Source organism: Nguyenibacter vanlangensis, assembly GCF_038719015.1.
In the GTDB taxonomy this organism is placed as follows: Bacteria; Pseudomonadota; Alphaproteobacteria; order Acetobacterales; family Acetobacteraceae; genus Gluconacetobacter; species Gluconacetobacter vanlangensis.
The window spans coordinates 3,427,501-3,485,171 of record NZ_CP152276.1; the positions used below are offsets into that span (position 1 = coordinate 3,427,501).

Genomic DNA, 57,671 nt, shown 5'->3' on the forward strand with positions numbered 1-57,671 from the left:
AGTAGGGCGGGACACGTGAAATCCTGTCTGAACATGGGGGGACCACCCTCCAAGCCTAAATACTCCCTGGTGACCGATAGTGAACAAGTACCGTGAGGGAAAGGTGAAAAGCACCCCGACGAGGGGAGTGAAAGAGACCTGAAACCGGATGCCTACAAGCAGTCGGAGCCTCTTATGGGGTGACGGCGTACCTTTTGTATAATGGGTCAGCGAGTTTCTGTTTGCAGCGAGCTTAAGCCGATAGGTGTAGGCGTAGCGAAAGCGAGTCTGAATAGGGCGCTGAGTTGCTGGCAGAAGACCCGAAACCGAGTGATCTAGCCATGGCCAGGCTGAAGGTGCGGTAACACGCACTGGAGGGCCGAACCCACGCCTGTTGAAAAAGTCGGGGATGAGCTGTGGCTAGGGGTGAAAGGCCAATCAAACTCGGAGATAGCTGGTTCTCCGCGAAATCTATTGAGGTAGATCGTCAGGTGTTGACCCCGGGGGGTAGAGCACTGGATGGGCTAGGGGGGCCCAAAGCCTTACCAAACCTAACCAAACTCCGAATACCCGGAAGTTTAGCCTGGCAGACAGACGGTGGGTGCTAAGGTCCATCGTCGAGAGGGAAACAGCCCAGACCACCAGCTAAGGCCCCCAAATCGTGGCTAAGTGGGAAAGGATGTGGGGATTCCAAAACAACCAGGAGGTTGGCTTAGAAGCAGCCATCCTTTAAAGAAAGCGTAATAGCTCACTGGTCTAATAGAAACCCTGCGCCGAAAATGTAACGGGGCTCAAGCCACGTGCCGAAGCTGTGGGTGCATACTTTGTATGCGCGGTAGCGGAGCGTTCCGTAGGTCTGAGAAGGAGACGGGGTGACCCTCTCTGGAGATATCGGAAGTGCGAATGCTGACATGAGTAGCGACAAACAGTGCGAGAAACACTGTCGCCGAAAGTCCAAGGGTTCCTGCGCAAGGTTAATCCGCGCAGGGTGAGCCGGCCCCTAAGGCGAGGGCGAAAGCCGTAGTCGATGGAAACCAGGTGAATATTCCTGGGCCTGCTAGAAGTGACGAATGCGATATGTTGTCAGTCCTTAACGGATTGGGCTGGCTTTTGGAGCATTCCAGGAAATAGCTCTAGCGAATAGACCGTACCCGAAACCGACACAGGTGGACTGGTAGAGCATACCAAGGCGCTTGAGAGAACGATGCTGAAGGAACTAGGCAAATTGCTCGCGTAACTTCGGGATAAGCGAGACCCATGATTGGGCAACCATTTGTGGGTGGCACAGACCAGGGGGTAGCGACTGTTTAGTAAAAACACAGGGCTGTGCGAAGTCGAGAGACGACGTATACGGCCTGACGCCTGCCCGGTGCCGGAAGGTTAAGAGGAGGTGTGCAAGCACTGAATTGAAGCCCCGGTAAACGGCGGCCGTAACTATAACGGTCCTAAGGTAGCGAAATTCCTTGTCGGGTAAGTTCCGACCTGCACGAATGGCGTAACGACTTCCCCGCTGTCTCCAGCATCGGCTCAGCGAAATTGAATTCCCCGTGAAGATGCGGGGTACCCGCGGTCAGACGGAAAGACCCTATGAACCTTTACTGCAGCTTTGCAGTGGCATCAGAGACATTCTGTGTAGGATAGGTGGGAGGCTTAGAACCCGGGGCGCCAGTTCCGGTGGAGCCATCCTTGAAATACCACCCTGACTGTTTCTGATGTCTAACCGAGACCAGTAAGCCTGGTCCGGGACCCTGCATGGTGGGCAGTTTGACTGGGGCGGTCGCCTCCCAAAGTGTAACGGAGGCGCGCGATGGTGGGCTCAGGTCGGTCGGACATCGACTGTTGAGTGCAATGGCATAAGCCCGCCTGACTGTGAGAGTGACAGCTCGATCAGAGACGAAAGTCGGCCATAGTGATCCGGTGGTCCCGCGTGGAAGGGCCATCGCTCAACGGATAAAAGGTACTCTAGGGATAACAGGCTGATCTCCCCCAAGAGTCCACATCGACGGGGAGGTTTGGCACCTCGATGTCGGCTCATCACATCCTGGGGCTGGAGCAGGTCCCAAGGGTTCGGCTGTTCGCCGATTAAAGTGGTACGTGAGCTGGGTTTAGAACGTCGTGAGACAGTTCGGTCCCTATCTGCCGTGGGTGTTGGAGACTTGAGAGGATTTGTCCCTAGTACGAGAGGACCGGGATGAACAGACCTCTGGTGCACCGGTTGTCGCGCCAGCGGCACAGCCGGGTAGCTAAGTCTGGACGGGATAATCGCTGAAAGCATCTAAGCGAGAAACCCACCTCAAAACCAGGTCTCCCCGAGGGCCGTGATAGACCATCACGTCGATAGGCCAGATGTGAAAGCGCAGTAATGCGTGCAGCTAACTGGTCCTAATCGCCCAAAAGGCTCACTCACACAGCCCGCTTAAACGCAGGCAACACACATGCACAGCAATCATCCACTCAACACTCAATACACACTCCTCAGCACCAACCTCTCACGCCCACTACACCCCATCAGGGTGGACTGGACGACCTGGTGGCCATGGCGGGGATAGCTCCACCCGATCCCATCCCGAACTCGGCCGTGAAATGCCCCAGCGCCTATGATACTGCGTCTCAAGACGCGGGAAAGTCGGTCGCCGCCAGGTCTTCCAATCCACCTACACCACCGCGGGGTGGAGCAGCCCGGTAGCTCGTCAGGCTCATAACCTGAAGGCCGCAGGTTCAAATCCTGCCCCCGCAACCATGAAATCCCGTTTAGAATCAAGTAGTTAGCCCGCTCTCCGAGCGGGCTCTCTGCGTTCTGCACCCACAACTGGAATCATATAGGAATCACCAGGAAGCGAATTCCAGCGTAATAGGCGCGTGCGAAGTGGCGTCGAAGGGGGCGGGCGCGAATCGGACACGGCTTCTTCTACAAGAGGGCCGGCCCAAGATCGGATCTTGAAACGGAATCGACGATAAAATCTGTCACGGTGCGGATCGATGTAAGCGTGAGCTGATCCCCACATAGCATTTGTTCGGTTGCTGGGCGGATGATGCTGTCGATTTCCGCAGGGTGGGCGACGGTCATGACACACGATGATTTTGGCAACGACGGTTTCGAGCCAGATATTTCAACTACCACTGGTATTATTGATAGTCATATGACGGGTCGTAATGACGGTCATATGACCAGTTCTTACGGGGCTGGACCGCGCGAGGAAATTGAAATCCGGCGCCGCGTCATCCGTCGTCGTCGCTGGAGCGATCAGGAAAAGGTTCGCATCCTCGAAGAGGCCTTTGCGCCGGGAGCAAGCCGCAGGGCTGTCGCGGAACAGTATGGGATCGCGCAAGCCCAGCTTTATATATGGCGCAAGCAGTTGATGATGTTTCCTGCCGCCGAGGGATTTATGCCGGTTCATGTCGGGGGCTTGGCGATGACGGCACGGCAGCCGGGCGCGTCGTCGCCTGTGGCGGCTGTCGAGATTGTTCTGCCGAACGGCATCAGCATCCGGACGGGCACGACGTTTGATCCCGACGCGGTGTGTCGGCTGGTTCTTGGCCTGGGACGGCCATGATCTGGCCATCGGGAGAGGTCAGGATCTGGCTGGCCTGCGGGGTGACAGACATGAGACGCGGGATCAACTCCCTGGCGTTGCAGGTGCAGACTACATTGGGCCGGGATCCTCACGATGGATCGATCTACATTTTCCGTGGGCGCAAAGGCGACACGATAAAAGTTTTGTTTTGGGATCGGCAGGGCATGTGCCTTGCGATGAAACGCCTTGAATCCGGGAAGTTCGTGTGGCCCCAGGCCAAAGATGGCTCGGTGTCCCTGACGACGGGTCAGATGGCGATGCTCGTTGAAGCCATCGACTGGCGCGCCACGGCCTGGACGGCAAGGCCGCAAGTGGTGGGGTGATGATGCGGTTTTTCTTGTACTGATCCCTTGCCTCCCTTACGATCGGGTCATGTCCGACCCCACGACAGATCCTGCTGAGGAATTGGCTGCGTTACGTGCCGAACTTGCGGCGACCCGTGAGGCTCTGGCCCGCGCGGAGGACAAATGCACGGCCCTGCAGTTACAGATCGAGCGCACACGGGAGCAGCTGGCCCTGATGCGGCGGCAGAAATACGGGCAGAAATCCGAGCGTCACCAGAAGGAGATGGACCAGCTCGAACTGGTGCTCGACGAATTCGAGGAGACGCTGGCCGAGGCCAGTGCCGAACGGGCGGCCCGGGAACGCGAAAAGGGCGAGACATCCACGCCACGCCGCAAGGCCATCCGCCGCCCGCTGCCCGAGCACCTGCCGCGCGAAGTGATCGAACTGGCGCCGGCGGTCGTGTGCGACTGTAGACGATGCGACCCCGAGCGCCTGGTGCGCATCGGCGAGGACGTGACGGAAGTGCTGGAGAAGATCACGGCGCCGCTGAAGGTTTTGCGCTATGTCCGCCCCCGCGTGGCCTGCCGCTCGTGCGAAAAGATTTTCCAGGCGCCTGTGCCGGATTTACCGATCGAGAAAGGGCGCGCCTCCGCCAGCCTGATTGCAAGCGTGATTGTCGCGAAATACTGGGACGGCCTGCCGTTGCATCGTCAGTCGGCGATCCTCGCACGCGACGGCGTGGAGATCGATCGCAGCACGCTCGCCGACTGGATCGGACACGGCGCGTGGTGGCTGGAACCGCTGCGGGATCGCATCCAGGCCTACGTCATGAACCGCGATGTCCTGTGGACGGACGACACCCCCATCAAGGTGCTGGCGCCGGGGCGCGGAAAGACGAAAGAAGCGCGGATCTGGTGCTATGGCCACGATCCCGCCACCTGGGGAAGCAACGAGCCGCCGGCGATGTTGTATTGTTACAGCGCCGACCGCAAAGGTGAGCGGCCTCGAACCCATCTTGAGCATTATGCCGGCTGGCTGCACTCGGACGCCTATGTGGGATACGAAAAACTGTTTGGCAACAAGGGCGGCAAGCCGTCACCGATCCGGCCGGTGGCCTGCATGGCCCATGCGCGCCGCTACTTTTTCGATGTCTACGCCACACAGCCGGCCCCCTTGGCCGAAGAGGCTGTGGCCCGGATCGGTCTGCTCTATGACATCGAACGTGAGATCGGAGGACTGCCGCCGGAACAGCGCCTGGCCGTCCGGCAGGCCCGGGCAGTTCCCATCCTGAAGGATTTCCATACCTGGGCAACGGCCCAGAAAGCACGGGTCTCCGGCAAATATGCTCTGGGCAAGGCGTTCCGTTACGCTCTGACGCGCTGGGATCGCCTGTGCGCCTATACGCTCGACGGCCGCCTCTCCATCGACAATAATTTCTCCGAACGTTGTCTCAGAAATATTGCGGTGACACGGAAGAATTTTCTGTTTCTGGGATCGGACCGGGGTGGAGAGCGAGCCGCGATCTTCTATACTCTCCTGACCACGGCAGCCCTCAACGGGCTGAATCCGGAACGCTGGATGGCTGATGTAATCGACCGCCTCGCGCGTGGGCATCCGATCAACCGGATCGACGAACTTTTACCCTGGAACTGGTCGCCACAGGCAAAGCAGAAACCCGCCTGAAAAGGCTTGATCCTGGCTGCCGGGAATGCTGCGCTACTACGCAGCATGCCGCCACAGACAAGACTCCCTCCCTATCTGCGTCAACTCGAACGCGTCCTCGCACGGCTCGAGACAGCCATGCTGTTGAGCGAACTGGACGGGTTCCTCGCCGGCGTCATCGTCTGTCCTGAGATGATCCTGCCCTCCGAATGGCTGCCCGTGGCGCTCGATCCCGACGAGGAGGGGGATCCTGTTCTCGAACACGAGAACGATGCTCGGTTGATCCTGCGCCATTACAACGCCGTGCTAAGGGATCTCGATCGCGGGCGTTATGCGCCTCTGTTCGATATCGACACAAGGCATGACGAAATACTCTGGGAACTGTGGATCGAGGGGTTCGAGCGCGCCATGACGCTGCGGCCTGAAGCGTGGGACAGCTTTTTGCTCGATCCCGACGAGGCGGTGCTCCGGGCCCTTGTCGGTCTACGCAAGCTCGTCGCCATGACCGATGCCCCAGCCGACAGCAGCGATGAACTCGGCGCCCTGCTGACGGAGACCGCGCCGGATCTCATCCCCGACTGGGTGCAGACACTCCATGCCGAGCGCCTGTCAAATTCCATGGACCACTTCTCGAACGCACCAGCCCTGTCGACAAAGGTCGGCAGAAACGAGCCCTGCCCCTGTGGCTCCGGCAAAAAATACAAGAAATGCTGCGGCATGAACTGAGCCAATCCAGCCCATAGAATGATGGAATGCAAGCGTGGGGATCAGCTCACGCTTACGATCGATGCCGAGTGTTTCAGATCTGCGTGGACGACGAGCCAGATTTCCCTTGAAAATGCATCGCCGTCGAAAGGTAGGCGTTCCAAGGCTGGGTCGGTATCGCCGAGGAAGCAAGGCAAGCCAGCAACGCCAATGCCTGTGCGTGCTGCGACGTGTTGACTGGTGATGTCGCTGACTTCGCAAACGATAGGACGTGACCCAGCCACCGCCAGAAGCCAATGCTGATGCGGCATGTCGGCATATTGCGCGTCATAGGCAATGAATTCCCATGTCGCAGGTTGGTGGCGGTAGGCATAGTCGCGGCTCGCGTAGAGTGCGAACGGCATGATTCCAAGCCTACGTGTAACGCTACTGGCCTCCGTAGGGCGCGACAGACGCACCGCGATATCGGCCTCGCGTCGGCTTAACGAAACCTGTTGAGCCTGACTCGAAATAGATAGCTGGATGTCGGGATGTTGCCTGTGGAATGTGAGGACCTGCTTGGCGAAGAAGTTGGTCGCGAGTACCGGTGGCGCGCTGACCGTGACCTTGCCGATGAAAGGCGAATGCGCAGCATGAACGGCTCTCTCTATCGCGAAGGCGCTTGCTTCCATTTGTGACGTAAGCTCGAAGATCTGTTCTCCCATCAGCGTCAATCGGCACGATCGCGGCAGACGGTCGATGAGTCTCATCTGCAATGCCGTTTCGAGCGCCGTCAGTCGGCGGCTGACCGTCGCATGATCGACCTTCAAACGGCGCGCCGCACCGGACAATGTTCCTGCCTGGGCGACGGCGAGAAAATGACGAAGATCTTCCCAATCGAACATCTGTGCGTTTTTCCCAATGTGGGTGGAAATTATATGGAATTTACGCACTGACTGTCGATCCCTGAAGCTGTTCAGAAATTGAGCAGGGAATGGGTCTTTATGTCTCGCATATTGATTGGGCAATCCAGGCTTGTGCAGATAGCATCATGCCTTGGCTTTGTGGTCGTTCTGATGGACGTCAGCGTCGTCAATGTGGCGCTGGAAGCGTTGCACGCCGCCTTTCGGGCCGACATGAGCGGTCTGCAATGGGTCGTCAACGCCTATACGTTGGCGTTCGCGGCACTTCTGTTGACTGCCGGAGCGCTCGGGGATCGGGTCGGCGCCCGGCGTGTCTTTATGGCTGGGTTTTCGCTGTTTATACTCGCATCGTTTGGATGCGGTCTCGCTTCTGACTTACGGGCACTGATTTTAGCCCGATTCCTGCAAGGAATCGGGGCCGCACTTTTGGTTCCGAATTCGCTCTCCTTGCTGCGTCAGGTCTTCCACGATCCCGAAGAACGTAATCGGGCGGTGGGATGGTGGGGCGCTGGCGGTGGAATCGCGCTCGCCGCAGGGCCGGTCGTGGGTGGGTTTCTGATCACTGTTGCCGGCTGGCGCGCCATCTTTCTCGTCAATCTTCCGATCGGTATGCTCGGCCTTTGGCTGACTGTGCGCTACGCACCGGCCTCTCCGAAACATCCCAATCGTGGACTTGATCTCGCCGGCCAAATTACGGCCGCTCTTGCGCTCTCAGGTCTGACAATGGCGCTGACGGAGGTGAGCGGTCGTGGTTGGACCGATCCGGTTATCGTTGCGGGTCTTGCCACGGCCATTCTGGTCGGAGTGCTGTTTCTCTGGCTGGAAGCTGGCAATCCATCTGCGATGCTGCCTCTGCATCTGTTTCGGGACAGGACGCTCCGAAGCGCCACGGCGATCGGTTTGATCGCCAATCTCGCATTCTATGGCGGTGTCTTCATTCTAAGTCTCTATTTTCAGGCGATCCGGCACTATTCACCGCAGACGACCGGATTGGCCTTTTTGCCGATGATGGCCACGCTGGTGATCATGAATGTCATTGCCGGCCGGGTCGTCGGTCGCGTTGGCCCACGTCGTCTAACCGCGATTGGCATGAGCATATCGGCGCTCGGCTATGGCCTCCTGCTGCCCGTCTCGGCAACGGGTTCCTATTGGTCGCTCGCTGTTCCCATGTTGCTGGCGGGTAGCGGCATTGCGCTGACCATTCCCACGATCACCAACGCGACCTTGACGTCCGTTCCCCATGCCCAGGCCGGTATCGCCTCCGGGCTTTTGAATTCCGCGCGGCAGGTGGGCGGTATGATTGGAGTAGCTATCTTTGGATATTTCGTTCGTTCACACGAAGAAGTTTTGTTCATGAGGGGAATGCATACGGCGATTTCTTTAACGGTCGTCCTGCTTATTCTCGGAACATTCATTGGGATCGCCGGGATTCGGTCAATTTCTGGCCCAAGCTCAGAAAAGAAAAATCTCCATGGCATACGGCGAAATACAGACCTCGCCGAGGGCTGATCCGCGTGATTGCCAACAAGCGATGTTGGCGTATTTGCTAATATCTGAATCTTCTCGGCACTGCTTGATGTCACGTAATTATCCAGATTACGGCTTCAACGTCCGCGACTACGACGGATCATCGCGGTCGCGGAGCATCGTAGCCATTATATTATCTGAAAATTTTTCCGACGTTGCCACTGTGACAGGCATGTCAAAATCCTGACATAAACCCGAGGAAGCAGCCAGCTATAAACGTGGCCAACGGTCCAACCCGAAGGGTGGCCAATTCGTCCGCGACATCGAGAGGGAAGCAGATGTCTGTTGCTGGTAATGCAGGTTATCGATCGGCGAGTTCATACCGAAATATGGATTCGATGATTTTTGGCATCATGCCCGCGGGATGCACGGCCGATTGTCGAGAGGACCGGGGCGATCGGAAAATGAAAATAAATGACAGCGAATAGAAGAGACGATATCGACCGTAGAAGATGCCAGCCTGTTTGGCGTTAGACGTGGTGAGACTTATATGCGCTTTACATATAGCCAGGTGGCCTGAGTATTCTATCTCTTCGTTCTTGCCGCAACCCGCATCTCTTTCGGTTGTGTGATCGGGCCGAGCATACGGAGCAACGCCGCCTGGTCGGCCGATACCCGTCGTTACTTTGCTCGTCCTGGCGGTGGCGCCGGCGCGGCGTCATGCCGCACTTGCTGTCCTCTCTTTGCCGTGAATCGAGAAACATGATGGTGATCAAACGACGCGAAGAAGACACGTCATTTTGGCCCGCGCGCAGCAGGTTGCTGATGGGCTTGGTCTTGATGCTGCCGGTACTCGCGGGATGCAAAGCGCGGAACACCTACCATAAGCCGCCACCACCCGAAGTCGATGTTGCACGCCCGCTAAAGCAGGACGTGACCACCTACCTGTATGCGACTGGCCAGATGACAGCGACGCGGAGCGTCAACCTGGTTGCGCGCGTGCAGGGATTCTTGCAGGCGATCGATTATCGCGATGGTGCGTTCGTCCACAAAGGCGATCTGCTGTTTCTGATCGAGCCCGCCCCTTACGCTGCCCAGGAGCAGCAATCGCGCGCCAATTTGGCATCGGCCCTGGCGAGAGCGGCGTTCGGCGTAAAGCAATTCGATCGCTACCAGGCTTTGGCGAGATTCGATTCGGGCTCCGTGCAGCAGGCACAGCAGACACGCGCGGACCGCGATAGCGCCGACGCTTCGGTATTGCAGGCGCAGGCCGCGTTGCAGCAGGCTGACATTACCTATGGCTATACCCATGTCACTGCGCCGTTCGATGGCTTCGTAAGCGCGCATCTGGTCAGCGTCGGGCAATTGGTCGGCAGTGGCCAGGCGACCGAGCTGGCGCAGATTTCGGCGCTCGATCCGATCTGGGTGAACTTCAACGTTTCGGAGCAGGATGGCGCGCGACTTTTAGCCCGTCCCGGCGAGAAATGGAAGTTGCAGGTCGAGGGGCCGGACGAGAGCGATTACCCACATGACGGACGGGTCGACTATATCGCGCCGACCGTGGATCCGGCGACAGGAACGCTGGCACTGCGCGGTGTGCTGGACAACGGCCATCTCACGCTGCGCCCGGGTAATTTTGTACATATCCGCGTCATGACCGGCATCCGGCACAACGCTCTTCTGGTCCCCGCCGAGTGTATCGGAAACGACCAGGGCGGCAGGACGGTATTCGTGCTTACGGCCGAAAACAAGGTCGCGCTGCGGCCCGTGACGCTCGGGCCTCTGGTCGGCCGGCTGCAGGCAATCGAACATGGGGTGGCCGCCGAGGATCGGGTCATCGTGAATGGCACGGAATCGATCCGCACGGGTGAAGTCGCGGTGCCGCACGAGGTGCAGGTGACGCAATGATATCGAAATTCTTCATAGAACGGCCGGTATTCGCCAATGTGATCGCGGTGGTGACGATTCTGCTGGGCATCGTCGGCTTATCCAGCCTGCCAATTTCGCAATATCCGAATGTCGTCCCCCCCACTGTCCAGGTCACGACGAACTATCCCGGTGCAAGCGCGACCATGATTGCACGCACCGTGGCTTTGCCGATCGAGCAGCAGGTCAATGGCGTGCAGGACATGCTCTATATGCAGAGTACCAGCACCGATAGCGGAGCCTATACGCTTACGGTTACGTTCCGAATCGGCACGGATCCCGACAAGGCGCAGATCCTGGTTCAGAACCGTGTTTCGAGCGCGATGGCATCGCTGCCGCAGAGTGTGCAGATACAGGGCGTGACCGTGCAGAAACGATCGACCAGCGTGCTCGGGTTCGTCGCGCTGACGTCACCAGACAACAGCCGCGACAGTCTGTATTTGAGCAATTACGCCACCATCCATGTCATCGACGCTCTGTCACGCATTCCCGGCGTCGGCAATATCAACGTGCTGGGTGCAAGCCAATATGCCATGCGGATTTGGTTCGATCCGGATCTCTTGCAGGCGCACGGCCTTGAGGCATCGGATGTGCTGAACGCGATCGAACAGCAGAGCCAGGTCGTGCCGTCGGGCCAATTCGGAAGTCCACCGGGATGTGCTCAGCCGTTCCAATACACGCTCGATGTTCCGGGACGCCTCGCCGACCCGGTCGAATTCGGCAATCTGATCATCAAGACGGGAGCGGGTACCGGTGGTCAGATTGTACGGCTGCACGATGTGGCGCGCGTGGAGATGGGCGCGAAATCCTATGCGCAGGATTTCCGGCTGAACGGCCGACCCGCCATCGGAATTGGGGTCTATCAGACGCCGGAGGCAAACGGCCTTCAGACGTTCCGCGCGGTGCGGGGGGAAATGGCCAGCCTGTCGCGGAATTTTCCCCCCGGCGTCGCTTCGGAGATCCCATTCGATACGACGACATTCGTCAGCGCTTCGATCCAGGAAGTCTATAAAACGCTGATCGAGGCGGCGATCCTGGTGCTGATCGTCATCCTGGTATTCCTCCAGGACTGGCGGGCGATGATGGTGCCGGCGACCACCGTGCCCGTGACGATCATCGGCGCGTTCGCTGCGATGGCGGCAATGGGGTTCGGGGTCAATATCTCCACCTTGCTGGCCATCGTGCTGGCGATCGGCATCGTGGTCGATGATGCGATCGTGGTTGTGGAGGGGGTCGCGCAGCAACTGGAGCGGGGCCTGCCCGGCCGGGCGGCCGCCATCAAGGCCATGGGCGTACTGGTCGGCCCGATCATCGGCATCACGCTGGTCCTGATGTCAGTCTTCATCCCCGCGGGGTTCCTGTCGGGCCTGACGGGACGAATGTATGCGCAATTCGCACTGGTGATCGCCGCCACCGCGCTGATCAGCGCGATCAACGCACTCACGCTCAAGCCGACGCAATGTGCGGCCTGGATGCGGCCTGTGCCGCGCGATGCGCGCCGCAACGGTTTCTATCGTGCGTTCAATCGATTCTACGCGACGGCAGAGGCGCGGTATGTCCGCCTGATCCGCTCTGTAGTCGGCCGGTCGGGCATCTCGGTGCTGGTCGCGCTCGGGATCATCGTACTGGCAATCGGCGGATTGTCACGCCTTCCAACAGGTTTCCTGCCGCTGGAAGACCAGGGCTATTTCGTAATCAGCGCGCAATTGCCCAGCGGCGCGTCCTTGGCGCGAGTTGGAGCGACATTGCGGCGCATATCGGACGTCGTTCAGAAAGTTCCCGGTGTGGAGAATGTGGTGACGATCTCCGGCATGTCGGTACTGGATAATAGCGCCTCGATATCGAATGCCGGAACCGTCTATGTCGTGCTCAAGGATTGGAGCCAGCGCGGTTCCGGCGCCGGCCTGATCGGCATGTATCACGCGCTGTCGAATGCTGTGGCGCCGATCCGCGAAGCGTCCATCCGTGTCGTGCCGCCGCCCGCGATCCAGGGGATCGGCAATGCCGGCGGCTTCACCATGCAGCTCGAATTGCGGGACGGGACATTGGATTGGTCGCATTTGCAGGCGGTGACTGCCGATATGGTTCGCGCGGGCGGATCGCAAAGCGCGATTTCACGGATTTTCAGCACCTATCATGCCGACGCGCCGCAATTCGTCGTCTCGGTCGATCGAACGAAGGCCGCGACCCTGGGCGTGTCCCTGCAGGATGTGTTCCAGGAACTGTCCTATGCCGTGGGCTCCGGATATGCCGGCCAGTTCGATCGGTTCAATCATGTGTTCCAGGTCTATGTCCAGGCGCAGGATGCGTACCGGGTCGATGCGGCGCATCTCGGTCTGTTGCGTGTCCGCAATGCCAACGGCGGAATGGTGCCGTTGGGGTCTCTGGTGCGGGTCACCCCGTTGACCGGACCGTCACTCGTAACCCTGTATAACCTCTATCCGAGCGCGACCCTCATCGGGACGCCCGGTAAGGGATTCAGTTCGGGCGACGCGCTGACGGTGATGGAGCAGGCGGGCGCACAGGAATTGCCGCCAGGTACGGGCTACGACTGGACCGCGATGTCATATCAGGAGAAGGCGGTCGGCGGTCAGATCTATCTCGTCTTCGGGCTGGCAATGCTGATGGTCTATCTCGTCCTGGCAGCGCAATATGAAAGCTGGTTCATGCCGCTTGCTGTGATCGCAGCGGTTCCGCTCGCGCTGACCGGGCCGGCGACGGTGATCGCCGCCTTGGGGATCGACAATAACCTTTACACGCAAATCGGGCTGATCCTGCTGGTTGCGCTCTCGGCCAAGAACGCGATTCTGATCGTGGAAATGGCACGCGAACTGCGCGAGAGCGGCCGCAATATCGTGGACGCGGCAGTGGAAGCGGCGCGAATCCGATTCCGCCCGATTCTGATGACGTCGATCGCTTTCGCGCTGGGCGTCGTTCCGCTGGTGACGGCGAGCGGCGCAGGCGCGAACGCGCGGAAATCGATCGGGATCACCACCCTGTCGGGAATGATCTCCTCGACCTGCCTCGCCGTCGTCCTGGTGCCGGCATTTTTTGTTGTCATCCGGCAGTTCGATGAGCGTCGCAAGGGGACGTCCCATGTATGAAGCGCTTCGCCGCCTATTTGCGTGGGGTCTGGCGCCTGTCGCGCTCTGTGGGTGTATGGTCGGTCCCAACTACCATCGGCCGAGCATCGACGCGCCTGCGGCCTTCAAGGAAGCCAGTGCGGCCGGGGTCAATTGGGGGCCGGCGCGACCGAATGACGGCGCCGAGAAAGGTGCATGGTGGCTTGTCTTCCGCGATCCGCAACTCTCCACACTGGAGGAACGGGTCGCGGTCAACAACCAGAACCTGAAGGCGGCACTGGCCGCGCATGACGCGGCAGAGGCGACCGTGGACGAAACGCGGGCAGGTCTGCTGCCAACGATTGCCCTCGGTCCGCGCATCCGCCGATACCACCTGAACGACCAGTTCGGCACGGATGGACAGACTCGCACGCGCCCCGCGTTCAGCGGGACGATCAGCTGGCATCTGGATCTGTGGGGGGAAATCCGGCGGCAAGTGGAAAGCGACCGAGCGGCGGCGCGCGCGTCGGCCGAGCAACTTGCGTGGTTACGCCTGCAAAATCAGGTCGATCTGGCCAACGATTATTTCTTTCTGCGCTACGATGATTCGATGACGTCTCTTCTGCAAGCGACGGTCGCCGCATATGCCCGTGCGCTGGATATGACCCGACAGCGTCACAATCTGGGGGCGGTCAGCGAAGTGGACGTCATTTCCGCCCAGACGCAAATGCAAAACGCGCAGGCGCAGCTTGTCGGCGTCGGTATCGACCGGGCAACGCAAGAACATGCGATCGCCGTCTTGGTGGGCGTTCCGCCGGAAGCGCTGACGATTACGTCGGGTTCGTTGGTCGGGGCGGTTCCGACGGTGCCGGTGGAACTCCCGTCCCGCCTGCTGGAGCGGCGTCCCGACGTCGTGGAAGCCGAGCAGAACGTGGTCGAACAGAACGCGATGATCGGCGCGGCCATCGCGGCGTACTACCCGGATGTGAATCTGGGCGCGCTCGGGGGATATAGCGGGTCGGGGGCCCTGTTCCAGGCTGGAAACAAGCTTTGGCTGATGACGGCGCAGGGCAGCGAGGTGCTTTTCAATGGCGGCGCGCGCTCCGCCAAGGTGCGGAGCGCACGGGCCAATTACGAGCAGAGTGTTGCGGCATATCGCCAGAAGGTGCTGGAGGCATTCCAGGGCGTCGATGATAATCTATCGAGTCTGCGAATCCTGGAACGGAAGGGAGGCATACAGGACGCGACGATCGCGAGCGCACGGCAAGGCATGCGGTTTGCGCTCAACGAATATCGAATGGGTGCCGTGGACTATACGACCGTCATCAACGCGCAGACCTCTGCCCTGAGCGCGGAGGAAAGCGGATTGCAGATTCGTCAGCAGCGCCTGTCGGCCACTGTGTCGCTCATCGAGGCGCTGGGCGGTGCATGGCGTGAATAGATCGGGTGTTCGTGGGGGGCAGCGCACCAGTTCCCCGCCACCCATCGTCCGGGATGCCGCCAATCCCTTCCGGACCTGGCACTGTCGTGCCAGGTCGCGGGCAGTTCCTTAACGCAGGCCGCCGGAGGCGATCAGGGTTTCGCCGGTCAGCCAACGAGACTCGTCGGACGCCAGGAAAACCGCCAGCGGTGCGATATCCTGCACCTGACCTGTGCGGCCCAGAGGCGTTTGCGCGATGATGGCCTGCTCCATCTCCGAGCCAACGATGCTCGCGGTCTGGGTGCCTTCGGTCTCGATCAGTCCGGGATTGATCGCGTTGACCCGGATCTGCTTCGGCCCGAGTTCCCGCGCCAGAGACCCGGTGATGGCGTCCACCGCGCCCCGTGCCGGTATAGACCGCCGAATTGGGCGGCGTGATGCGCGACACGACCGAACTGATATTGATGATGCTGCCGCCCGCGCCCAGATGGCCGACCGCGGCCTGGGTCGTCAGCAACGTGCCCAATACGTTGACGTTGAAGAGCCGGTGGAAATGCTCCTCGGTGATCTCCCCGATCGAGGCGAACTCATAGACGCCGGAATTGTTGACCAGAATATCCAGCCGGCCGAACTGGCTGACGGCGGCATTGACGATGGCTTGGGCGTCCGCTTTGCGCGAGACATCGCCCTGCACCGCGACGGCCTTGCCGCCCGCGTCCGTGATCGCCGCGACGACCGCATCGGCCCCCGCTTTGCTGGACGCATAATTGACCACCACCGCGGCGCCTTCCGCCGCCAGCGCCTTGGCGATCCCCGCGCCAATCCCCTTGGAGGCGCCGGTGACGATCGCGACTTTTCCTGTAAGCTTGCTCATGGGTGCTGTCCCTGTCTGCTCGGGCTGAGAGCGAAGCGCGGCTCCCACGCCCGGGGTTGCGGAAACGGATGACCAAAAAAAAACCTGATTACGCACTATTTTCAGCCAGGGATTTATGATACAAAACGAGAACATTTGTTGTTTTCGAGAGGCTTGATCGATGGCTCGCAACAAGGTCCAGTTTCAGAAAGGGCTAAGCGAAGCCCAATTTGACGAACTTTACGGAAGCGAAGAGAAGTGCCGAGCGGTGATCTTTGGCTGGCGTTGGCCATCTGGTTTTGAATGCCCGGCCTGCGGCGGGCGTGAGCACAGCGTCATTCAGAGCCGTGGGCAGTATCAATGCAGCGCCTGTCGGAAGCAGACGTCGCTGATCGCCGGAACGATCTTCGCGGCAACCAAGGTGCCGTTACGGACCTGGTTTCGTGCCCTGTACCATCTGACCCAGAGCAAAGGCGGCATCTCCAGCATCGAACTGGGGCGCAGGCTCGGCGTGACGCAGACCACGGCCTGGAAGATCAAGCATAAACTCGCGCAGGTAATGATGGAACGCGAGGCCGGCAAGCGACTGAAGGGACGGATCGAACTGGACGACGCCTATCTCGGCGGAGAACGCGGCGGCGGCAAGCGCGGGCGAGGATCAGCGGGCAAGACGCCGATCGTGGCCGCTGTTGAAACCACACCGCAAGGCAAGCCAATCCGCCTGAAACTCCGCCGGGTGGCCGGGTTCAGTAGGGCCGAGATCGCAAAGATGGCAAAAAACAGCTTCGACCCCGCCAGCAGCGTGGTCAGTGACGGTCTACGCTGTTTCGCCGCCGTCACCGAAGCAGGGTGCGTCCATCATCCCATCCTGACCGGTTCGGGACCAAAGGCAGGCCGCAACCCTGCTTTCAAATGGGTCAATACCGCTCTCGCCAACATCAAGAATGCCATGACCGGTACTTACCGTGCTATCCGTGACAAGCATGCGCCGCGCTATCTCGCCGAGTTCGTTTATCGCTTCAATCGCCGCTTCGACCTCGCCTCCATGATCCCTCGCCTCGGATACGCCGCCGTCAGAACCCCGCCCATGCCCTATCGCCTGCTCAAATTGGCTGAAATTAGTGCGTAATCAGGAAAAAAAATGTGGAGCGACCTCCTACACCCACGACATATGAGGGGCATGATTTCGCGTTCAAGGATTTTTGGAGCGACTGCACCAAAAAATGCCAGCGAACGGCATGATCGCGCCCGGCCGGGCACGCCCGCGCGACCGGATGGCCCGGCAGCATGCACCGTCTGCCGGAGGCCGCGATGATGGAGCGGTTGGCGCCGGGGGAGGCGTTGCGGACGGCGACCTGTGGGCGGATACGGATGTCGAGGGGCCCCGCGGTTCGCTCGGGCGAACCGCAGGCGCGACACGTCAGCACATGCCGCCGTTGGCGCGGATGGTCTGGCCGTTGATCCAGCCGCCCTCCGGGCCGGCGAGGAACGAGACGACCGGAGCGATGTCCTCGGTCTGCCCGAGGCGTTCCAGGGGATTCAGCTTCGCGATGCGATCGATCAGTTCGGGGGACTTGCCCTCAAGGAACAGCTCGGTTGCGACCGGGCCGGGTGCGACCGCGTTCACGGTGATGCCACGACCGCGCATTTCCTGCGCCAGAACCTGGGTCAATGCCTCGACCGCCGCTTTGGTCGCCACGTAGACGCCATAGGTCGGCATGCGCATGCCGATGACGCTGGTGGAAAGAGTGATGATGCGACCGCCCTGGCGCACGCGCCTGGCCGCCTCGCGGCAGACATTGAACGCGCCCTTGACGTTGATCGCCATGCTCTGGTCGAACGTGGCGTCGTCATACTCGGCGATTTTGGCCAGCTTCAGCACCCCCGCGCTGTTCACCACCACGTCGATGCCGCCGAAAGCCCGTTCCGCCGCGTCGAACATCGCCGCGACCGAGACCGGATCGGCGATATCCGCCTGCGCCACGATCGCCTCGCCGCCGGCAGCCTTGATCCGGTCGGCCACCCTCTGGGCCGGTCCCGCGCCGCTGGCGTAGTTGACGACCACCTTGAACCCATCCGCCGCGAGACGAAGGGCAATCTCCGCGCCGATGCCGCGCGAAGAGCCCGTGATCAGGGCGATTTTTCCGGAATTGCTCATGCCTTGCTCCTGTCTTCGACATCGCCGCGCTGTCCGGCGGCAGGCGCAAACCTAGGCTTCAAGGGATGCAAAAAATAATGCATAGATGTCAGTCCAAAGATGACTGAAAGTATGCCTCATGACCTTCGATAGCCGCCTCCTGAGCGGGATCGGCGTCGTGTCCGCCGTCGTGGAGGCGGGCAGTTTCGCGCGCGCGGGCGAAGCGATCGGACTGACCCAGCCGGCGGTGAGCCGCGCGGTCGCCCGTCTGGAGGAGCGCGTCGGCATCCGCATCTTCAACCGGACTGCGCGCGCCATTTCGCTGACCGACGAGGGACGGCGCTTCTACGAAGCTGTCGCCCCCCATCTTGCCGGGATCGCGGACGCCGCGGTGACGGCCGGCGGAAGCAAGGCCGCGATCCGGGGGCGGCTCCGGGTCAATGTCGACGGAACGTTCGGCCACTTCGTCCTGTCGCCCCGGATCGGGGCGTTTCTCGACCGCTTTCCCGAACTCTCCGTCGAGATCAGCGTGCGCGACCGGATGGGCGATCTCGTTGCCGATGGTTTCGATGTCGCGATCCGCTTCGGCGAGCCCGAGCCGTCCTCGCTCAAGGCGCGCCTGTTGCTCGAAACCCACGTTCTGACCTGCGCCTCGACCGCCTATCTCGCCCGGCATGGCGAACCGGAGCGTCCAGAGGATCTAGCGCAGGGCCACCAATGCCTCCTGATCCGCGACCCGATGACCAGACGCCCGTTCGCGTGGGAGTTTCAGCGCGGTACGGAAACCGTTCCGCTTCATGTTGCCGGACGGCTGATGGTCGACGACACCGGATCGCTGCTGGGCGCCTGTCTGAGCGGCGCCGGAATCGCACAATTGCTGGAACTCTATGCCAGGGATCTCATCGCGCAGAAGAGGCTGGTCCATCTGCTGCCGGAATGGTCGGATGAGACCTTCCCCCTGTATGCCTATCACCACGCATCGCATCTCATGTCAGCCAAGGTGCGCGCTTTTCTCGATTTTGTCAGGGAACTGGCGTCATGATCCTGAAAGGGGGAAATGAGCGCATGGCGGGAGGCTTCTCCTTGACTACTCATCATATATCCCGATAAGTGGATATATGAAAAACGGAGCCGCCCTCCAGGCGCTGGGCGCCCTGGCCCATTCCAGCCGCCTCGATGCCTTCCGGCTGCTGGCGTGCCAGGAACCGGAAGGCCTGCCGGCCGGCGAGATCGCGCGCCGACTGGGCGTGCCGCAGAACACGCTGTCCACCCATCTGGCGATCCTCGCGCGTTCCGGCCTGGTCCACGCGACCCGGCAGAGCCGGCTGGTCATCTATCGCGCCGATCTCGCAGTGCTTCGTGCCCTGGTTCTGTTCCTGGTCAAGGATTGCTGCGCAGGGCGGGCCGATCTGTGCGCACCGCTCATCACTGAACTCATGCCCTGTTGCCCAGCAGAAAGGGTATCGTCAGAAAGGGTATCGCCATGACCATCACGATCTACCACAATCCCGCCTGCGGCACGTCGCGTAACACACTCGCGAAGATTCACGACGCCGGGATCGAACCCACGGTCATCGAATATCTGAAGACCCCGCCGTCGCGCGACGGACTGGCCAGCCTGATCGCGCGCATGGGGGTGCCGGTGCGCGACCTCCTGCGCCGCAAGGGCACACCCTATGATGCACTGGGTCTCGATGACCCGGCCCTGACCGACGACCAACTGATCGACGCCATGATAGCGCACCCGATCCTGATCAACCGCCCGATCGTCGTGACCCCGCTTGGGGTCAGGCTCTGCCGGCCGTCCGAAACCGTGCTGGATCTCCTGCCCGAACCGCAGAAGGCGGCCTTCGCCAAGGAGGACGGCGGGCAAGTCGTCGTTGACGGCGGAAAGCAGGTCGTCTGATGCTCGCTCTTGCGATTTTCGTCGTCACCCTCGTCTTCGTCATCTGGCAGCCCAGGGGATTGGGGATCGGCTGGAGCGCCCTGGCCGGCGCCGCCGTCGCCCTGGCAACCGGTGTGGTCCATTGGCACGATATCCCGGTCGTCTGGCACATCGTCTGGGATGCCACCTTCACCTTCATCGCGCTGATCATCATCTCGCTGCTGCTGGACGAGGCCGGCTTCTTTCACTGGGCCGCGCTGCACGTCGTGCGCTGGGGCAGGGGAGAAGCGCATGTCCTGTTTCCGCTGATCGTCGTGCTGGGCGCGGCGATTGCCGCGATCTTCGCCAATGATGGGGCGGCCCTGCTGCTGACCCCGATCGTGATCGCGATCCTGGCCCAACTGCGCCTGTCCCATACGGCGGCGCTGGCCTTCATCATCGCGACAGGCTTCGTCGCGGATACCACCAGCCTGCCGCTGGTGATTTCCAACCTGGTCAACATCGTCAGCGCGAATTTCTTCGCGGTGCCGTTCGACCGCTATGCTGCCGCGATGGTGCCGGTGAATCTGGTCTCGCTGGCCGCGACATTGGGCGTGCTGTGGCTGTATTACCGGCGCGACGTGCCGGCCTCGTATCCGGTTGCAACCCTTCCCGCGCCTGCGAGCGCCATCCGGGACCCGCTGGTGTTCCGGGCGGCGTTTCCGCTGCTGGTGGCACTGCTGCTCGCCTATTTCCTGACCGCGCCGTTCCATCTCCCGGTTGCGATCGTTGCCGGCGTCGCCGCCGCGATTCTCTTCGCCCTCGCGGTGAAAAGCCCGGTCATCCGGGTGCGCAAGGTGCTGCACGGCGCACCATGGCAGATCGTCATCTTCAGCCTGGGCATGTATCTGGTGGTCTACGGGCTCAAAAACGCCGGCCTGACCGATCATGTCGCGGACGCACTGGTCTGGCTCGGCCATCGGGGCACGATCGTCGCCACGGTGGGGACCGGTGTCCTGGCAGCCCTGTTGTCGTCGGTGCTGAACAACATGCCCAGCGTGCTGGTGGGCGCATTGTCGATCCGCCAGGCGCAGGACATCACGCCGCTCACCCGCGACCTGATGGTCTACGCCAATATCATCGGCTGCGACCTGGGGCCGAAATTCACCCCGATCGGCAGCCTGGCGACCCTGCTCTGGCTGCATGTGCTGGCCGGCAAGGACTACCGCATCACCTGGGGCCAATACATGAAGGTCGGGCTGGTCATTACCCCGCCGGTGCTGCTGGTCGTGCTGCTGGCGCTCGCCGTCTGGCTGCCGATGATCAGTTGACCACCGCGACGCGAAGGGAATCCCGACTTCTCACGCTTGAAGCCGAGCGCATGCTCGACTTGAGAGCGGCCGCGGCTCAGAAAGGAGAGGGGCCACCGGCATCGGGGTCGGGTTCCTGTCCATCAATCCAGAGCAACGCCTGTTGCTCGCTCGTAAACGGCCCCGCATCGAGAATATCTGTGCCGTCCATGATATACCAGCCATCTTCATGGGGGGCCGGCGGATTGGTCCTGGCATCAAGAAATATCGGGATCATGGGTCTTTTTCCGCTGTATCTTGCGTTTCTTTCAGAAAATTCTCTTCGTCCTGGCGCGTGGCGAACGGGACTTCCTGCTTGTCGTCCAGTTCGTTCATGCTGCCGCCGGAATTGCCGAGATTCTGCTCCAGCCACGCCTCTTCGACGGGCTGTCCGTCCGGACCCAACGGCACCGGCGATTCGACGGGAATCTGGCCGGCATCGGGGTTCAGTTCCATGCCGATCAACTCGGACGCCTGCGCCTTATAGGCGTCGGGACCGCAGGCCGGCTTGCCGTCGGCGGCCCACAATTCCTTGGCCCTGGCGAGGATACGCGCTGCCGTCTGCGGTGAATCTTCAAGCGGGTTGTCCATGTTCGAAAGTCCTCGACGATTGTGCCCATAGCTGGTTTGCGCCGGTGCCGGACAGGCCGGCCTGTCCCGACATCCAATGTCATTCCGGGGAATTCACGGCATGCAGCATGCGATTCGTTCAGGCGCATATTCTGGCAGAGACCGGCCTTCGCCGATAACGCCGCAGCACGCCGAAAGCTGCGTTCCCGATCATCAGGATGCCGCCGGCGCCAGTTCCCCCGCGGCATCGATGGCGACCGTCGCCTCGCTGGTGAGGACGCGGAAGGTGAAGCTCTCCTGCAGATACAACTCAACCGTGTCGGCCGTGTGGCTCAGATAGCCGATCGAGAAATCCTGCCCGATATCAAGCGCCAGATCGCCGCCCCGCATGGTCACGACGAAAGCCCCCTCGATAGCCGGCGCCCAGACGAGCTTGCCGTCGATCATGCTTTCGATGTGCTTGCGGATGGGATATCCGTCATCGTCGCCACTGCCGACCGCCAGGAATGCCTGCGCCCCCAGGACGATCGAATAGGGACCGTTCACGCCCGCGAGACGCAGGCTGGCGAGGGCGTCGGCGATGACATGGGGATAATCCTGCACCGACGCCGGAAGCTTCAGATGGGCATTGGACGTGCCGGCGCGAATGCCCTGGATGCCCGCTGCGGCATATCCCTCGAAGATGGCGCGGTCTTCCGCGAACGCGATCATCTTCGCGGCATCCTTGACCGGCTGCCAGTCGGAATCCTGAGAGCCCCGCTCCACGGCATCGATTTCCTCGCGCGACAGGACGAAGGGCACACGCAATTCGACGAGCGGTAGAATGTCACGCCGCATGGCGCGAATCCCATCGGTCGGCGCATCGATCCGGCTGGCGCGACCGGTTCCGATACCGGCAAGCGACAAGCCTTTGGGTTCCGACGTATCGACGACGCGCCGCCCGGCGAGGTGCCGCCGGATCGTACGGGCCGCTTCCTCTTCGATCTGCTCCCAGGCCATGCTGGAAACGGGGGCGAGATGCCGATGAAGATTGTTCATGTCAGGGTTCCTCTTTCAGCGAGCCAATACCCAGCGACGGATCGGCCTGGTGTGCCCTTGGGGCGGGTTCGGGGGGCGCGGATGCGCGGCCGCTCGCGTCGGGCGACCGTGCCGGCGCAGCGATGTCCGGAGCGCCATCCAGGAAATCGGCGGTCGGGATGAAGAACAATGCGCCGGTGACGGCGGTGCTGACGTCCAGAATCCGGTCGTAATTCCCCGGGGGCTTTCCGACGAACATATTGTGCAGCATCTGCTCGATGCGTGCGGGCGAACGCGCATAGCCGATGAAATACGTGCCGAATTCGCCCTTTCCGACCGCGCCGAATGGCATGTTGTCCCGCACGATCTGGAGTTGCTGACCGTTTTCCTCGATCGTCGTCAGCATGTTATGGGCATAGCTGGGTTTGGCGGCATCGGCCAGCTCGATGTTGGAGAGCTTCTTACGCCCGATGATGTTTTCCTGCATTTCGGTCGGAATGGCATTCCATTTTTTCAGGTCATGCAGGTATTTCTGGATGATGACGTAGCTGCCGCCCGTGAAGGCCGGATCCTCGTCGCCCACGATCGCCGAGTCGATGGCCGCCTGGCCGGACGGGTTTTCGGTGCCGTCCACGAAGCCCAGCAGGTCGCGTTCGTCGAAATATTTGAAACCGTGGACCTCATCGACGATGCTGGCCGCGCCTTCCAGGCGCGAGACGATCGTGGCTGCCAGTTCGAAGCACAAATCCATGCGCGTGGCACGGATATGGAAAAGCAGGTCGCCCGGGGTCGAAGGGGCATGATGCACGCCGTGGATGGCCTGGAACGGGTGAAGATCCTTCGGTCGCGGAGCGCCGAAAATAAGGTCCCATGCCGTCGACCCGATGCCGGTGACGCAACTGAGGCGCCCGTCGGGGATACGAAAACCGACGCCGCGCAACAGCGAGGAAAGATCTCCCAGCAGGTCCCGGAGTTGAGCGCCTGCCGCGGCTTGATCGCCTGTGTTCAGGGTCGCGACAAGGAACAAGGCGGCCTGAGTCAATTTGGCATCGACGGGTTGAGATGTGGCCAATGGACGGAAACTCCCTTCATGCTCCCCGAGCCGCGAGCAGGCATCTTCTGCCGCCCGATGCCAGGACGGCTGCTGGCCGGTTGACCATGGATCATAGGTATAATCGAATCCGAGGGAAAGGATGAGTTGTTATAACCAGTACGCATAAGAATATAAATAAAAGGTCTTGGACGCACGGTAGCAGGTTGATTTAACACCATACCGGTCACGTCACGCCATCTGTTTTGACGAACGGTCCCGTGGCCTTGGCCGTTGTCGAATGCTTCCTGCCCCTTCAGCGTCAGTTCTTTTAATCGGGATTTCGTAATGCCAGGGATTGCGGAAAATATTGATGCAGAATGCTCATGATATAGCGCTTTTACTTGCGCGCTTCCAGTTCGCCTTTACCGTGGGCGTTCACATCATCTTTCCCGCCTTTTCGATCGGCCTTGCCGCCTATCTTGCCGTGCTCGAGGGCGCGTGGCTGGCGACGGGGCGGCAGGTCTTCCTCGATCTCTATCGCTACTGGATCAAGGCGTTCTCCATCGTCTTCGGCATGGGCGTCGTCTCCGGCCTGGTGATGGCCTACGAGTTCGGCACGAACTGGTCGGTGTTCTCCAAGAAGGCGGGGCCGATCACCGGCGTGCTGCTGTCCTACGAGGTCATGACCGCCTTCTTCCTCGAGGCCGGTTTCCTCGGCGTCATGCTGTTCGGCATGAACAAGGTCGGGCGCGGCCTGCATTTCGCCGCCACCTGCTGCGTGTCGGTGGGTACCCTGATTTCCATGACCTGGATCCTGGCATCGAATTCGTGGATGCAGACGCCGCGCGGCTACAGGATCGATCCCGCCACCGGGCAGTTCCTGCCCGATGACTGGCTGGCCATCATCTTCAACCCGTCCTTTCCGTTCCGGCTCGTTCACATGGGCCTGGCCGCGTTCCTGTCCGTCGCGTTCGCCGTCGGCGCGACCGGCGCCTGGCACATGCTGCGGGCGCGCCGCGCGGGCGCGATCGCGGGCGAACCGGTGCGGGTGATGTTTTCCATGGCCATGTGGATGGCCGCCATCGTGGCGCCCGTGCAGATTCTGGCCGGCGACGCGCATGGCCTGAACACGTTGAAATACCAGCCGGTGAAGATCGCCGCCATGGAAGGCGACTGGGAGACCGAAGGGCGTGCGCCGGAACTGCTGTTCGGGATTCCGAACATGAGGACCGAGCACACGGATTATGCGGTGAAGATCCCGCTGCTCGGTTCGCTGATCCTGACGCACAGCCTGGACGGCAAGGTGCCGGGCATGAAGGATTTCCCCCGCGACCAGCGCCCGCCATCGCCGGTCATTTTCTTCTCCTTCCGCATCATGGTGGCGCTCGGCGTCCTGATGATGCTGGTCGGGCTCTGGTCGCTGTGGCATCGCCGGAACAGCACCCTGTTCACCAGTCCGGTCTTCCATATCGTGGCGCTGTGCATGGCGCCGGCCGGGTTCATCGCCCTGCTCTGCGGCTGGGTCACCACGGAAGTCGGCCGCCAGCCCTGGACCGTCTATGGATTGCTGCGGACGTCGGACAGCGCGGCACCGGTCATCCTGTCGAGCATGGCCGTGTCGATGACGGCCTTCGTCGTCGTCTATGTCATCGTGTTCGGTTCCGGCCTGGGGATCCTGGTCCGGCTGCTGGCGCGCGCGCCGCAGGAAGGCGAGCCCGACACCGCGCCGACACGGGCGTCCGACATGCTGGCGACGCGCGTCCATCCGGCCGTTGTGACCTTTTCTTCCGGCAAGGGAGCCTGAAGGCATGATGGATTTCGCACACTGGCTTCCGATCGTCTGGGCCGTGATCCTGATCGCCGCGATCACGATCTATGTCATCCTCGACGGGTTCGATCTGGGGATCGGCATGCTGTTCGCGCTGGAGCGCGACCGGGGCCGCAGGGACGTGATGGTCAATACCATCGCGCCGGTCTGGGACGGCAACGAGACCTGGATGGTCCTCGGCGGGGCCGTGCTGTACGGGGTGTTCCCCGGGGCCTATGCCACGCTGCTGCCGGCCTTCTATCTGCCGATCGTGCTGATGCTGCTGGCCCTGATCTTTCGCGGCGTGTCGTTCGAGTTCCGCGTCATGACGCGGGGCACGGCGCGCGAGGCGCTGTGGGATACCGGCTTCATGGCGGGGTCGGGCATTGCCGCCTTCTGCCAGGGGGCGATCCTGGGCGGCGTCGTCCAGGGCGTCTCCGTGACCGACGGCGCATTCTCCGGCGGCCCGCTGGACTGGCTGACGCCGTTCAGCGTCTTCTGCGGCATATCCGTGACGTGCGGTTATGCCCTGCTCGGCGCGACATGGCTGGTATGGCGCACGACCGGCACCCTCGAGGCCTCCTGCCGCCGCTGGGCACGGCGCCTGGCGGCCGGGCTCTTCGTCGGCATCGTTGCCGTCAGCCTGTGGACGCCGCTGCTGCACGCGCCCTATCTCCGCCGCTGGACCGACTGGCCGAACATCGCCTTCGTGGCGCCGGTGCCCGTCCTGGTGGTCGTGCTCGGCCTGCTGCTGGCCGCAAGCCTGCGCAAGGGTCACACGCGCGTGCCCTTCCTGTGCGCGCTCGGCTGGTTCTTCCTCTGCCTGTCGGGGCTCGGGATCACGGTCTGGCCCTATGCGGTGCCGCCAAGCCTGACGCTGTGGAACGTCTCCTCGCCGCCGTCGAGCCAGTTCTTCCAGCTTATCGGCACCGCCATCCTCCTGCCGATCATCCTGACCTACACGATCTATTCCTATCGCGTGTTTCGTGGGAAAGTGACGGAAGCCGATGGCTATCATTGAACGCATCCGCGGCGACGGATCGGAGACGGGCGAGGACGGCATAAGAACAAGAACGCACGAGGCGCAACCATGATCTTCGAATTCGAACGCGACTTTGCCGGTTCCCTGCGCTGCATTCCGATGATCGCGCGGCAGAAACTCGACATCGTCGGTATCAAGATGACGCTGCGGCAATGGAGCCGCCTGTCGCACGAAGAACGCGGCAGGCTGGCCGACATGCCGTGCGAGACGAAGGACGAGCAGGACGTCTATCGCGTGTTCGTGCTGGATCGGATCATGGCCCGGACGGACGAGCCGGTCCGCTATCTGGCCGCGCGGGACTTCGGGGACTGGCAGCAGCCCGGCCGCATGCCCGACTCCGTGCGTCTCCAGGCCGAGGCGGATGGCGTGGTCCCGCCGACTGCGGAAGAATGGGCGGCACTGGCGCCGCTGCAGCGTTTCGCGCTGGTCAAGCTGACCCGGTCCCAACACGAAAACGAGAATTTCGTGCCGGCATTAAAAGAATTCGGCATCCTTTAACCACTATGGCAGGCGGGCCCGGCAATGGCCATCAGGAGGTTGGTACCATGAGCAAAGAGAAAGAATCCACGTTCAAGCCCTATCACCACCCGGCAGGCGGCTGGGGCGCGGCGGGCGCCACGGCGAAGGTGCTCATGGAACAGAGCGTGCTGGTGAAGGGGTCGCGCGGCCTGCTCGCGATGAACCAGCCTGGCGGCTTCAAGTGCCCGAGCTGCGCCTTCCCCGACCCCGACCATCGCAAGACGCTCGAATTCTGCGAGAACGGCGCGAAGGCGCTGGCGCATGAGGCGACCAAGGCACGGGTGACGCGGGAATTCTTCGAACGGCACACCGTCACCGAGCTGATGGACAAGAGCGATTACTGGCTGGAAATGCAAGGGCGCCTGACCGAGCCCATGCGCTACGACGCCGCGACGGACAAATATGTTCCCGTCGCCTGGGACGACGCCTTCGCCCTGATCGGGAAGCATCTGAGGGCGCTGGAAAGCCCGCATCAGGCCGAGTTCTACACCTCCGGCCGCACGGCCAACGAAACGGCGTTCCTGTATTCGATCTTCGTGCGGGAATTCGGCACCAACAACTTCCCCGACTGTTCCAACATGTGCCACGAGCCGACCTCGCGCGGCCTGCCGCCCGCGATCGGCGTCGGCAAGGGCACGATCGTCATGGCCGATTTCGACCATGCCGAGGCGATCTTCGTCATCGGGCAGAACACCGGCACCAATTCGCCGCGCATGATGACCAACCTGGTCGAGGCGCGCAAACGCGGCGTGCCGGTCATCCTGATCAATCCCATGCCGGAACGCGCGCTGATCCGCTTCACCGAGCCGCAGGATATCCTGCAGATGGCGACGTTCGGCTCGACGGCGATTTCCAGCGACTTCGTGCATGTGCGCATCGGCGGCGACCTGGCGGTCTTCAAGGGTATGATGCGCGCGTTGTTCGAGGCCGAGGATCGCGGCGAGGCGGTGCTCGACACGGCGTTCATCGCCGAGCACACGGTGGGGCTGGAGGCATTGCGCGCGGACGTCATGTCGGTCTCCTGGGCCGACATCACGCGCATCTCCGGCATCACGGAAGAGCAGATCCGCCACATCGCCGGGATCTATGCGAAATCGAATGCGACGATCATCTGCTACGGCATGGGGCTGACCCAGCACCAGGAAGGCTCGCGGCTGCTGCAGCAGGTAGCCAATCTCCTGCTGCTGAAGGGTAATTTCGGCAAGCCCGGCGCGGGCATCGCGCCGATCCGCGGCCATTCCAACGTGCAGGGCGACCGCACGGTCGGCATCGACGAGAAGCCGAGCCAGGATTATCTGGACCGCGTGCGCGACGTCTTCGGCTTCGAGCCGCCACGCGCGCATGGCCATCACGTGCTCGAGGCGCTCGAGGCCATGGAGGCGGGGACCGCCAAGGTATTCTTCGGCATGGGCGGCAATTTCGCCCGCGCGGTTCCGGACACCGCGCGCACCTACGCGGCGATGTGGCGGCTCAACCTGACCGTCGGCGTGGCGACCAAGCTCAATCGCGGGCATCTGGTGCATGGCAAGGACGCCCTGATCCTGCCCGTCGTGTCCCGCTCCGAGATCATCCGCACGACGGCGGGCGAACAGTTCGTGACCATCGAGGACGCGATGGCGAACGTCACGCCCTCGCGCGGCGTGTTCGAACCGGTGAGCCCCGACGTGCGCCCCGAGACCGAGATCGTCTGCCGCATGGCCATGGCCACCCTGCCGGAGTCCAGGACGCCCTGGGCGCAGTATATGGAAGATTACACGCTGATCCGCGACAAGATCGCCGCGATCTATCCGGACATCTATGCCGATTTCTCCGAGAAGATCAAAAATCCGCGCGGCTTCCATCTCGACATCCCGCCACGCCGCCGGGTCTGGCCGACTCCGAACGGCAAGGCGAATTTCCTCGTTCTGCCGGGGCTGGAGGTCAATGACGTCGTCGCGGACCCGGCGATGCTGCGCCTGGCGACGATTCGCTCGCACGACCAGTACAACACCACGATCTACAGCAACAACGACCGCTATCGCGGCGTGTACAACAACCGCCTCGTGATCTTCATGAACAAGCAGGATCGCGAGGACCGGGGGCTGGAGAACGGGGCCGTCATCGGGCTCGAGACCTGCAGCGACGACGGCTACCGGCGCTATGTCGACGGCTTGACGGTCATCGACTACCCGATGCCGCGCGGCGCGATCGCCGGCTATTACCCCGAACTCAACCCGCTGCTGCCGCTCGATTATTTCGACGAGATCAGCGGCACCCCGGCGGCCAAGTCCATACCCGTCAAGGTGGTTCCCAGCGTTGCCTCGGCGGCGCCGATCCGAATCGCCGGATAGAAGGCGGGAAGGCGTCGTGGATGAGATCGCCCTGAGGCGCACGGACAGGCCGGTCCTGGACCGACGGGGCCGCCCCCTGCGCGATCTCCGGATATCGGTGATGGACCGGTGCAATTTCCGCTGCCCATACTGCATGCCGGAAGCAGCCTATCCGGAGGGCTTTCGTTTCCTGTCGCCGCCGGAACGGCTCGATTTCGACGAGATCGCGCGCGTGGCGCGCATGGCGGCGGCACTGGGTGTCACCAAGCTGCGCCTGACGGGCGGCGAGCCCCTGCTTCGCCCCGGCCTGGCGGATCTGGTGGCGCGCCTGGTGCGGATTCCCGGCATCGACGACGTCGCGCTCACCACCAACGGCGTGCTGCTGGACCGTCAGGCGGGCGCGTTGCGCGCGGCGGGGCTGCACCGCGTAACGGTCAGCCTCGACAGCCTCGATCCGCGCGTTTTCGCGCGCCTCAGTGGCGGAAGAGCGGAACTGGCGGCTGTGTTGCGCGGCATCGATGCCGCGCGTCATGCCGGGTTTCCCGGCGGCGTGAAGATCAACACCGTCGTCCAGCGCGGCGTGAACGATGACGGCGTACCGGATCTTCTGGCGCATTTTCGTCATACCGGCGTCGTAGTGCGCCTGATCGAATACATGGATGTGGGCAGCCGCAACGGCTGGACGCGCGACGACGTCGTGCCGTCGCGCGCATTGCTGGCGCGGCTCGGCACGCTATGGCCGCTCGAACCGCTTCTGCCGAACTATCGCGGCGAGGTGGCGCGCCGCTACCGCTATGTCGATGGCGGCGGCGAGATCGGTTTCATCGCCTCGGTCAGCGCGCCGTTCTGCGGCGGCTGTTCGCGCGCGCGGCTTTCGTCCGAGGGACGGCTCTATACGTGTCTCTTCGCGACCGAAGGCACCGACCTGCGCGCGATCCTGCGCGACCAATCCGGTGCCGGGGACGACGAGCGGCTTCGCCAGGTACTGTCCCGGATATGGCGCGACCGCGCCGACCGATACAGCGAGGCGCGCGTCGAGGATACGGCCCAGGCAGACGGAACAAAGTACAAGCAGACGCACGAAAAAATCGAAATGCACTATATCGGAGGCTGAGATGACGCGACAGGGACCCATCCTCACGCATCTCGACGAGAGCGGAAAGGTTCCGCGTATGGTTGATGTGGCCGAAAAACAGATCACGGAGCGGGAAGCGCATGCCCAGGCGCGCGTGCGATTTCCACCCGAGGTCGCCAGGGCGCTCCACGACGCGGCCTTCATGACGACGAAAGGGGCGGTGATCACCGTGGCGCAGGTCGCGGGCGTGATGGGGGTGAAGGCGACGTCGTCCCTGATACCGCTCTGCCATCCGCTCGACCTGTCCGGATGCGCGGTCGATATCATGGTCGAGGGGGACGAAGCCGTGATAGAGTGCCGCGTGCGCTGCACAGGTCGCACCGGCGTGGAAATGGAGGCCCTGACAGGCGCCTCGGTTGCCGCGTTGACCATCTATGACATGTGCAAGGCCCTGACCCACGACATGGTGATCCGGGACGTGCGGCTGCTGGGGAAGACCGGCGGAAAGCGCGATTTCGGCAGTGCCCTGCCTGTCGTCGCGGTGTCATGACCCGTCCGCTTTGCGGCCTTGTGCGCGAGACGGAACGGAGGAAGAGACTGCCATGGGCGACTTGTTTCATGCGCTGACCGTGGCGCCCCTCGATCGTCCTGATGCGCCGACCGTCCTGAACGTCGCGGACGAGGTGCCGGTCAGGCTTCTGTTCAACGGGATCCTTCCGCACGGCGTGATGATGATGACGCCGGACCACCTGGAGGATTTCGCGTTCGGCTACTGCCTGACGGAGGAAATCGTTCACTCCGCCGATCAGATCCGGTCGGTCGTGGTGGCGGAAGGGGATGATGGACCGACGCTGGATGTCAGGATCGCCGGCGAATGCCTGGCAGGATTGCTCCGGCGCAGGCCCCGCGCCCAGACCGGGCATTCAAGTTGCGGACTCTGCGGAAGCGACGACGTGCCGTCCGTGCATGCGGCCGAAACGGCGCCCTTCCCGGTCGCGTACACGATCGCCCCGGCGGCGGTGCGCCGCGCCTTGGACGACCTCGATCGCTGGCAGGACCTGAACGCCAGGACGCGCATGGTGCATGCGGCGGCCTGGGCCGACCGGGACGGTCGCATCCTCCTCATCCGCGAGGATGTCGGCCGCCATAACGCGCTCGACAAGCTGATTGGCGCCAGGATGCGCGATGCCGCGATCCAGACGGACGGGATCTGCCTTCTGAGCAGCCGGTATTCGTTCGAAATGGCGCTCAAGACCGTGCGCTCCGGCATGGCCACGGTCGTCGCGGTTTCCGCCCCGACCTACCGGGCATACCAGCTCGCCGAACGGATGAACCAGACATTGATCGCCATCGCGCGTCACGACAGGCAGCTCGTGTTCTGCGGTGGGGCACGCTTGGCGCGATGATCGCGCGTCAGGACGGGAAGGCTGGCACCGGGGGAAGGGCCGACAGGGCCGGGGCGCCGCAAACGGGCGCTCCATCGCAATCGTCCCGCGCCGCATTGCCGCTGCGTCATGCGGTGGGCCGCACATGTCGGCGGCCGTGAAAGGGGCCACTCTGCCGGCATGGCCCGGAAAATGGGCGTGGCTGTATGCGCCGTCGTGGTCCAGCACGGCATTTGCCCTGCGGACGTCGGTGGCGGCGCTCATGTCCCTGCTCGTCGCCATGTGGATGGAGCTGGATAGTCCGCAATGGGCGCCTCTCACCGTCTGGGTCGTCGCGACATCGACCCGCGGAGAGACCCTCTCCAAGGCGCGCTGGCGCCTTGTCGGAACGGCTGCGGGGTGCATCATCAGCGTCTGTGCCATTGCGTGTCTGCCGCAGCAGCCCGCATTGCTGATACCGTCCATGGCCCTGTGGGTGGGCGGTTGCAGCGCGTGCGCCACGTTCTTCGACGGCTATCGTCGCTATGCGTTTCTCGTCGCCAGCTTTACCGGCGCGATCGTTTCCTCGGCCGCTTTCACGGCGCCCCAGAACGTCTTTGAAATCTCGCTGTCCCGCGGAACATACATCGTTCTTGGCATCCTGTGTGAAACCGCCGTGGCGACGCTGACCAGCCGCAATGCCGAGAAAGTCGCATTCACGAATCTCGTCGCACGCCTGCGCGGCATGACGGCCAGGGTCGAGGACGCCATCAGGGACTCCGCCGGGCGCCCTCTCTCCATATCGCAGGAAACGGATCTGCTGGAGGATGTCATGGCCGCGAACGCCCGGGTCGAGTTCGACGTGCTCGAACTCGGGCCGGGCCATGGTCGGATCGTCGATCATGCGCGCGCGACATTGAGCGTCCTCCTCATGAGTCTCGCCAGGGCGCGTGTCGGCCTGGCGGCCTCCGAACTGAAGGACGACATGGATGCTGCGCGAGGGCATATGGCGGCGATCCTGCATCCCAGGCGGGGCGACAGGTTCCGGTTCTCGGCACATTCCCCACGCCAGGCGGCAGAGGCCGCAAGAGTAGGGGCAAGAACGGCCACCGGCATTCTCGGTGCCGGCCTTCTTTGGGACGTGACCGCCTGGGATGAAGGGCCCCGCTTCTTTTCCTACCTGACCCTCGTCAGCGGTCTTCTGGCGACCCGCGACCTGCCGGCCGTGGCCGCGCGGGATTTCCTGACCGGCGCGATGTGGAGCACGGCAGTCGCCTGCCTGTTCGTATGCGTCGTCATGCCGGCCGTGACGGCACCCGAATGCCTCGCTGCCCTGCTGTTCTGTCCCATGTTCGTCGGTGGGCTTGCTGCCCGGGACAGCAGATTGGGCACCCATGCCATGGCATTCAACATGTTCCTGCCTGTCCTCATCGCGCCCAGCAACGGGGGACGGACCGACGAGATCGCGTTTTTCAATGGCGCGATGTCGTTTCTGGCCGCGATCGTGTACGAGAAGACGATCCTGTCCACCGTGTTTCCGTTTGGCGCGGTAAGCCATCTGCGTCGTACCGACATCTGGGTCCAGAGGCGGCTGCGCCTCCTGGCGAAGGCATCGGCGACCCAGACGATCGCGCAATGGCTTTACGAAAATGCCGCCAGCATGGTCCGGTCGGTCAGGACATGCCGGGGCGCGCCGGACGACACGCTCAAACACTACCTGGCGCGCCACCTGCAGGCCATGGTGCTCGGCCTGTGGATTATCGAACTGCGCGATGCGTCGCAGGGCGCGTCGTTGTCACGACAGGCGGCGACGAGGCTCCGGGTCTTTTTGCAAAGATGGTCGCAACAGGGTGAGGATTCCGTGGGACTGGCACGGCTCACGCTTGCCGATCTTCAGGCCCATACCCATGCCCAGGCCCATGCCACGCCGGAAATCATACGCGCATTACGTGGGATTATCGATAATGCCTCGTTATCAAGGGAGAGTATTGTGGAATGAGAATCCCGGACTAACACCGCACGGGCCATGTCGCAGCAGGGCACGCAATCTCCAATCAGCGAGAAGAGCAGATCATGTTTCTGAAGCAATTATATTATCTTCGCGAAATCGAACGGTATCAGAGCTTCTCCAAGGCTGCCCAGGCATGCAACGTGTCGCAGCCGGCGCTCTCCCGGGCCATCCGTCAGCTCGAAGACGAGTTGGGTATCGTCATTATCGACCGCAAGAAAAAGGTCTTTGGCGTCACGGACGACGGGGTGCGCGTTCTCAAATGGGCGCACGACATCCTGAGGGGCGTCAGCGAACTGCGCAATGAAGTATCGAGTTCCCGGCAGGCTATCGCGGGTGTCGTCAAGATTGGCGTCATTCCGACCGCCGTGCATATCGTTCCCATTTTGCTCGAAGAGGTCCGGGCACGATGCGGTGACTTCGCAAGCGAGGTCTTCGTCCTGCCGAACATCGCGATCATCGAGAAACTGGTAAGCAAGGAACTCGATATCGGCATCATGTATTACGATCAATGTCCCCAGGCCAAAGCTTTCGAAGTGCGTGCTCTCTATGCCGAACAGCAGGTACTCGCGACATCCGATGCGTCGTCGTTGCCGGCAGGAGATCAGATCAGTTGGGAGGCCGCGGCCAGGCTGCCCCTCGCGTTGCTCAGCAGGGAATTGCGCTGTCGGCAATTGGTCGATGTCGGGTTTCAGACCGCCGGGGTCGAGCCGATCATACGGCTCGAAACGAATTCCCTGGAAATGATACACGCCGAAGTCATGGCCGGAAAGGTGGCGACCATTCTGCCGGTTTCCTCCTTTCCCTTGCGCGTGCCACCACAGGGCCGGTTAAAGATGCGGCGTCTTCCAGGTTTTTCGCCCGGCTCCGTCGGACTGGTCCGCCTGAGCGAGCCGGGGCTCTCCACATTCGCGTCGGAAGTCTGGGCCACGGTGCTGAAAACGCGCTTGCAGGACGACCTGGATCTCCTGTGCAAATCCGGTTGAGGATCGCGCTTCCCGCCCGCCGGACAGCCTGAACCGACATAGTCAGATATAATTTGCCAATGTCATATTTTTCATATCGGAAACCAGGATGTACGAGGCTTCGAGCCGCGTATTGAGTTCGGACGTCTCCGTGGCAACCGACGCAATATCGGCGTCTCTGGCATTCGAAAGCTGGGTCGTCAGCATCGACTGCACGCTGGTAAGCAGCGTCGATTGCGATGTCAGGCCGTCCTGGGTCACGCCGACCGTCGATTCCATGTCCGTAAGCTGGCCGATCGTGGTCGTGAGCGATGCGTTAAGCTGGTTGACCAGATCCGAAAAACCGCTTGTCGAAGGCGACATGTTCTTCATTGACGACATGATCATCATGTCGCGCATCAGGTCCCGGATCGGCGAACCCGTGGATGTCGAGGACGTCGAGGACGTGGCCGTGCCCTGTGTCGCAACGATGCCGACGGCTATCGATGAGTTGTCGCCCGTTACGACCGATCGCTGAAGGCCGGCGGCCGCGCCGGGCGAGACGGAGAGCGATGGCGAAAAAACCGAGAGCGACGGGTCGCTCGCGGCGGTCGTGGCATTGGCCATGACCGACGATGCGCCGGCCGAGCCGAGTGTGCCGACGATGCTGGAGATCTGTGCCGCGAGCGCGCTGTTCGCAAGCGGCATGTTGCCGTTGATCGGGGGCGTGTTGGAATCGTTTCCGGAAAAGACATAGCCGGATCCGCTGGACGTGTTGAGAACGGATTGCAGCTCGGTCAGGGTGCTGGCCGCCTGCGCCGCAACGGACGTCACCGCACCGGGGGACGTCGTGCCGGAAATGCCCACCAGGCTCGTGGCCATCGACTGAGCTTGCGAGACAAGCTGCGTCAGGGCCGTGGCCGTGACGGTCAGGTTGGTCTGCGCATTCGTGATATTGGCCTGCCAGGCGCCGACCTGGGTGATCTGCGGCGTGAGACTGATGGCGGTCGATCGCGTCGAACCAAGTCCCGCATAGGTTTCAGAAAGCGTGCCGGCAGACGTTTCCCACGAGAGCGTTTCGTTCTCCAGGTTCATGTCCTTGATGCCGGAAGAGAGGATAAGAGAGGCGCCGGCATCGCCATACTGACCGATCGTCGTGCTCATCTGCTTTGCTCCGAGCCTGTTTAATTGATGGCATCCAGAAGCGCCGTAAACATGTTCTGTACGGCAGAGACCACTTTTGCGTTGGCGGTATAGGCATTTTGCAAGGCCACGACCTTGGACATTTCGTCATCCACGTTGACGCCGGATACGTTGGAAACGCTTGTCTGCAATGTTGTCTGAACCGAGGTGGCGGACGTCAGATTATCGCTCGCGGTCGAGATCGTCGCGCCCTGGGCCGAGGTCAGCGTCGTGGCCAGTGCAAGCAGCCCCTGGTTGCCATTGTAACCCGTTGATTGGCTGCCGTCCGGCCCCAGGCCGCTCGACGGCGCGGCAAGACCCGCGCTTTGGCTGACATCGTTGGAACCGGTTCCGAAGGCCTGGCTGAGAACGTTCGTGATGATGGTCGTATCGCCGGTCGTCGTCGCACCGGTCGTGCCGTTGGTCGTGGTCGTGAGCAATGACGGCGTGTCGGCATATATCCGGCTGACGCCGATCGCCGACGACAGCCCCACGATACCGTTGGGCGTCTCCTGCGTCGGATTGGAAGACTGGGGCACGGTCGTGCCGGTTGCGTCCGTGCTGTTCGTGAACAGCGAGAGACCCGCGTTGTTGAAACGATTGATGAGCGTATAGGAAAACGAGTCCAGTTGCGCCTGCATCTGCGGATAGGTGTCGTCGCGCAGCGTGACGTTGGCGCCTAACGTGCCGCCGGTCAGATGCGCGGTGACGTCCGTTCCGGCCAGCATGATGCCGGGGATCGTCGAACCGGCGTTGCCGGCGGCATAATACATGTCCGACGTGACGGTGGCGTCGGATGTGCTCAATGGCCAGGTGGAACTCGGAAGGGTTTCCGAACTGTCATTTCCGCCGATCTGGTCGGGGCGGGTCGGAAGTTCCGTCCCGTCCGCGGTCCGGACGATCATGTCGCCATTCGCGGTCGTAGAAAACGTGACCGAAAGTTGAGAGGACAGGTCGGACATGATTCCCAGGCGCTGGTTCTCGAGATCGGCCGTGTCCGATCCGATGGCCTTGAGGTTCATGATCTGCTTGGACAAAACGCCGATCTGCGTGAGGTCGGAATTGACCGAGGATACGGTCGAGGCGACATTGTCTTGTGCGGTCTGGCGCTGGCTCGCATATGTCGTGGCCAGTGTATGGATCGCGGTCGTCAAGGATTGCGCGTTCGAGATCACGGTCGATTGCGAGGCGCTGTCCAGGGGATTGGCGGTCAGTTCCGTAAGGGCATTCTGCACATTGCCCAGATCATCGGAAAGCGTGTTCGTGCTGCCGGAATCCGACGATGTCGAGCCCTGGACGGCGGACACCGCGGCAAGCGAATTGCTCATCGTCGAATAGGATGCGACCTGGGCATTCTGCCCGTACAGGGCCGATTGCAGCGCCTGGTTGATGCTCAGTTGCGTCGCGCCGATCCTGACGCCGTTTCTCAGGCCGCCCGGCACGTCGGACGATATCGTGGCCGTTTCGCTCACATACCCTGCCGTGCCCGAGTTCGAAACGTTCTGCGAGGTGACGGACAGTTCGGATTCGATCGCGTTCAGCCCGCTGGTGGCGATCGATAGAGATGAGATCAGATCCATACGCACAGTCCCCGCGTGCAAAGCCACCGTCTCTGTCGACCTCCATGCCGCCGCCTGAAGCCGGGCGGACATCGACGAGGATTTCGAGGGTTTGCTATAGATGAATGGTTTCTAAAAGGTTACGAGACGCGGCATTGAGGATCCCGGGCATCCGCCTGATCAGGACATCGGTTCGGCCGTAATCTTGTCGATCGCGTTCATGTTGCGCGTCGACTCGGTCTGTAGAAGCTGGAATGTCAGGTCATAGTCGCGCTGGATCTCGACCAGTTTCGTTGTTTCGGAAACCGGGTTGACGTTGCTCGACTCCAGCATGCCCTGCCGTATTTCCGGCCGCGCCACCGCATGTGTCCGCGCCGTCGGTCTCAGCAGGTAATTGCCTTCGGGCACCAGGGTCTGAAGATTGTCGACCGTAACCAGCCCGATAGTTCCGACCATGCCGTTTTCGGTCGATATGGTGCCATCCGACGCGACGGACAGAACATCATCCTGCTGCTGGAGAACCAGGTTTCTTCCGTTATTGTCCAGTATGGGGTTTCCCGACCCGTCAACGACCGTTCCATCCAGGCGGCGATGGAACTGGCCATTGCGCGTCAGCCTGATTCCCTGTGTCGTGCGAACGGTAAAATAGCCTTCGCCATTGATGGCGAAATCGGTCGGATTGCCCGTCTGTCGCAGGGCGCCCTGCAGATGGTCCTGATAGGTCGCCTTGTCCTGCGTGTACGTTTCGTCTTTCTCTCCGGCCGGCGTGTGGACGTCGTTCTGATGAACGAGATATTCGGAAAAAAGCTGCCGCGTCGCCTTGTATCCGTCGGTATTGGCGTTGGCGAGGTTGTTGGCGGTCACGTCCAGGGCACGCGTCAGGACGTCGATGCGGGACAGGGCAATATATGTCGTATTGTCCAATGTCTCTCTCCAGAAGGAATCGGGCCCGGCCGGATCCGGTAAAGGCATCCGGCTAAGACATATCGCCGCACATTTCCGCTATCCAGCACAAGACTAACGGATTGCCTGCGCAACGGCAACATGCGCCGCCGACGGGCACAAGACACGGCCGCCGGCACAAAAGCGCGTTTCAGCCCTCTCCAATCGGGAAATTTTCAGACCGCCCGGCAGGCCCGGCCCGGCGCGCGACCGGCTACTTCATCAGGTTGACGGTACGGGTCAGCATGGAGCGCGTGATCTGCATGGTGTTGAGATTGGCTTCATACGCATGCTGCGCCTCATGCGTATCCATGATCTCGACCATCGTGTTGACATTGGGCATCTTGACCAGGCCCGCCGAGTCCGCGGCGGGATGCGAGGGATCGTACCGCGTCTGGAAGGGTGTCTGGTCCTGCCCGATTTCCTTGATCGCCACGCTGGAAACCCCGGACTCGTGGTTCAGGACCTCCTGGAAGGTAATCGTCTTTCGCCGATAGGGATCCGCCCCCGGGGTCGAGCCCGTGGTATCCGCGTTGGCCAGGTTTTCCGCCGCGACATGCAGCCGCTCGGCCTGCACGCGCATTCCGGCGGCGGAGACGCCCAAACTGTCCGAAAAATCCATATCTCAACTCTCGCGGTCAGGACGAGGTGCCAAGGGCCGTGGAAAACATCGACATATATACGCTGTAGGCATTCGTCGCGAGACGCTGCTGGTCTTCCGTGTTCGCCACCTTTTCCAACTCGTCCTCAATCCTGACCTCGTTCCCGTCCGGCGAGGCCGAGCCGCCCATCCGGTCCGCCTTGCCGGCGCCCCCATGTCCGGGCAGGTGGCCTGGCTCGGTCTGCGCCAGCGTCATGGCCATCTGGTTTTGCAGGACCCCCTGAAACGGAGCGATATCCTTTGGTACGTAACCCGGGGTGCTGGCGTTGGCCACATTACCGGCAAGAACGGATTCGCGGGTCTGAAGCCATTGCAGGCGGCGCGCGGCCAGATCGAGCACATCTGTCCCGCCATTGACCGGCGACACCTGGGATGACAATGCTTCCAGCATGCGATGTCAGTTCCCTTCCGTTCTCTGCCGGTGCCTGTACTTGCGATGCACCCGTCTTTATACAGCGATGACGATGTCTGAATAGCCTGTGGCGGCGATGATAACCATAGTTTTTTCGGCGTTGCGCGCCCGCAACTGAATCCCGGTCGTGGATGAACGGCAACTGGATGTGGAAATCCGATATGGGCGACTGGCTCCTGTCCATTGCGGCAATGGCGGGCATGGTCATATGGAGCCTTCTGGTGCGCGACGGCCGGACATCTCTCGCCGGCTTCGGGGTGGCGCTCTGGTTTCCCATCTCGATCGGGCTGTATCGGGTCCTGCTGCGCTGGTTGCCGATGATCGGCGGGGTCTATGCCTGTCCCGTGCGGGCAACATCGCAGCAGCAGCGGGAAATAACCGCTGGATGCCTTCTGACCGCCGCGTTTTCCATGCTGTGCCTGGCCTGCATGCCGGCGCCGATCGCCGCGGCGAATATCCTCGCGCTCAACTTTGCCTGCCTGGCGGCGCTGTTCGACAGGATCGCGGGCTGGCTGCCCAATCATGTTCTCATCCCCATGCTTCTGGCGGGCCTGCTGGCCGGTGCCCTGCGGGACGGCGCGAACGCGGCGATCCTGGGTGCCGCGGCGTCCTGGGGGGCGGCGGTCCTGGCCCTTCTGTTCCTCTCCGTGTCGCTTCGGGCCAACCTCCTGTCCGGCGAGGATGTCGCCATGGCGGCCGCCTGCGGCGCCTGGGTCGGGATCGGGGACCTGTCGATCTTTCTTTCGGTGACCGGGTTTCTCTACTGGGCGTCATGTGTCGCCGTGCGCCATGTCCGGGCCCCGGGGTGGGGCCGCCTCGACGGTCCTGAGCGGATACGGATGCAACCGACCGGGCCGTCATTCGCGCTCGGCCTGGCGATAACGCTGCTCCTGCACGGCGTCCCGGGCCTGCCGAACTGGGTGTATCGTATCGCGGCCCATTGAACCGCGCAGCGCGCACGCGGCGCGCGGGCCGGGGCGGCCCTGCTCCCGACAATCAGGCAGACGACAATCAGGCAGGCGACAATCGGAACATCACAGGGCGGACGGCATCTGCGCGTCGGCCAGCGCGCTGTCCGTTCGCCGCGTCAGCAGCCTGAACATGCGCGCGTCGTCGCCTTCCATCGGTCTGTCTCCGATCCGGTTGGCAATCCAGTCCAGCATGGGGCGATCGGCGGCCCGCGAGGCATCCGAGGCCAGCCGAAGGGCAAGGATCTGCTGGTCCGGCGTCAGGGGGCCGGCTTGCGGAATGGTCGCCTCGGCCAGCTTGCGCACATCTCCGGCCGCCGCCGCCCATTCGCCTTTCCCTTCGTGAATGCGCGCCACGATATCGAGGGAGGCCGCATCCCTATCGCCGCGCAGGACGGACAATGCCTTGGCCCGGTCGCCCGTCGCCAGGGCGATCCGCGCCGCGATCCTGCGTCTGGTCGCCTTGACGTCGTCCGACAGCCCCTGGTCATCCGTGGCCGTCAGGGCGTCCATCGCATCCTGCGGGCGTTTTCTGTCGATGTCCGCGTTCGCCAGCCCGGCCCCCGCCAGGGCGCGGACATCCGGAGACTCGAGCATCGGGATCGCATCGGAAAAAGCCTGGGCCGCATCGTCCGACAGCCCCAGGGCAAGCAGCATCTTGCCATAGGCCACCAGGATCTCGCCCTTCCGCACGCCCGGCGGCAGGTCGGACCGATGCGCCTTCAGCATGGCGGCGTCATGCAGCAGGCTGTCCGGGCTCGCGCCCTGCGTCCCGATGTCCTGCGTCCCGGTGTCGGCAATCCCCGCCAGGGCCTGGAAGAGCAGCGGTGCGGCCGCGCTTTCCGATGCGGCGTGCGGGCCCGCCCGGGCGGCGTCTATGGCCGTCAGCGCCTCGTTCCATCGATGCATCCGCAGATCGGCATCGGCCTGCAGCAGGCGCAGCGCCGCGTCCCGGCCCGCCAGCCGCGCATCCGGAAGCAGGGACCCGAAGGCGGCGACCGCCCCATCGGGGGTGATACGGCCATCGGCAAGGTCGAGCGAGATCCTCTGCTCGGAGGCCTTCTCGGCGACGACCGGGTCCCTGTCATCGGCGAGTGTCCGGAATGCCGCATAGGCACGATCGCGCTGGCCGAAGCGCAATTGCCCGAACGCGGCCCCGAGCCGATATGCCGGACCGGGCGGCAGATCGTCCAGGGCGACGACGTCGTCCTGCGATCCGTAGCGGCCGATTTCCTCCGCCGCCATCGGCAAAACCATATCCCGTACCGGACCGGGATAAGCCCTGAGCCTGGCGAAATCTTTTGCAAGGAGATGCGCCGCTTCCGCGTCATGCCCGCCCGATGCGGCGAGATACAGGCCGCGCCAGACCTGCGTCGCGCGCTGCTGGCCGTCCGGCCAGGGACCGCCGAGGCCCGCGGCGCCTTGCGTGTTTCCGCACAGCAATTCCGAAGCCGCCAGAAGGAATCCGACCCCCGGCAGAGCCGATTCTTCCGGATCGTCCTGAAGGGCGACCGTCAGGATGCCGCGCGCTTCCACGAACGAACCGAGGCTGAAGGCGGCCTTCGCCGCATCCAGGCGGCGCGCGAAACGATGCGCGGGGTCCGAATCCGCGGCGGCAAGAAGCGCATCGTGATAGCGTTTCGCAAGCCCGCTCACCGGCAGGTCCAGCAATCCAAGCCATTTCAGGTCGACATCGCTGGCATAGACCGCCGCGCCGCGATCGGGAATGGGCTTGCCGTCCCCGCTCAGAAGGGCGCCCTCGGGCTCCGCCCGCATGCCGATATCCGGAGACCGCGCCGCGACGACCACGCCCTCGGCCGTCGGCCATACGTCGTACCCGTCGCCTTCCCGCAGCGAGAGTATGCCGCCGTCATCCATGGTGGAGGTGCCGACGAGCAGCCGGTCCCTGGATGCGGGGTCCGAGATCGACAGGACGCGCCCGGGCCGGCGCATCGGATACAGGATCCCGTCCTCGACCGGGCGCGGATTGATCACCCGCCGGTCCGCGTAATCGTCTCCCGGCGGCGGTTTGTCGCCCAGCACCCATCCTTCCGCCTGCTGCGAAAGATACAGGCGTCGCGTGTCCGGAAGGCGCACCTGTATCAGGGTCGCGTCCGGAAGGGTCCTGACGGTAAGCGTCGAGAAGATGCCGTCCCCGCGTATGGCGCTGGTATCCATCGGCTCCGCGTTGTCGACCACGATGATGAACCGGTCGCCGCTGTGGAACGCGGCGATGCCCATGTGCGGCGGCACCGGGATCAGGATGCGATCCGCGGACGGCGCAGCCTGACGGGCGCCTTGCGCTTCGGACAGGGAAGTCCGTGCGGATGCCCGCTGCGGCGCCTCCTTGCCGGACCCCGTTCCGGCGACCTTGCCGCCCGCCTGCATCTCCGCGGCCGCGGGGGGCGTGTCCAGGATCGTCGCCGTCCATGCGGGCGGCAATCCCTTGAGTAATGCCGCATCCGACAGGCCATCATCCTGCGACGGCGCAGGCGGCGCGTCCGGTGCGGGGGCAAAAGAGGGTGTGCCCCGGTCGGACGGACGGGGCGTGTTCGGCTTGCCGTGGTGCCGGGCGGATACATGTCTGCCCGCTGCCATGACGGGCGTGATGGCGCAGCAGGACAGAAGCACAAGGCCCGAAAGCGCGACGCAGCGTCTCACGCGGGGCGTTCTGCTGAAAGGCACGTGTTTTTGAATCCTGATGGGGTCATATCCCGTCCGTCAAACCGGGCAAACCGGAAAACCCGCGCGGGTCGGGCCGGAGGCCCGGCCGCATGATGATCTATCCGGCACGGATGCCGATCAGGCAAAGAGGTCGACAGCACTCGCTTCGGCGGATTCAGCCTTGTGTGCCGTTCCGGTGGGGATGATCTGCCCCGTCGCATCAAACCGCATGGCGGAGGAAGAGCCGTCAATGCCCTTGGACACGACATTGATGCCGGTCGCCGCCGCATGGTCCGGCCGCGAATTGCGGTAAGCCGCATGCGAATGCGTCACCGTCGCCTGGCGGATGCTGGATGCGAGCGCCGAAGCGGCGGTGGTATCTGCCATTATGTCATCCTTCACTGCGGAGAAACGGAGAAAAAACATCGCCCGGCAATGCGGCGCACGTGGATCGGGTGGCAACAGCATGTCGGCGCGACATCTTCCGTTTCCGGGATGCATGTCAAGTCAACCAATCATGCCAATGTCACGACCAAACTATACTCTGCCAGTTTATGGGACGGGTATGGCTTCGCCAAGGTGTTTTTTGGCATCCGGGTCTTGCCTTCCATCCCCAACGGGCCGAGTATCCATGTCGATGCTGTTGCCGAGTGCCCGGAGATGCCTTTGATCCGGCATCATCAAAGGGTTTTTTAGAAGGTGGCTCCCATTCTGGCCTTGACCGAAGGTTGACGTCCCGGAGCCTCGATAGGAGGGATACGGGACAAATATAGTCCCCTATTTCTTTCGCGGCGAGCTGCCGTGCATTTATACATGGATGCAAGATGCGCGTACTCTGTATTGGCGAAAGCGCGGCTTATGGTGGAAGACCGTGCGAAGGACTGTCGAAGGCTGCGCTCGAGGGCTCTGTCTCAATAACGATGTCGGGACCCGCGGGCGTCGTGGAAACATTGCGCCGCTCGCATTACGACATCGTGGTCGTTCAGCAGGCGGCGCCGGACGTAAAGCTGCTGCGCCACATACGCAACAGCCGCATTCCGACGCCGGTGATGATCGTCGCCCAGAATATGACCCCCGCGGCCGTCGCCGATGTCCTGTCCGTTGGCGCCGACGATTGCGTGCTGGCCTCGGCCGATCCCAGGGAATTGCTGGCCCGGCTTCGCGCCATCGTCCGGCGGGTCAGCGGGCATGACAGCCTCACCCTGCATATCGGCCGGCTGACGGTCGGGATCGACCGGCGGGAAGTCCATATCGACGACAAGCTGGTTCCCCTGACCCGCAGGGAATATGACCTTTTCGGACTGCTCGCGCTGCGAAAGACCCAGGTATTGAGCAAGGAGACGGTTCTGGACAGTCTCTATGCCGGGGAAAGCGAGCCGTACGGCAAGGTCATCGACGTCATGATCTGCAAGATCCGCAAGAAAATACGCGCCTTCGGTATTGACGAGCCCTTCACCACATTATGGGGGATCGGCTATCGCCTCAACGAGGATGCCTTCGCCCCGCTGGGTTCCAGGATGGACAGCGCCGAAGGCCGGGGCGTTCAGGCGGCGAAGGAATCCTGCATTCCCGTGATGTCGGGGATCAACATCCTGGCGCCCGTGGCGGCACTGGACATCGCATAGCATTGTCCGCGACGGCGGCATCGGGAATGTCGATGCCGGCCCCTCCGGAACGCGGCCGCCCAAATAAGGCGGATTACGAGTAAGGCGGATTACGAGCCGGTGCTGCCTGTCCCCGAGGACAGGTTCGTGATGTCGGACATCGGGATATTCGCGCTGCCCATTTGGGCTTCCATGCCGGACGCGCCCTTCGTCATGCCGGTGATGGTGCCGGTGACGGTGAATGGCACGTCGGACGTGGTGCCCGAGGAGCCGATGGTTTCGACCGATACGTTATAGGCGCCGTCCGACAATTGGTTGCCGTTATTGTCCGTTCCGTTCCAGGTCCATGTGTTGGTGCCGCTGCCGGCCGTCATGACGGCATCCTTGACGATCGTGCCAGAGGCGTTGGCCACGGCGATGGCGACCGTTTCTCCTGGGCTTCCCGAGAAACTCAGCGAGGCGGAACCGCTCTGCAGCGGCAATGTCGTCGTGTTCGCGGTTGCCGTCTTGCCGACCAGGCTGGAGTCGGTGCTCAACTGGCCGTCCTCATTCAGCGAAATCAGCGACGACAGATTCGAGTTCGTCTCGACCTGCTGCTCCACTCCTGCGAACTGCGCGAGTTCCGACGTAAAGGTGTCGGTGTTCATCGGGCTGCTCGGGTCCTGGTTTTTCAGCTGCGTCGTCAGCAGGGTCAGAAAAGTGGTGTAATTGTCGGCAAGCGAGGACAAGGCGGATGTGGAAAGGCTGCCCGAGCCTGAACTGCCGGTGCCCCCGGAAGCGGACGAGGCTGCCGAACTCTTGGCGGCCGATTCCGCCGCCTGGATAAGCTTGGCCTCATTGCTGATGGTTGGCGTGGTCATCGGCCTTTTTCCTTCTCGTCTTCGCGATTGCCGTTCAGGTCACGCGGTAATGTTGATGCCGCTGCCGGCATATGGTCCGACCGACCTTGCCGGGCCGGCACGGCTCTGATCGTCGGCATCGGCACGTCCCGGTGCAGGGACCATGCCGCCGCTCCAGCCGCCACCTCCGTACGCGTGCTGTCCGCCCTGTCCGGAGCCGCCTCCCGGCATGCTTCCCGAAAAATTCCCACCGAACATGCTCTCTCCGCCCGAGTCCCGCCCTTGGTTGCCCGCCCCGTCATGGCCGGCGGCGACGACGTCGATTTTCAGGTTGTGCACGTCTATGCCGGCCGCGTCGAGTGCGGCGACCAGGTCATGCCTGTTGTCGGCAAGATGGCGCGCCGTGATGTCGTCGTCGCTCTGGAGAACCACGCCGGTGGCAATCCCGTCGGCTCCGTCGACCCGCACATGCACGGGGGAGGAATCGCCGGTCAGAACCGTCAGGGACAGAGAACTCGACCCGTCGGCTGACCTTGACAGCACGGGTGACGAGACAGTCTGGGCGCCCGTATCGATATTTCCGTCAAGCAAATTCCTGGTCTGGACGGACTGCGTTGCCGACGTCCTGTCATCCAGCGTGGCGGCGAACGCGGCGGAGAGCGGCGTTTCGAAAGGAAGATGGATTGCGTTCGTCGTCGGGATGTCAGCCTGCCGGCTTGCTCCGCCCTGATCGCCGCCGCCCTGGCCGCCGGACAGGCCAGGATTGCCGGCCACGCCGTTCTGCCTGACAGGCTGGGTGGCAGCCCCGGCCGCACCGTCCGCCGAAGGCGCCGCAGCGGCATATGTCGAGGATGCGAACGGGGCGGACGCCCGGGACGGCAATGCCGGCCCATGACGGTCCTGCTGGCCCGATGCGCTCGCGGGGCCGGCCTGGGGCGTCGCGGGCGCCGCGACCGCGCCGCCTGCGACGGCGCCGCCAGGCGGGCTGCCGGCCAGGACGGACTGTGTCCCCGACATCTTGCCATCCGGCACGACGGCGGGCGAGCCGGATGGCGAGGTTTCGAAAGAGGGACGGATTTCGCTCGCCGAATATCCTCCGCCCTGGTCGCCGCCGGACGGCGGCATGGCCGGATCTTTCGCCAAGGCTGCCGGCTGCGAGGGGGGTGTCGGCATTGCGGGCGGCCCCGATGCGTGTGCGGCGTACGATCCCAGGGCGCCCATGTCCGCTGTGCGGATTGTCTGGACCTGCCGACCGGCGGCCGGTTCGCCTTCGGCGCCGGACAGCGCAACCGGCAGGGCGGAGGACAGCACCTGCGCCGATGTCGCCGCCGGGGGCTGCGTCATGTCCGCGGGCGCGGTCTCCGCCACGATGCCGGCCAGGCTGACGCCTCCGGCCGGGGAATCGCCGGATGATACGCTCCCCGCTGCCTGCGGGGACGTGCCCGTTCCCGCAGGCGTCTCGCCGCCGGTCGCTCCTGGGGTGGAAGACAGGTTCTGCAGGGAGGCGACCATCTGGGTCAGCACGACGGCCAGCAGGTTCTGGGGCGTCTGGTTCGCATCCGTGACGTCGGCCGAGGCGGCAGGGGGACTGGATCGGTCCTTGCCCGACTTGCCCGCGGACTGGGTGCCCGCGGACGGGGTGCCCATGGATGGGGTGGAAAGGGCGACGGCCGCAGGTTGCGCCGTCTGCATGGGACCGGCCTTCTCGGCGGTCGAGGCAACGAGCACGGCGCTGTCCGTACTCGCCGGCTTGCCGGCACCGCGATCGGTCAAGGGGCCACGGGCGGACTTAGGCACGGATTCTGGGGCGGCTTCCGGCGCAGGGTCGCCGGTCACCCTGCCGTCTTCCTGCGATCCGTCATCCTGAGCCTGGCTGGCGTTCTTGAGGATTGTGCCGAAAAATCCCCGTTGCTCGGCGGCCCTTTTTCCCGCGGCGGACGCCGGGGCGCCGGTCGCCGCCGGCTTCCGGGACGGCGCGATCAGCGGCACGCCGGGCGAAGACGAGTCCTGAACCTGCTCCGCCATGGTCGAGGCTTTCGCCACCGTAATGCCCATCAGACGCCCCGTGTTTCGCCCCTGTCCGCACCGCCGCCCCGGTTGGTCGGCCCCGTCCGAGAATTACGACGATACGGACAATGCCGTATCGAGTTCGCTGAACGACGGCATGAAGGCGTGCGGAATGTCCTTGCGCCCGATTTCCGCACTGACCTGGGGCGGACTGCCCTGAAGATGTGCCACGAAGACGATCCTGATGATGTCCTGATAGCGACCATCCTGCTTTACCACATCCCGCATCCGCGCCGCCAGAGGCGCCACGACGCCATAGGACAGCAGCACGCCGAGAAACGTGCCGACAAGGGCGCCGGCGATCATTTCGCCCAGAACGGCCGGCGGCATGTTGATCGAGGCCATCGTCTTGATGACGCCAAGAACCGCGGCCACGATGCCGAGGGCCGGCAACGCGTCCGCGATGCTTTGCAGGCATTCGGAAATATGCAGCTTCTCGGTCAGGTTTTTCTTCAGCTCGCGGGCCATCACTTCGTCAAGCTGATAGGCATCGTCCGTATTGAGGCTGATGAGCCGGAGATAATCGCAAATCAGGTTGCGCGTTTCCGCATCGTCGCGGATCTTGGGGGCCTGCGCGAAGATGCTGCTTTCGTCCGGATTCTCGACATGCTCTTCCAGGGCCATGGTCCCTCGCGCATGGGCCAGGCGCGTGAACCTGAACAGCGTGACGAGCAGGTCGGTATAGGCCGCCTTGTCGTAACGGGGCCCCTTGAGCGCCAGTTTCAGGTCGCCCGGAAGCTGCTTGAGCGCCTGCTTGGAATTCGCCATCACGAATATGCCGACGGCGGCGCCCAGAATGGTCACCAGTTCGAAGGGCATCGATGCGATCAGCGGCGCCAGCCCGCCCCCCGATGCCACGAACGAGCCGAAGACGCAGAGCAGCGCAAAGACCAGGCCCCCAACGAAAAGCATTCAGTCGTCTCCGTTTTCATTCATGTGCGCCGCGCCGGATGCGCCTTCGATCCCGGCAGGACTGACATACCGCCTGTGCATGACGATCACGACCCGCCTGTTTCCCGCGGCGGACGGGTCGGAGGGCACGGCCGGATTTCTGTCCGCGGCCCCGGACACATCAAGAATTTTTCCGTCCGGATAGCCGGCCCGCACGAGGATTTCCCTGGCATGATCCGCTCTCAGCGCCGACAGGGTCCAGTTGGACATGCGCCATGCCCCGCCGACGCGATAGGCCGCGGCATCGGTATAGCCGATGATGGAAATGCGTTCGGGCATGGGGGCAAGCCACTTCGCGATCTCAGCCAGCATCCGCGTGCCCAGACGGTTGGGCGCGGGCGCCCCCGAATCGAACATCGGGGTATCGCTCGCGTCCCGCAATTCGATCCGGACATCGTCCCGCCCGATCTGAACGGAGAGGTTGGACGCAGCGCCGCGGAGTTCGCCATCGTTGCGGATCGCCTGGTCCAGGCCCGAGACCATGCGCGCGATCCCGGCCTGTTCGGCCGCCGCATCGTCCGCGCCGACATTGCCCGGGCGTTGCGCGGAACCGCTGTCCGGCCCGCCGATCGGCACGATGCTGGCCGGTCTCGCAGTCAGCAGCGTTCCGGCGCCATGGGAGATGTCGTCGGCAGGGCCGCCCTGATTCGACGCGGCGGGATTCGGCGCCGCCGACGTCTTGCCGTCCTTGACGCGCCTGACCGAACGCCCCGTCGTAAGGGGCGATGGCGGCACATCAAGCATGGAATCCGTCGGCTGCACGCGGGTATCTTTGTCGGCCATGGGATTGAAGAACTGCGCAATGCCCCTGCGCTGCTCATCCGTCGTCGCATTGAGCAGCCACATGACGAGGAAGAAGGACATCATGGCCGTCATGAAGTCGGCATAGGCGATCTTCCACGCGCCGCCATGGCGGTCCTGCGTCTCCGAATCGTCGCTGCGCCTGATGACGAGGTGTCGTCTGTCGTTTCTTGCCATGTGGAGCGGCCGTGGCCTCACGCGCTCTTATGGCGGACCATGCCAACGCGGCATGACGGGTTCCCCCGGAATGCGGCGCGTCCGGCATGGGTCAGGGACAGCGACGTATCCAGCCAGACCTCGCCCCCGATTTCCCGCCAGCGGCGGCAGAAGGTGAAATCCTCGCTGAGATACGTGCCGCTTTCCGGATCGATGCTGCCGTCGAACAGCGCATGGTACGGGCTGCCGTCCCCGCCGCCTGCCGCATCGATCCGCCGGTATGCCGTTTCGGGATAGTGCTTGATCATCATGGCGATGGCCTTGCGGCTGATCATCATGAACCCCGTGCCGGCGTAATGCGTCCGCAGGAGCGGCCCCTTCTCCCATGTCTGATGCATGGCGTCGGTCTCCCCGACATAGCGCAGCGAGGCCGTTTCCTGCGCTTCGCCGCGCAGGATGTTCTCCTGGGTGCCCTTGTCCCAGAATCGTTCCTTGATCGGATACAGGCCGGCGATCAGATCCTTGTCCGCCGCCAGAAGCCGCGCCGGCGCTTCGGCCGGAAATCCGATATCGGCATCGACGAAAAGAATGTGCGTGGCGTCCGAGCGCGTGAAGAACTGATGGACGAGCGTATTGCGCGCCCGGCTGATCATCGCGTCGTCGCCGAGCAGGGAAAGCGTCATCGGAATCCGCATGACGCTGGTGCACGCGATGACGGATTCCATGTATTCCTGCGTGACCAGCCCCCCGAAACATGGCGTGGCAATAAAGATTTTCGGGGTCGGTTGCTCTGTCTGTTGCATGCGTTTCCTAGCCGCTCATGTCCGTGGGGACGATCGGATCGTATCCGGCACGATCACATTCCGGCCCTGGTCCACAGCGATAGCCGGGGCCTGCCACTTTCTCAAGGATGAAACATGATCCAAAGGCGGGGTCATCCCCTTGGTCGGACGGCAGATGCGCATGAAGGCTCAGCCCGCGGCCACACGGCCGCGCCGTGACAGGTCGTCGATCTCGGCCTGTTCCCGCCGGGTGCGCATTTCCTTTTCTTCCTCCAGCCGCTTGTCCAGGATGGCCTCCGCCGCCTTCAGCGCAGCGTTGGCCTGCATAAGGGCTTCCCGCGCCTGATCCGACGCGCACCGGGCCGCATGCAGCATCGTCGCGGCGGATTCGACGGCCTCCCGCCCGGCGGGCAGCCAGAGTCGGAAATCATCCGATGAAACCTGCCCAACCAATGTCTCGCGCCGTTCGGTTTCGATGGCTGCCCGCCTGGTTTCCAGTCGGCCGAGCGCCGCATGTTCCTCGGCCAGCATCCGGGCCAGTGCGGCTTTCGCCTGATCGACTTCCGTCTTGCGAAGCCGGATCAATGCCTGCAATGCGCGTGCCCGGGCCTCCATCACGCCGTCTCGGGCGGGCCAAGGACGTCGCGCAGGGCGTGAAAGCTTTCGGCAATCGTGGCCTTCTCGCTACGCGACTGCTTCAGAATTTCTTCGATGGCGGGCGCGACGCGGATGGCCCTGTCGGCCCGGGCATCGTTTCCGGTCCGATAGGCGCCCAGGCGAACCATGTCCTGAATGTCGTCCCAGGTCGAAAGATCGGCGCGCGCGTCCTGGATCAGCGCGTTCTCCTCGGCCGCATTGCAACCGGGAACGGTGCGCGAGAGAGAGCGCAGGACATTGACCGCCGGATATCGTCCGGCTTCGGCGATGCGACGCTCCAGGACGACATGCCCGTCCAGAATGCCGCGCACCGCATCGGCCACCGGCTCGTTATGGTCGTCGCCTTCCACAAGAACGGAGAACATGGCCGTGATCTGGCCTGCCCGCCGCTTACGCCCCCGATCGTCAAGCCCCCGCTCGTCAAGTCCGGGCCCCGCCCGCTCCAGCAGCCGGGGCAGTTCGGCGAAAACGCTCGGCGGATACCCCCTGGTCGCGGGCGGTTCGCCCGAGGACAGGCCGATCTCGCGCAATGCCTGGCAGAAGCGGGTCACGCTGTCCATCAGCATCAGGACGGACTTGCCCTGGTCCCTGAAATATTCCGCGGCGGCCATCGCTGCATAGGCCGCTTCCCGGCGCATCAGCGGCGAGGTGTCGGACGTGGCGACCACGACGACCGATTTGGCCAGCCCTTCGGGGCCAAGATCGTCCTCCACGAACTCCCTGACTTCCCGTCCCCGTTCGCCCACCAGCGCGATGACGGCGACATCGCAGTCCGTATTGCGGGCCAGCATGCCCATCAGGGTGGATTTGCCGACACCCGAACCGGCGAACAGGCCCAGCCTCTGGCCCTCCCGGCAGGTCGTGAAAAGATTGAGCGCCCGGATTCCCAGATCGATGCGCGGACCAAGGCGGGCGCGGAGTGCCGCCTCGGGCGGCGGCGCGCGCAGCCGCCTTGGTTCCCCGCCCGGGGCAAGCGGCCCCTTGCCGTCGATCGGGCGGCCCATGGGATCGATCACCCGCCCTTGCCAGGACGCGTTGATGGTCAGGGTGCCGCCCGCGCGGCGTCTCCTCTGCTCCTGGTCGAACAGCCGGAACGTGGCCCGGCATCCCGAACCGATGCCCTCCAGCGATCCGTACGGCATGGCAATGGCGGTGTCTCCGCGAAAGGCGACGATCTCGGCTTCCGTCTCGCGCCCGTCCAGCCCCGCGATGCTGACGCGGTCGCCCACTCCGGTAAAGTCCCGCATCCCGCTGAGAGAAACCGAAAGACCGGACAATCCCGTTACGCGGCCATCCAGAAGGCCCACGGGAACGTCATGCCACGGTTCGGCGACAGCCGCGCGCAGCGCGCTCAGAATGCCGGGTATCGCGGCAAGGTCGCCCGAACGGGACGGCGGCGCGGGCCGATCCCTCGTTTCGGCGGCCTGCATGCCACCAGCGCCGTGCGGATCGGTCATGTCGGCGCGCGCGGCCGGCCTTTAGAGCAGGCCGGAATAGAGATCTCCCGGCGACGATGACGAACCGTCGACGCCGAACAGCGCGACGATGCCCTGATCGCCGGTGTCTCCGCCAAACAGATCCATCATGGTCGCCGGCGTGTCCGGCGTCTGCGGATTGATCTGTAGCAGGGCGAGATATTGCTCCGCATATTGCTGAATTTCCTTGGGGGTCGAAAGCTTCGTCAGATCGACCTTGTTTTTCAGCATGCTGACCTGCTGGTCGTAATTCAGCGCCCCGAATTGATCGGGATCATAGCCGGAAACCGTCTCCACGACCTTCAGAAGGGTGGGGTCGGACATCAGTTGGGGCAGGGACGTGACGCCGCTCATCTTGCGGGTGAAATACAGCGCGTTGCCGATGCCGTCATCCTGGTTGGCGGTGCTGTTCTCGTACTGGCTTTCCTCGAACTGCGACACGATCGAATTGATCATGTCCGACGTGAAGGGCGTGGCGCTCGCCGAGCCCTTGTTCTGGCCCCAGGTCTGGAAGGCATCGGCAAAGGCCAGCCATGTCGCATTGTCGGATTTCTTGGCCAGCGACGACGCAGACGTCGGATCCTGCGTCAGCAGGTCCTTGATCACCGCCGTCTCGCCGGAAATCGAGCCGAGCCCATAGGCGCCCAGCACCACCTGCAGCACCGAATAATTCTTCAGCAGGCCGTCGGCCGACGTGATCGACGCCGCCTGCTCCTTGAAGGTGGTCACCTCCCGCGAGGTCGTGGCATCCATTTTCGCGTAATTTTCCGCGGCCGTTTCCTCGTCCTTGACGGCGGTAATATACGTCGTGACCGGAGAGACATTGGTGATGGCCATCAGCCCATTCCTCGATATCTTGCCGCGACGCGCAGAGCACGACCTGATTGCGTATCGGGCCAGTAAATGGCCTTCCCACGCGTCAGTTCTATAGGGGCTTCTCACGTAAAACAAGGCACGGCGGAATGAAAAGAGGCGGATGCGACCCTCCGCCGGCCCGGCCGTCACGTGATCGTCGCGACCGTCTTGATCCGCGCGCGCGGATATATTTCGGATTGCGAGAGGACCGATATCGTCGGGCGCACGCGCTCCACGATCGACCGCATGGACTCCCGGACCGGTGTCGAAACGACGACGACGGGCACCTCGCCGCTTGACGAGACGGTGTTGAAGGCTTCGCGCAGTTTCGCGACGAACCGGCTCAGCAGGGTGGGCGGCATGGCCAGGCGCCGCTCGTCCCCCTGTCCGGTGATATGGGCCAGGAACTCGGATTCCCATTCCGGCGACAGCGTGATCATGGGGATATATCCCGCCGGTCCCGTCAAGCTGTTGCAGATTTGCCGGGACAGGCGGACACGCACATGGCTGGTCAGGTTCTGCACGCCGCGCAGGCCCTGGCCGGCGCCTTCCTGGATGCTTTCCAGAATGGTCGGCAGGTCGCGGATCGAGACGCGCTCGGCCAGAAGGGACTGCAGGACACGCTGGACGGTGCTCAGCGTCACCTGCGACGGAATCAGGTCGCTGACCAGTTTCTGCTGCTCCCGCGGAAGGTCGTCCAGAAGCGCCTGGGTGGCCACATAGGTCAGAAGATCGGGCAGGTTCTGCCTGACCAGTTCGCTCAGATGCGTCACGATGACGCTGGCCGGATCGACGACGGTGCATTTCAACGCGGCGGCCTTGGCCTTCAGCGCCGGATCGATCCACACCGCGGGCAGGCCGAATGCCGGTTCCGTCGCCTTGTCGCCGGGCAGGGGCGGGGTACTGCCGGACGGACTCATGGCCATCATCTTCCCGGGTTTCACGTCACCCGCTCCGATCTCTATTTCCTTCAGCTTGATCACATAGCGATCCGTCGGCAGCAGGATATTGTCCTGTATCCTGACGGGCGGCGTCACAAATCCCATTTCGGTGGCGATCGTCCTGCGCAGCGCCTTGATCTGTTCGGTCAGCTGGGCGTTTTCGCCGCTGGTCAGCGGCAGCAGGCCGAAGCCGAGTTCGAGACGCAGGAGATCGAGTCTGAGGACGTCGGAAATCGGCGCCGACGCCGGCGGGGCCGCGGTCTCGGTCACGTCTCCGTCCGTATCCTTGGCGGGCGCCTTGTGGCGCCACCAGGCCCCGGCGCCGGCCAGGGCGGCGATCAGGAGAAACGGAAGCGCGGGCAGGCCGGGCATGAAGGCAAAGCAGGCCGAAAGGGCCGCCGCCAAGGCCAACGGCTTGGGATTGCCGCCGAGCTGACGGACCAGCGTGACGTCCGCCGAGCCATCCGTGCCGCCTTTCGTCACGACGATACCGGCGGCGGTCGACACCAGCAGGGCCGGAATCTGTGAGACCAGGCCGTCACCCACCGTCAGGGTCGTGAACGTGCTGGCGGCCTCGCTCAGCGGCATGTCGTGCCGCAGCACGCCGATGGCGAGGCCGCCGACGATGTTGATGACCGTAATGATGATTCCGGCGATCGCGTCGCCGCGAACGAATTTGGCGGCCCCGTCCATCGCGCCGTAGAAGGCGCTTTCCTCTTCGAGTTCCTTGCGCTTCCGGCGCGCCGCCCGATCGTTGATCGCGCCCGAGGACAGGTCGGCGTCGATCGCCATCTGCTTGCCGGGCATCGAGTCGAGGAAGAAGCGCGCGGCCACCTCGGCAATGCGCCCCGAGCCTTTGGTGATGACCATGAAGTTCACCACCAGCAGGATGCAGAACACGATCCCGCCGATCACGACGTCGCCCCCCATCAGAAAGCCGCCGAACGCGGCCACCACATGGCCGGCGGCATAGATCCCGGCACTGCCGTGGCTGAGAATCAGGCGCGTGGTCGCGATTTCGAGCGACAGGCGCAACAGGGTCGTCAGCAGCAGCAGGGTGGGGAACGACGTGAAATCCAGCGGCCGCTCGAGGAACAGCGCCACCATCAGGACAAGCACGGACGCGGTGATCGACAGCGACAATCCGGCATCCAGAATGAATGTCGGCAGCGGAATGATCAGGATGGACAGGAACAGCAGAACGCCGAGCGCAAGGCCGACATCCGTTCCCGGGATCAGCGACCGCCAGGGCAGGTTCTTCCAGCCGTCGCCGCGCAGCAGGCCGGCCGATTGCGAGAGATTGCGTGAAACCGACGAAATCTTCTGCCGCGCGGCGGCGGTCCGTTCCGCCAGCCTGCCGTCGCCCGGTTTTTTTACCGTAACGCCTTTGGCGGTGTCCAAGATGCCACGTTTCCTTTCGCGTGCCTTTGCGACACGGTGCTCCCGGCGCAATCCGCCGCGCGGGCCGCAACCGGCTTGGCCGTTCTCCTGCGCATTGCATGGGTCGATTTCTGGGGCGATAAGTACCGTCATAGGCCGCTTTGAGCAAGGCGGGAAAGCGTGGCCCGGGGCACCGCAGAGCGACATGCACGACAGGAATTGAGATGCAGGACACCGTAACGGCCGGCGCGGACGCAATCGATCAGCCTCTGAACGTCGAGATCTGGAAGGCGGCCCTGCTGCGGTCGCCGACTCCGACCGGTCTGATCCAGGTCTGCGATGCCCTGTTCGACCAGCGGCAGGCGCTCGATGGTACGCGCCTGGTTCTCGAAGTGGTCTTCCAGCACCTCGATGACTGGCTGCTCAGTCTCGCCGGAGCGACGGTGATCCTGCGGCACACGACCTGCTACGACATCGTGGAGACCCTGCTGCGCAACGTGCTGCGGAACCAGCCGGACAACGTGCCGGCCCAGGCGTTCCTGGCCCATATCCGCGTGGCGCAGGGCGATGTCGGGGGGGGATGCGCGCGCTTTTCCGAACTGATGCTGCGCTATCCCGCCGAGCAGGCCAATCTGTGCGAATATATCTCCATGTCGCTGCTCGAGGCCGGATATCCTCTTGAAGGCCTCAAGATCCTGGCGGCCCATCTCGACGGCGGGGACATGACGGCGGCGCTTCTCAACAATGTGGGCTGCGCCCTCGAACGCCTGAACCGCTCGGCCCAGGCCATCCCCTGGTACGAGAAAGCCCTGGCGCTCGAGCCGGAAAATCCGAAGATCGGGTTCGGATATGCCTGCGCGCTCATCAAGGCCGGGAATCTGCGCGACGGGTGGGCCCGCTATGCCGAGCGCGAGCCGATCATCGACAACAAGGCGGCGTGGTTCCTGTCCCTGCCGCGCCTGCGCCATGGTGACGACGTGCGGGGAAAGAAGATTTTCCTGTATCACGAGCAGGGGCTGGGGGACACGCTCCAGTTCGTCCGTTTCGTGCCCTGGCTGCTGGAAAGGGGGGCGGAGGTGGCCGTCGCGGTACCCCGGCCCCTCGTACGTCTTCTGGCCCGCTCCTATCCGGGCGTATCCGTCGGGGACGCGCAGGATTTCAGCAAGGAGGACGGCTACAGCTACGCCGCCCCCATCCCCGACCTGCCGTTCATCGCGGGGGTAGCGTCCGAAAGCGACATTCCCGCCGATATTCCCTATCTGCGGGCCGATCCCGCCGGCGTCGCCAGGTATGCAGCCGAATTGCCGGCCGGCCGGCCGCGCGTCGGCCTGGTCTGGGCGGGTGACCGGCGGGTGCGGTCCGAGCACGTCATGGCCGACAGGCGCCGTTCGACGACATTGGCGGAAATGGGCGCGGCCCTGTGCCCCGTCGGGGCCACGCTGGTCAACCTCCAGTTCGGCATGCCGCGCGCCGAAATCGCGTCATGGCATGGCCAGGCCCTGTTCGATCCGATGGGCGACGTCCGCGACATGGCCGACACCGCGTGCATCATGAAGAATCTCGACCTGGTCATCTCGGTCGATACGTCGCCGCTGCATCTCGCGGGCGCGCTCGGCTGCCCGGTCTGGCTCGTGAGCCGTTGGGATGCCTGCTGGCGCTGGGGGGACGAAGGGACCCGTTCGCCATGGTATCCGAACATGCGCGTGTTCCGCGCGAAAGAAAGATCCTTCGCCCCGGTCCTTCAGGATGTCGGGGCCGCGCTGCGCGACTGGGCGGCGAACTGGAAGACGGGCTGACGGACCCGGGCAGTCACAGCAGGGCAGGGCATCAATCAGCCCGCCGGGGCGGCCAGCGCCACCGGATTGGCGCGGTACGAGGCAAGGGTGCGCCCGCGCATCCCT

The 57,671-nt window shown here is 63.1% G+C and carries 48 protein-coding genes, 1 tRNA gene, 2 rRNA genes and 1 pseudogene (2 of these 52 only partly in view); 28 read left to right on the plus strand and 24 right to left on the minus strand.

Annotated features, from left to right (window positions below; translation table 11 throughout):
• The 7 genes from AAC691_RS16000 to AAC691_RS16030 all read left to right on the plus strand — a co-directional run.
• Positions 1–2,386 (plus strand): 23S ribosomal RNA (locus tag AAC691_RS16000) (it extends 355 nt beyond the left edge of the window).
• Between the two features lie 119 nt (positions 2,387–2,505).
• Positions 2,506–2,621: ribosomal RNA gene (gene rrf, locus AAC691_RS16005) — 5S ribosomal RNA — on the plus strand.
• Between the two features lie 21 nt (positions 2,622–2,642).
• Positions 2,643–2,719 (plus strand) — tRNA-Met (locus AAC691_RS16010).
• A gap of 289 nt (positions 2,720–3,008) precedes the next feature.
• A complete protein-coding gene (gene tnpA / locus AAC691_RS16015; RefSeq protein WP_342627162.1) occupies positions 3,009–3,533 on the plus strand; it encodes an IS66-like element accessory protein TnpA in 525 nt (174 codons plus the stop codon).
• On the plus strand, positions 3,530–3,877 hold the full coding sequence (tnpB, locus tag AAC691_RS16020) for an IS66 family insertion sequence element accessory protein TnpB (RefSeq protein ID WP_070402454.1): 348 nt from the start codon (positions 3,530–3,532) through the stop codon (positions 3,875–3,877). The genes tnpA and tnpB overlap by 4 nt, the downstream gene beginning before the upstream one ends.
• 49 nt (positions 3,878–3,926) lie before the next feature.
• Entirely contained in the window at positions 3,927–5,522 is a 1,596-nt protein-coding gene (tnpC, locus tag AAC691_RS16025; protein WP_342627163.1) for an IS66 family transposase, read from the plus strand.
• A gap of 6 nt (positions 5,523–5,528) precedes the next feature.
• Positions 5,529–6,227, plus strand: a complete 699-nt coding sequence (locus AAC691_RS16030) for a UPF0149 family protein (RefSeq protein ID WP_342627626.1) — start codon at positions 5,529–5,531, stop codon at positions 6,225–6,227.
• Positions 6,228–6,268: 41 nt separating this feature from the next.
• Here AAC691_RS16030 and AAC691_RS16035 read toward each other — a convergent pair whose 3' ends face one another.
• A complete protein-coding gene (locus tag AAC691_RS16035; RefSeq protein ID WP_342627627.1) occupies positions 6,269–7,090 on the minus strand; it encodes a LysR family transcriptional regulator in 822 nt (273 codons plus the stop codon).
• A gap of 99 nt (positions 7,091–7,189) precedes the next feature.
• Here AAC691_RS16035 and AAC691_RS16040 point away from each other — a divergent pair, with 99 nt between their 5' ends.
• The 4 genes from AAC691_RS16040 (at position 7,190) to AAC691_RS16055 (ending at position 15,004) form a co-directional block, all read left to right on the plus strand.
• Complete coding sequence (locus AAC691_RS16040; protein WP_342627628.1) at positions 7,190–8,617, plus strand: MFS transporter; 1,428 nt, start codon at positions 7,190–7,192, stop codon at positions 8,615–8,617.
• Between the two features lie 720 nt (positions 8,618–9,337).
• Positions 9,338–10,483: an efflux RND transporter periplasmic adaptor subunit gene (locus AAC691_RS16045; RefSeq protein WP_342627629.1), complete on the plus strand. Its 1,146-nt coding sequence runs from the start codon at positions 9,338–9,340 to the stop codon at positions 10,481–10,483.
• On the plus strand, positions 10,480–13,605 hold the full coding sequence (locus tag AAC691_RS16050; RefSeq protein WP_342627630.1) for an efflux RND transporter permease subunit: 3,126 nt from the start codon (positions 10,480–10,482) through the stop codon (positions 13,603–13,605). The genes AAC691_RS16045 and AAC691_RS16050 overlap by 4 nt, the downstream gene beginning before the upstream one ends.
• A complete protein-coding gene (locus tag AAC691_RS16055; protein WP_342627631.1) occupies positions 13,598–15,004 on the plus strand; it encodes an efflux transporter outer membrane subunit in 1,407 nt (468 codons plus the stop codon). Before AAC691_RS16050 ends, AAC691_RS16055 begins: the two co-directional genes overlap by 8 nt.
• 108 nt (positions 15,005–15,112) lie before the next feature.
• Here the strand turns inward: AAC691_RS16055 and AAC691_RS16060 are convergent.
• Positions 15,113–15,992 (minus strand): annotated as a pseudogene (locus tag AAC691_RS16060) (glucose 1-dehydrogenase).
• 25 nt (positions 15,993–16,017) lie between these two features.
• Here AAC691_RS16060 and AAC691_RS16065 point away from each other — a divergent pair.
• A complete protein-coding gene (locus AAC691_RS16065; protein WP_342627419.1) occupies positions 16,018–16,965 on the plus strand; it encodes an IS1595 family transposase in 948 nt (315 codons plus the stop codon).
• Positions 16,966–17,256: 291 nt separating this feature from the next.
• Here AAC691_RS16065 and AAC691_RS16070 read toward each other — a convergent pair whose 3' ends face one another.
• Entirely contained in the window at positions 17,257–17,994 is a 738-nt protein-coding gene (locus AAC691_RS16070; protein ID WP_342627632.1) for an SDR family oxidoreductase, read from the minus strand.
• A gap of 118 nt (positions 17,995–18,112) precedes the next feature.
• On the opposite strand from AAC691_RS16070, the gene AAC691_RS16075 reads away from it, so the two are divergent.
• The 4 genes from AAC691_RS16075 (at position 18,113) to AAC691_RS16090 (ending at position 21,168) form a co-directional block, all read left to right on the plus strand.
• Positions 18,113–19,015: a LysR family transcriptional regulator gene (locus AAC691_RS16075; RefSeq protein ID WP_342627633.1), complete on the plus strand. Its 903-nt coding sequence runs from the start codon at positions 18,113–18,115 to the stop codon at positions 19,013–19,015.
• Positions 19,016–19,091: 76 nt separating this feature from the next.
• Positions 19,092–19,460, plus strand: coding sequence for a metalloregulator ArsR/SmtB family transcription factor (locus AAC691_RS16080; protein ID WP_342627634.1), 369 nt, complete (start codon positions 19,092–19,094; stop codon positions 19,458–19,460).
• The gene (gene arsC, locus AAC691_RS16085) at positions 19,457–19,879 is read left to right on the plus strand and encodes an arsenate reductase (glutaredoxin) (protein ID WP_342627635.1); all 423 of its coding nucleotides are present in this window, start codon (positions 19,457–19,459) and stop codon (positions 19,877–19,879) included. The genes AAC691_RS16080 and arsC overlap by 4 nt, the downstream gene beginning before the upstream one ends.
• Positions 19,879–21,168 carry an arsenic transporter gene (locus tag AAC691_RS16090; RefSeq protein ID WP_342627636.1) on the plus strand — a complete coding sequence of 430 codons (1,290 nt, stop codon included), beginning with the start codon at positions 19,879–19,881 and terminating at the stop codon, positions 21,166–21,168. Before arsC ends, AAC691_RS16090 begins: the two co-directional genes overlap by 1 nt.
• Positions 21,169–21,244: 76 nt before the next feature.
• Here the strand turns inward: AAC691_RS16090 and AAC691_RS16095 are convergent, their stop codons facing one another.
• The 4 genes from AAC691_RS16095 to AAC691_RS16110 form a co-directional block, all read right to left on the minus strand.
• Positions 21,245–21,424, minus strand: a complete 180-nt coding sequence (locus tag AAC691_RS16095; protein ID WP_176640044.1) for a hypothetical protein — start codon at positions 21,422–21,424, stop codon at positions 21,245–21,247.
• The gene (locus AAC691_RS16100) at positions 21,421–21,777 is read right to left on the minus strand and encodes a hypothetical protein (RefSeq protein ID WP_342627637.1); all 357 of its coding nucleotides are present in this window, start codon (positions 21,775–21,777) and stop codon (positions 21,421–21,423) included. The genes AAC691_RS16095 and AAC691_RS16100 overlap by 4 nt, the downstream gene beginning before the upstream one ends.
• A gap of 192 nt (positions 21,778–21,969) precedes the next feature.
• Positions 21,970–22,794 carry a family 1 encapsulin nanocompartment shell protein gene (locus AAC691_RS16105; protein WP_342627638.1) on the minus strand — a complete coding sequence of 275 codons (825 nt, stop codon included), beginning with the start codon at positions 22,792–22,794 and terminating at the stop codon, positions 21,970–21,972.
• A 1-nt stretch (position 22,795) separates the two neighbouring features.
• Positions 22,796–23,845, minus strand: a complete 1,050-nt coding sequence (locus AAC691_RS16110) for a Dyp-type peroxidase (RefSeq protein ID WP_342627639.1) — start codon at positions 23,843–23,845, stop codon at positions 22,796–22,798.
• Between the two features lie 331 nt (positions 23,846–24,176).
• On the opposite strand from AAC691_RS16110, the gene AAC691_RS16115 reads away from it, so the two are divergent.
• The 9 genes from AAC691_RS16115 to AAC691_RS16155 all read left to right on the plus strand — a co-directional run bounded on the left by AAC691_RS16115 (position 24,177) and on the right by AAC691_RS16155 (position 34,916).
• On the plus strand, positions 24,177–25,610 hold the full coding sequence (locus AAC691_RS16115) for a cytochrome ubiquinol oxidase subunit I (RefSeq protein ID WP_342627640.1): 1,434 nt from the start codon (positions 24,177–24,179) through the stop codon (positions 25,608–25,610).
• Positions 25,611–25,614: 4 nt separating this feature from the next.
• On the plus strand, positions 25,615–26,634 hold the full coding sequence (gene cydB, locus AAC691_RS16120; RefSeq protein ID WP_342627641.1) for a cytochrome d ubiquinol oxidase subunit II: 1,020 nt from the start codon (positions 25,615–25,617) through the stop codon (positions 26,632–26,634).
• Positions 26,635–26,703: 69 nt separating this feature from the next.
• A complete protein-coding gene (locus tag AAC691_RS16125) occupies positions 26,704–27,153 on the plus strand; it encodes a nitrate reductase associated protein (RefSeq protein WP_176641949.1) in 450 nt (149 codons plus the stop codon).
• Positions 27,154–27,200: 47 nt separating this feature from the next.
• Entirely contained in the window at positions 27,201–29,504 is a 2,304-nt protein-coding gene (locus AAC691_RS16130; protein ID WP_342627642.1) for an FdhF/YdeP family oxidoreductase, read from the plus strand.
• A gap of 16 nt (positions 29,505–29,520) precedes the next feature.
• Positions 29,521–30,597 carry a GTP 3',8-cyclase MoaA gene (gene moaA, locus AAC691_RS16135; RefSeq protein ID WP_342627643.1) on the plus strand — a complete coding sequence of 359 codons (1,077 nt, stop codon included), beginning with the start codon at positions 29,521–29,523 and terminating at the stop codon, positions 30,595–30,597.
• Position 30,598: 1 nt separating this feature from the next.
• Positions 30,599–31,108 (plus strand): cyclic pyranopterin monophosphate synthase MoaC, encoded by a 510-nt coding sequence (gene moaC, locus AAC691_RS16140; protein ID WP_176638998.1) that lies wholly within the window; start codon positions 30,599–30,601, stop codon positions 31,106–31,108.
• 52 nt (positions 31,109–31,160) lie between these two features.
• The gene (gene fdhD / locus AAC691_RS16145) at positions 31,161–31,964 is read left to right on the plus strand and encodes a formate dehydrogenase accessory sulfurtransferase FdhD (RefSeq protein WP_342627644.1); all 804 of its coding nucleotides are present in this window, start codon (positions 31,161–31,163) and stop codon (positions 31,962–31,964) included.
• A gap of 124 nt (positions 31,965–32,088) precedes the next feature.
• Entirely contained in the window at positions 32,089–33,921 is a 1,833-nt protein-coding gene (locus AAC691_RS16150; RefSeq protein ID WP_342627645.1) for an FUSC family protein, read from the plus strand.
• 74 nt (positions 33,922–33,995) lie between these two features.
• Positions 33,996–34,916, plus strand: coding sequence for a LysR family transcriptional regulator (locus AAC691_RS16155; RefSeq protein WP_342627646.1), 921 nt, complete (start codon positions 33,996–33,998; stop codon positions 34,914–34,916).
• 42 nt (positions 34,917–34,958) lie between these two features.
• Here the strand turns inward: AAC691_RS16155 and AAC691_RS16160 are convergent, their stop codons facing one another.
• The 5 genes from AAC691_RS16160 to AAC691_RS16180 form a co-directional block, all read right to left on the minus strand.
• Positions 34,959–36,038, minus strand: a complete 1,080-nt coding sequence (locus AAC691_RS16160) for a flagellin (RefSeq protein WP_342627647.1) — start codon at positions 36,036–36,038, stop codon at positions 34,959–34,961.
• 20 nt (positions 36,039–36,058) lie between these two features.
• Positions 36,059–37,636, minus strand: coding sequence for a flagellar hook-associated protein FlgK (gene flgK / locus AAC691_RS16165; RefSeq protein WP_342627648.1), 1,578 nt, complete (start codon positions 37,634–37,636; stop codon positions 36,059–36,061).
• 159 nt (positions 37,637–37,795) lie between these two features.
• Complete coding sequence (gene flgF / locus AAC691_RS16170) at positions 37,796–38,539, minus strand: flagellar basal-body rod protein FlgF (protein ID WP_342627649.1); 744 nt, start codon at positions 38,537–38,539, stop codon at positions 37,796–37,798.
• 232 nt (positions 38,540–38,771) lie between these two features.
• The gene (gene flgC / locus AAC691_RS16175) at positions 38,772–39,179 is read right to left on the minus strand and encodes a flagellar basal body rod protein FlgC (RefSeq protein ID WP_176638993.1); all 408 of its coding nucleotides are present in this window, start codon (positions 39,177–39,179) and stop codon (positions 38,772–38,774) included.
• Positions 39,180–39,195: 16 nt separating this feature from the next.
• A complete protein-coding gene (locus tag AAC691_RS16180) occupies positions 39,196–39,609 on the minus strand; it encodes a flagellar basal body protein (RefSeq protein WP_176638992.1) in 414 nt (137 codons plus the stop codon).
• A 182-nt stretch (positions 39,610–39,791) separates the two neighbouring features.
• On the opposite strand from AAC691_RS16180, the gene AAC691_RS16185 reads away from it, so the two are divergent.
• On the plus strand, positions 39,792–40,574 hold the full coding sequence (locus AAC691_RS16185; protein WP_342627650.1) for a prepilin peptidase: 783 nt from the start codon (positions 39,792–39,794) through the stop codon (positions 40,572–40,574).
• 90 nt (positions 40,575–40,664) lie between these two features.
• Here AAC691_RS16185 and AAC691_RS16190 read toward each other — a convergent pair whose 3' ends face one another.
• Positions 40,665–43,259, minus strand: coding sequence for a hypothetical protein (locus AAC691_RS16190; RefSeq protein WP_342627651.1), 2,595 nt, complete (start codon positions 43,257–43,259; stop codon positions 40,665–40,667).
• Between the two features lie 141 nt (positions 43,260–43,400).
• Positions 43,401–43,649 carry a hypothetical protein gene (locus AAC691_RS16195; protein ID WP_176638990.1) on the minus strand — a complete coding sequence of 83 codons (249 nt, stop codon included), beginning with the start codon at positions 43,647–43,649 and terminating at the stop codon, positions 43,401–43,403.
• A 533-nt stretch (positions 43,650–44,182) separates the two neighbouring features.
• On the opposite strand from AAC691_RS16195, the gene AAC691_RS16200 reads away from it, so the two are divergent.
• Positions 44,183–44,887, plus strand: coding sequence for a response regulator transcription factor (locus tag AAC691_RS16200; RefSeq protein WP_342627652.1), 705 nt, complete (start codon positions 44,183–44,185; stop codon positions 44,885–44,887).
• 89 nt (positions 44,888–44,976) lie between these two features.
• On the opposite strand, the gene AAC691_RS16205 is transcribed toward AAC691_RS16200, so the two are convergent.
• From AAC691_RS16205 to flhA, 9 genes are all read right to left on the minus strand, one after another.
• Positions 44,977–45,726 (minus strand): flagellar hook assembly protein FlgD, encoded by a 750-nt coding sequence (locus AAC691_RS16205; protein ID WP_176638988.1) that lies wholly within the window; start codon positions 45,724–45,726, stop codon positions 44,977–44,979.
• Positions 45,727–45,765: 39 nt separating this feature from the next.
• Positions 45,766–47,760: a hypothetical protein gene (locus tag AAC691_RS16210; protein WP_342627653.1), complete on the minus strand. Its 1,995-nt coding sequence runs from the start codon at positions 47,758–47,760 to the stop codon at positions 45,766–45,768.
• Positions 47,761–47,823: 63 nt separating this feature from the next.
• Positions 47,824–48,684: a flagellar motor stator protein MotA gene (gene motA / locus AAC691_RS16215; protein WP_342627654.1), complete on the minus strand. Its 861-nt coding sequence runs from the start codon at positions 48,682–48,684 to the stop codon at positions 47,824–47,826.
• Entirely contained in the window at positions 48,685–49,701 is a 1,017-nt protein-coding gene (locus AAC691_RS16220; RefSeq protein ID WP_342627655.1) for a flagellar motor protein MotB, read from the minus strand.
• A 17-nt stretch (positions 49,702–49,718) separates the two neighbouring features.
• Positions 49,719–50,483, minus strand: coding sequence for a hypothetical protein (locus AAC691_RS16225; RefSeq protein ID WP_176638673.1), 765 nt, complete (start codon positions 50,481–50,483; stop codon positions 49,719–49,721).
• A gap of 168 nt (positions 50,484–50,651) precedes the next feature.
• Positions 50,652–51,077: a flagellar FliJ family protein gene (locus tag AAC691_RS16230; RefSeq protein ID WP_342627656.1), complete on the minus strand. Its 426-nt coding sequence runs from the start codon at positions 51,075–51,077 to the stop codon at positions 50,652–50,654.
• Entirely contained in the window at positions 51,077–52,465 is a 1,389-nt protein-coding gene (gene fliI, locus AAC691_RS16235) for a flagellar protein export ATPase FliI (RefSeq protein ID WP_342630250.1), read from the minus strand. The genes AAC691_RS16230 and fliI overlap by 1 nt, the downstream gene beginning before the upstream one ends.
• 132 nt (positions 52,466–52,597) lie before the next feature.
• Positions 52,598–53,431, minus strand: coding sequence for a DUF1217 domain-containing protein (locus AAC691_RS16240; RefSeq protein WP_342627657.1), 834 nt, complete (start codon positions 53,429–53,431; stop codon positions 52,598–52,600).
• Between the two features lie 164 nt (positions 53,432–53,595).
• Positions 53,596–55,977 carry a flagellar biosynthesis protein FlhA gene (gene flhA, locus AAC691_RS16245; protein ID WP_342627658.1) on the minus strand — a complete coding sequence of 794 codons (2,382 nt, stop codon included), beginning with the start codon at positions 55,975–55,977 and terminating at the stop codon, positions 53,596–53,598.
• A gap of 17 nt (positions 55,978–55,994) precedes the next feature.
• On the opposite strand from flhA, the gene AAC691_RS16250 reads away from it, so the two are divergent.
• Entirely contained in the window at positions 55,995–57,566 is a 1,572-nt protein-coding gene (locus AAC691_RS16250) for a tetratricopeptide repeat-containing glycosyltransferase family protein (RefSeq protein WP_342627659.1), read from the plus strand.
• 35 nt (positions 57,567–57,601) lie between these two features.
• Here AAC691_RS16250 and AAC691_RS16255 read toward each other — a convergent pair whose 3' ends face one another.
• Positions 57,602–57,671, minus strand: the end of a protein-coding gene (locus AAC691_RS16255; RefSeq protein WP_342627660.1) for a lytic transglycosylase domain-containing protein. Its footprint extends 857 nt past the window's final position; only the last 70 of its 927 coding nucleotides appear in the window; the start codon falls outside the window, past its right edge; its stop codon occupies positions 57,602–57,604.

Excerpts from the sequence above, each read along its gene's own strand:
- flgK (WP_342627648.1), bottom strand. The coding sequence starts at position 37,636 with ATGGATCTGATCTCATCTCTATCGATCGCCACCAGCGGGCTGAACGCG.
- AAC691_RS16185 (WP_342627650.1), top strand. The coding sequence starts at position 39,792 with ATGGGCGACTGGCTCCTGTCCATTGCGGCAATGGCGGGCATGGTCATA.
- AAC691_RS16045 (WP_342627629.1), top strand. The coding sequence starts at position 9,338 with ATGATGGTGATCAAACGACGCGAAGAAGACACGTCATTTTGGCCCGCG.
- AAC691_RS16115 (WP_342627640.1), top strand. The coding sequence starts at position 24,177 with ATGCAGAATGCTCATGATATAGCGCTTTTACTTGCGCGCTTCCAGTTC.
- tnpB (WP_070402454.1), top strand. The coding sequence starts at position 3,530 with ATGATCTGGCCATCGGGAGAGGTCAGGATCTGGCTGGCCTGCGGGGTG.
- AAC691_RS16080 (WP_342627634.1), top strand. The coding sequence starts at position 19,092 with ATGAAAAACGGAGCCGCCCTCCAGGCGCTGGGCGCCCTGGCCCATTCC.
- AAC691_RS16150 (WP_342627645.1), top strand. The coding sequence starts at position 32,089 with ATGTCGGCGGCCGTGAAAGGGGCCACTCTGCCGGCATGGCCCGGAAAA.
- AAC691_RS16090 (WP_342627636.1), top strand. The coding sequence starts at position 19,879 with ATGCTCGCTCTTGCGATTTTCGTCGTCACCCTCGTCTTCGTCATCTGG.
- AAC691_RS16155 (WP_342627646.1), top strand. The coding sequence starts at position 33,996 with ATGTTTCTGAAGCAATTATATTATCTTCGCGAAATCGAACGGTATCAG.
- cydB (WP_342627641.1), top strand. The coding sequence starts at position 25,615 with ATGATGGATTTCGCACACTGGCTTCCGATCGTCTGGGCCGTGATCCTG.
- AAC691_RS16095 (WP_176640044.1), bottom strand. The coding sequence starts at position 21,424 with ATGATCCCGATATTTCTTGATGCCAGGACCAATCCGCCGGCCCCCCAT.
- AAC691_RS16065 (WP_342627419.1), top strand. The coding sequence starts at position 16,018 with ATGGCTCGCAACAAGGTCCAGTTTCAGAAAGGGCTAAGCGAAGCCCAA.
- AAC691_RS16195 (WP_176638990.1), bottom strand. The coding sequence starts at position 43,649 with ATGGCAGATACCACCGCCGCTTCGGCGCTCGCATCCAGCATCCGCCAG.
- motA (WP_342627654.1), bottom strand. The coding sequence starts at position 48,684 with ATGCTTTTCGTTGGGGGCCTGGTCTTTGCGCTGCTCTGCGTCTTCGGC.
- AAC691_RS16055 (WP_342627631.1), top strand. The coding sequence starts at position 13,598 with ATGTATGAAGCGCTTCGCCGCCTATTTGCGTGGGGTCTGGCGCCTGTC.
- flgC (WP_176638993.1), bottom strand. The coding sequence starts at position 39,179 with ATGGATTTTTCGGACAGTTTGGGCGTCTCCGCCGCCGGAATGCGCGTG.
- AAC691_RS16205 (WP_176638988.1), bottom strand. The coding sequence starts at position 45,726 with ATGACCACGCCAACCATCAGCAATGAGGCCAAGCTTATCCAGGCGGCG.
- flhA (WP_342627658.1), bottom strand. The coding sequence starts at position 55,977 with ATGTCGCTCTGCGGTGCCCCGGGCCACGCTTTCCCGCCTTGCTCAAAG.
- AAC691_RS16200 (WP_342627652.1), top strand. The coding sequence starts at position 44,183 with ATGTCGGGACCCGCGGGCGTCGTGGAAACATTGCGCCGCTCGCATTAC.
- moaC (WP_176638998.1), top strand. The coding sequence starts at position 30,599 with ATGACGCGACAGGGACCCATCCTCACGCATCTCGACGAGAGCGGAAAG.
- arsC (WP_342627635.1), top strand. The coding sequence starts at position 19,457 with ATGACCATCACGATCTACCACAATCCCGCCTGCGGCACGTCGCGTAAC.
- tnpC (WP_342627163.1), top strand. The coding sequence starts at position 3,927 with ATGTCCGACCCCACGACAGATCCTGCTGAGGAATTGGCTGCGTTACGT.
- AAC691_RS16250 (WP_342627659.1), top strand. The coding sequence starts at position 55,995 with ATGCAGGACACCGTAACGGCCGGCGCGGACGCAATCGATCAGCCTCTG.
- AAC691_RS16035 (WP_342627627.1), bottom strand. The coding sequence starts at position 7,090 with ATGTTCGATTGGGAAGATCTTCGTCATTTTCTCGCCGTCGCCCAGGCA.
- AAC691_RS16160 (WP_342627647.1), bottom strand. The coding sequence starts at position 36,038 with ATGAGCACGACGATCGGTCAGTATGGCGATGCCGGCGCCTCTCTTATC.
- AAC691_RS16040 (WP_342627628.1), top strand. The coding sequence starts at position 7,190 with ATGTCTCGCATATTGATTGGGCAATCCAGGCTTGTGCAGATAGCATCA.
- AAC691_RS16050 (WP_342627630.1), top strand. The coding sequence starts at position 10,480 with ATGATATCGAAATTCTTCATAGAACGGCCGGTATTCGCCAATGTGATC.
- AAC691_RS16130 (WP_342627642.1), top strand. The coding sequence starts at position 27,201 with ATGAGCAAAGAGAAAGAATCCACGTTCAAGCCCTATCACCACCCGGCA.
- AAC691_RS16210 (WP_342627653.1), bottom strand. The coding sequence starts at position 47,760 with ATGGGCATTACGGTGGCGAAAGCCTCGACCATGGCGGAGCAGGTTCAG.
- AAC691_RS16075 (WP_342627633.1), top strand. The coding sequence starts at position 18,113 with ATGACCTTCGATAGCCGCCTCCTGAGCGGGATCGGCGTCGTGTCCGCC.
- AAC691_RS16180 (WP_176638992.1), bottom strand. The coding sequence starts at position 39,609 with ATGCTGGAAGCATTGTCATCCCAGGTGTCGCCGGTCAATGGCGGGACA.
- AAC691_RS16100 (WP_342627637.1), bottom strand. The coding sequence starts at position 21,777 with ATGGACAACCCGCTTGAAGATTCACCGCAGACGGCAGCGCGTATCCTC.
- AAC691_RS16225 (WP_176638673.1), bottom strand. The coding sequence starts at position 50,483 with ATGCAACAGACAGAGCAACCGACCCCGAAAATCTTTATTGCCACGCCA.
- AAC691_RS16230 (WP_342627656.1), bottom strand. The coding sequence starts at position 51,077 with ATGGAGGCCCGGGCACGCGCATTGCAGGCATTGATCCGGCTTCGCAAG.
- fdhD (WP_342627644.1), top strand. The coding sequence starts at position 31,161 with ATGGGCGACTTGTTTCATGCGCTGACCGTGGCGCCCCTCGATCGTCCT.
- AAC691_RS16070 (WP_342627632.1), bottom strand. The coding sequence starts at position 17,994 with ATGAGCAATTCCGGAAAAATCGCCCTGATCACGGGCTCTTCGCGCGGC.
- AAC691_RS16105 (WP_342627638.1), bottom strand. The coding sequence starts at position 22,794 with ATGAACAATCTTCATCGGCATCTCGCCCCCGTTTCCAGCATGGCCTGG.
- tnpA (WP_342627162.1), top strand. The coding sequence starts at position 3,009 with ATGATGCTGTCGATTTCCGCAGGGTGGGCGACGGTCATGACACACGAT.
- AAC691_RS16240 (WP_342627657.1), bottom strand. The coding sequence starts at position 53,431 with ATGGCCATCACCAATGTCTCTCCGGTCACGACGTATATTACCGCCGTC.
- AAC691_RS16220 (WP_342627655.1), bottom strand. The coding sequence starts at position 49,701 with ATGGCAAGAAACGACAGACGACACCTCGTCATCAGGCGCAGCGACGAT.
- AAC691_RS16125 (WP_176641949.1), top strand. The coding sequence starts at position 26,704 with ATGATCTTCGAATTCGAACGCGACTTTGCCGGTTCCCTGCGCTGCATT.